This window comes from Pseudomonas sp. PSPC3-2 (genome assembly GCF_049897085.1).
In the GTDB taxonomy this organism is placed as follows: Bacteria; Pseudomonadota; Gammaproteobacteria; order Pseudomonadales; family Pseudomonadaceae; genus Aquipseudomonas; species Aquipseudomonas paraveronii.
Window position 1 is genome coordinate 1 of the sequence record NZ_JAFCVO010000025.1, and the last position, 57,345, is coordinate 57,345.

General features: G+C 59.2%; 53 protein-coding genes and 2 pseudogenes. 16 read left to right on the forward strand and 39 right to left on the reverse strand.

Going from position 1 to position 57,345, the window contains the following annotated elements; translation table 11 throughout:
- Positions 1–1,238 precede the first annotated feature (1,238 nt).
- The 5 genes from ACP7CJ_RS26775 (at position 1,239) to ACP7CJ_RS26795 (ending at position 6,171) form a co-directional block, all read left to right on the forward strand.
- The gene (locus tag ACP7CJ_RS26775) at positions 1,239–2,171 is read left to right on the forward strand and encodes a cation diffusion facilitator family transporter (protein WP_276192862.1); all 933 of its coding nucleotides are present in this window, start codon (positions 1,239–1,241) and stop codon (positions 2,169–2,171) included.
- A gap of 892 nt (positions 2,172–3,063) precedes the next feature.
- Complete coding sequence (locus tag ACP7CJ_RS26780; RefSeq protein ID WP_276192861.1) at positions 3,064–3,297, forward strand: hypothetical protein; 234 nt, start codon at positions 3,064–3,066, stop codon at positions 3,295–3,297.
- A 1,210-nt stretch (positions 3,298–4,507) separates the two neighbouring features.
- Complete coding sequence (locus ACP7CJ_RS26785; protein ID WP_253400390.1) at positions 4,508–4,744, forward strand: DUF2790 domain-containing protein; 237 nt, start codon at positions 4,508–4,510, stop codon at positions 4,742–4,744.
- A gap of 469 nt (positions 4,745–5,213) precedes the next feature.
- Entirely contained in the window at positions 5,214–5,411 is a 198-nt protein-coding gene (locus ACP7CJ_RS26790; protein ID WP_247400640.1) for a hypothetical protein, read from the forward strand.
- A gap of 505 nt (positions 5,412–5,916) precedes the next feature.
- On the forward strand, positions 5,917–6,171 hold the full coding sequence (locus ACP7CJ_RS26795) for a helix-hairpin-helix domain-containing protein (protein ID WP_426102856.1): 255 nt from the start codon (positions 5,917–5,919) through the stop codon (positions 6,169–6,171).
- Between the two features lie 50 nt (positions 6,172–6,221).
- Here ACP7CJ_RS26795 and ACP7CJ_RS26800 read toward each other — a convergent pair whose 3' ends face one another.
- The 3 genes from ACP7CJ_RS26800 to ACP7CJ_RS26810 all read right to left on the reverse strand — a co-directional run bounded on the left by ACP7CJ_RS26800 (position 6,222) and on the right by ACP7CJ_RS26810 (position 9,714).
- Entirely contained in the window at positions 6,222–6,680 is a 459-nt protein-coding gene (locus ACP7CJ_RS26800; protein WP_426102785.1) for a hypothetical protein, read from the reverse strand.
- Between the two features lie 113 nt (positions 6,681–6,793).
- The gene (treS, locus tag ACP7CJ_RS26805) at positions 6,794–8,860 is read right to left on the reverse strand and encodes a maltose alpha-D-glucosyltransferase (protein WP_276192857.1); all 2,067 of its coding nucleotides are present in this window, start codon (positions 8,858–8,860) and stop codon (positions 6,794–6,796) included.
- An 86-nt stretch (positions 8,861–8,946) separates the two neighbouring features.
- Complete coding sequence (locus ACP7CJ_RS26810; protein ID WP_426102857.1) at positions 8,947–9,714, reverse strand: helix-turn-helix domain-containing protein; 768 nt, start codon at positions 9,712–9,714, stop codon at positions 8,947–8,949.
- A gap of 220 nt (positions 9,715–9,934) precedes the next feature.
- On the opposite strand from ACP7CJ_RS26810, the gene ACP7CJ_RS26815 reads away from it, so the two are divergent.
- From ACP7CJ_RS26815 to ACP7CJ_RS26860, 10 genes are all read left to right on the forward strand, one after another.
- Positions 9,935–10,861 carry a 4-hydroxyproline epimerase gene (locus ACP7CJ_RS26815; RefSeq protein ID WP_426102787.1) on the forward strand — a complete coding sequence of 309 codons (927 nt, stop codon included), beginning with the start codon at positions 9,935–9,937 and terminating at the stop codon, positions 10,859–10,861.
- A gap of 41 nt (positions 10,862–10,902) precedes the next feature.
- Positions 10,903–11,850, forward strand: a complete 948-nt coding sequence (locus tag ACP7CJ_RS26820; RefSeq protein WP_426102789.1) for a dihydrodipicolinate synthase family protein — start codon at positions 10,903–10,905, stop codon at positions 11,848–11,850.
- Positions 11,840–13,102 carry an NAD(P)/FAD-dependent oxidoreductase gene (locus tag ACP7CJ_RS26825; RefSeq protein ID WP_426102791.1) on the forward strand — a complete coding sequence of 421 codons (1,263 nt, stop codon included), beginning with the start codon at positions 11,840–11,842 and terminating at the stop codon, positions 13,100–13,102. The genes ACP7CJ_RS26820 and ACP7CJ_RS26825 overlap by 11 nt, the downstream gene beginning before the upstream one ends.
- A 278-nt stretch (positions 13,103–13,380) precedes the next feature.
- Entirely contained in the window at positions 13,381–16,008 is a 2,628-nt protein-coding gene (locus tag ACP7CJ_RS26830) for a LuxR C-terminal-related transcriptional regulator (RefSeq protein ID WP_276192852.1), read from the forward strand.
- Positions 16,009–16,169: 161 nt separating this feature from the next.
- Positions 16,170–18,254, forward strand: a complete 2,085-nt coding sequence (locus ACP7CJ_RS26835; RefSeq protein ID WP_426102793.1) for a hydantoinase/oxoprolinase family protein — start codon at positions 16,170–16,172, stop codon at positions 18,252–18,254.
- A 12-nt stretch (positions 18,255–18,266) separates the two neighbouring features.
- Positions 18,267–19,925, forward strand: coding sequence for a hydantoinase B/oxoprolinase family protein (locus ACP7CJ_RS26840; RefSeq protein ID WP_426102795.1), 1,659 nt, complete (start codon positions 18,267–18,269; stop codon positions 19,923–19,925).
- A gap of 71 nt (positions 19,926–19,996) precedes the next feature.
- Positions 19,997–20,887: a hypothetical protein gene (locus ACP7CJ_RS26845; RefSeq protein WP_276192849.1), complete on the forward strand. Its 891-nt coding sequence runs from the start codon at positions 19,997–19,999 to the stop codon at positions 20,885–20,887.
- A 32-nt stretch (positions 20,888–20,919) separates the two neighbouring features.
- A complete protein-coding gene (locus ACP7CJ_RS26850) occupies positions 20,920–21,741 on the forward strand; it encodes an aspartate/glutamate racemase family protein (protein WP_426102797.1) in 822 nt (273 codons plus the stop codon).
- Positions 21,742–21,761: 20 nt separating this feature from the next.
- Positions 21,762–23,120: an MFS transporter gene (locus tag ACP7CJ_RS26855; protein WP_276192847.1), complete on the forward strand. Its 1,359-nt coding sequence runs from the start codon at positions 21,762–21,764 to the stop codon at positions 23,118–23,120.
- A gap of 149 nt (positions 23,121–23,269) precedes the next feature.
- Complete coding sequence (locus ACP7CJ_RS26860; RefSeq protein ID WP_426102799.1) at positions 23,270–25,204, forward strand: avidin/streptavidin family protein; 1,935 nt, start codon at positions 23,270–23,272, stop codon at positions 25,202–25,204.
- Here ACP7CJ_RS26860 and ACP7CJ_RS26865 read toward each other — a convergent pair.
- Together ACP7CJ_RS26865 and ACP7CJ_RS26870 are read right to left on the reverse strand one after the other, a co-directional pair.
- Positions 25,197–26,180 carry a GlxA family transcriptional regulator gene (locus ACP7CJ_RS26865; RefSeq protein ID WP_276197939.1) on the reverse strand — a complete coding sequence of 328 codons (984 nt, stop codon included), beginning with the start codon at positions 26,178–26,180 and terminating at the stop codon, positions 25,197–25,199. The two genes, ACP7CJ_RS26860 and ACP7CJ_RS26865, sit on opposite strands and share 8 nt — an antisense overlap.
- A gap of 1,035 nt (positions 26,181–27,215) precedes the next feature.
- Positions 27,216–27,638, reverse strand: a complete 423-nt coding sequence (locus tag ACP7CJ_RS26870) for an RDD family protein (protein WP_426102801.1) — start codon at positions 27,636–27,638, stop codon at positions 27,216–27,218.
- Between the two features lie 244 nt (positions 27,639–27,882).
- On the opposite strand from ACP7CJ_RS26870, the gene ACP7CJ_RS26875 reads away from it, so the two are divergent.
- Complete coding sequence (locus ACP7CJ_RS26875; RefSeq protein ID WP_426102803.1) at positions 27,883–28,581, forward strand: tetratricopeptide repeat protein; 699 nt, start codon at positions 27,883–27,885, stop codon at positions 28,579–28,581.
- Positions 28,582–28,670: 89 nt separating this feature from the next.
- On the opposite strand, the gene ACP7CJ_RS26880 is transcribed toward ACP7CJ_RS26875, so the two are convergent.
- The 34 genes and pseudogenes from ACP7CJ_RS26880 to ACP7CJ_RS27045 form a co-directional block, all read right to left on the reverse strand.
- Entirely contained in the window at positions 28,671–29,000 is a 330-nt protein-coding gene (locus ACP7CJ_RS26880) for a hypothetical protein (protein WP_276192842.1), read from the reverse strand.
- A gap of 499 nt (positions 29,001–29,499) precedes the next feature.
- A complete protein-coding gene (locus ACP7CJ_RS26885; protein ID WP_426102805.1) occupies positions 29,500–29,985 on the reverse strand; it encodes a lysis system i-spanin subunit Rz in 486 nt (161 codons plus the stop codon).
- Positions 29,982–30,515 carry a glycoside hydrolase family 19 protein gene (locus ACP7CJ_RS26890; RefSeq protein ID WP_426102807.1) on the reverse strand — a complete coding sequence of 178 codons (534 nt, stop codon included), beginning with the start codon at positions 30,513–30,515 and terminating at the stop codon, positions 29,982–29,984. The genes ACP7CJ_RS26885 and ACP7CJ_RS26890 overlap by 4 nt, the downstream gene beginning before the upstream one ends.
- A 59-nt stretch (positions 30,516–30,574) precedes the next feature.
- Positions 30,575–31,132, reverse strand: a complete 558-nt coding sequence (locus tag ACP7CJ_RS26895; protein ID WP_426102809.1) for a tail fiber assembly protein — start codon at positions 31,130–31,132, stop codon at positions 30,575–30,577.
- A gap of 434 nt (positions 31,133–31,566) precedes the next feature.
- A pseudogene (locus ACP7CJ_RS26900) lies at positions 31,567–31,876 on the reverse strand (hypothetical protein); the annotation flags it as partial.
- A 66-nt stretch (positions 31,877–31,942) separates the two neighbouring features.
- Complete coding sequence (locus ACP7CJ_RS26905) at positions 31,943–32,419, reverse strand: hypothetical protein (protein ID WP_426102811.1); 477 nt, start codon at positions 32,417–32,419, stop codon at positions 31,943–31,945.
- 529 nt (positions 32,420–32,948) lie between these two features.
- Positions 32,949–36,716: a phage tail protein gene (locus ACP7CJ_RS26910; RefSeq protein WP_426102813.1), complete on the reverse strand. Its 3,768-nt coding sequence runs from the start codon at positions 36,714–36,716 to the stop codon at positions 32,949–32,951.
- Positions 36,717–36,775: 59 nt separating this feature from the next.
- Positions 36,776–37,387 carry a tail assembly protein gene (locus ACP7CJ_RS26915; protein WP_426102815.1) on the reverse strand — a complete coding sequence of 204 codons (612 nt, stop codon included), beginning with the start codon at positions 37,385–37,387 and terminating at the stop codon, positions 36,776–36,778.
- Between the two features lie 62 nt (positions 37,388–37,449).
- Positions 37,450–37,800 carry a hypothetical protein gene (locus ACP7CJ_RS26920; RefSeq protein ID WP_079444338.1) on the reverse strand — a complete coding sequence of 117 codons (351 nt, stop codon included), beginning with the start codon at positions 37,798–37,800 and terminating at the stop codon, positions 37,450–37,452.
- 462 nt (positions 37,801–38,262) lie between these two features.
- Positions 38,263–39,123 (reverse strand): hypothetical protein, encoded by an 861-nt coding sequence (locus ACP7CJ_RS26925; protein WP_426102817.1) that lies wholly within the window; start codon positions 39,121–39,123, stop codon positions 38,263–38,265.
- A gap of 26 nt (positions 39,124–39,149) precedes the next feature.
- Positions 39,150–39,929, reverse strand: coding sequence for a C40 family peptidase (locus ACP7CJ_RS26930; protein WP_426102819.1), 780 nt, complete (start codon positions 39,927–39,929; stop codon positions 39,150–39,152).
- A gap of 2 nt (positions 39,930–39,931) precedes the next feature.
- Positions 39,932–40,684 (reverse strand): phage minor tail protein L, encoded by a 753-nt coding sequence (locus tag ACP7CJ_RS26935; protein ID WP_426102821.1) that lies wholly within the window; start codon positions 40,682–40,684, stop codon positions 39,932–39,934.
- A 9-nt stretch (positions 40,685–40,693) separates the two neighbouring features.
- Entirely contained in the window at positions 40,694–41,032 is a 339-nt protein-coding gene (locus ACP7CJ_RS26940; protein ID WP_426102823.1) for a phage tail protein, read from the reverse strand.
- Positions 41,032–44,085, reverse strand: a complete 3,054-nt coding sequence (locus ACP7CJ_RS26945; protein WP_426102825.1) for a phage tail tape measure protein — start codon at positions 44,083–44,085, stop codon at positions 41,032–41,034. Before ACP7CJ_RS26945 ends, ACP7CJ_RS26940 begins: the two co-directional genes overlap by 1 nt.
- 27 nt (positions 44,086–44,112) lie before the next feature.
- Entirely contained in the window at positions 44,113–44,385 is a 273-nt protein-coding gene (locus ACP7CJ_RS26950) for a DUF1799 domain-containing protein (RefSeq protein ID WP_177117031.1), read from the reverse strand.
- 47 nt (positions 44,386–44,432) lie between these two features.
- Positions 44,433–44,813 carry a phage tail assembly chaperone gene (locus tag ACP7CJ_RS26955; protein WP_426102827.1) on the reverse strand — a complete coding sequence of 127 codons (381 nt, stop codon included), beginning with the start codon at positions 44,811–44,813 and terminating at the stop codon, positions 44,433–44,435.
- Between the two features lies 1 nt (position 44,814).
- On the reverse strand, positions 44,815–45,471 hold the full coding sequence (locus tag ACP7CJ_RS26960) for a phage tail protein (protein WP_426102829.1): 657 nt from the start codon (positions 45,469–45,471) through the stop codon (positions 44,815–44,817).
- Positions 45,472–45,543: 72 nt separating this feature from the next.
- Complete coding sequence (locus ACP7CJ_RS26965; protein WP_426102831.1) at positions 45,544–45,960, reverse strand: phage tail terminator-like protein; 417 nt, start codon at positions 45,958–45,960, stop codon at positions 45,544–45,546.
- Entirely contained in the window at positions 45,957–46,613 is a 657-nt protein-coding gene (locus ACP7CJ_RS26970; RefSeq protein ID WP_426102833.1) for a hypothetical protein, read from the reverse strand. Before ACP7CJ_RS26970 ends, ACP7CJ_RS26965 begins: the two co-directional genes overlap by 4 nt.
- Positions 46,610–46,981: a hypothetical protein gene (locus ACP7CJ_RS26975; RefSeq protein WP_426102835.1), complete on the reverse strand. Its 372-nt coding sequence runs from the start codon at positions 46,979–46,981 to the stop codon at positions 46,610–46,612. The genes ACP7CJ_RS26970 and ACP7CJ_RS26975 overlap by 4 nt, the downstream gene beginning before the upstream one ends.
- Positions 46,982–46,998: 17 nt before the next feature.
- Positions 46,999–47,502: a DnaT-like ssDNA-binding protein gene (locus ACP7CJ_RS26980; protein ID WP_426102837.1), complete on the reverse strand. Its 504-nt coding sequence runs from the start codon at positions 47,500–47,502 to the stop codon at positions 46,999–47,001.
- A 58-nt stretch (positions 47,503–47,560) separates the two neighbouring features.
- Positions 47,561–48,136 (reverse strand): hypothetical protein, encoded by a 576-nt coding sequence (locus ACP7CJ_RS26985; RefSeq protein WP_426102839.1) that lies wholly within the window; start codon positions 48,134–48,136, stop codon positions 47,561–47,563.
- A gap of 49 nt (positions 48,137–48,185) precedes the next feature.
- The gene (locus tag ACP7CJ_RS26990; RefSeq protein WP_078825126.1) at positions 48,186–49,154 is read right to left on the reverse strand and encodes a major capsid protein; all 969 of its coding nucleotides are present in this window, start codon (positions 49,152–49,154) and stop codon (positions 48,186–48,188) included.
- 11 nt (positions 49,155–49,165) lie between these two features.
- The gene (locus tag ACP7CJ_RS26995; RefSeq protein WP_289345564.1) at positions 49,166–49,876 is read right to left on the reverse strand and encodes a hypothetical protein; all 711 of its coding nucleotides are present in this window, start codon (positions 49,874–49,876) and stop codon (positions 49,166–49,168) included.
- Between the two features lie 39 nt (positions 49,877–49,915).
- Positions 49,916–51,004 (reverse strand): minor capsid protein, encoded by a 1,089-nt coding sequence (locus tag ACP7CJ_RS27000; protein ID WP_426102841.1) that lies wholly within the window; start codon positions 51,002–51,004, stop codon positions 49,916–49,918.
- Positions 50,979–52,439, reverse strand: a complete 1,461-nt coding sequence (locus tag ACP7CJ_RS27005) for a DUF4055 domain-containing protein (protein WP_426102843.1) — start codon at positions 52,437–52,439, stop codon at positions 50,979–50,981. The genes ACP7CJ_RS27000 and ACP7CJ_RS27005 overlap by 26 nt, the downstream gene beginning before the upstream one ends.
- A complete protein-coding gene (locus ACP7CJ_RS27010; RefSeq protein ID WP_426102845.1) occupies positions 52,436–53,737 on the reverse strand; it encodes a terminase large subunit domain-containing protein in 1,302 nt (433 codons plus the stop codon). The genes ACP7CJ_RS27005 and ACP7CJ_RS27010 overlap by 4 nt, the downstream gene beginning before the upstream one ends.
- Positions 53,724–54,185 carry a DUF2280 domain-containing protein gene (locus ACP7CJ_RS27015; protein WP_426102847.1) on the reverse strand — a complete coding sequence of 154 codons (462 nt, stop codon included), beginning with the start codon at positions 54,183–54,185 and terminating at the stop codon, positions 53,724–53,726. The genes ACP7CJ_RS27010 and ACP7CJ_RS27015 overlap by 14 nt, the downstream gene beginning before the upstream one ends.
- 31 nt (positions 54,186–54,216) lie before the next feature.
- Positions 54,217–54,840: a putative metallopeptidase gene (locus ACP7CJ_RS27020; protein WP_426102849.1), complete on the reverse strand. Its 624-nt coding sequence runs from the start codon at positions 54,838–54,840 to the stop codon at positions 54,217–54,219.
- A complete protein-coding gene (locus ACP7CJ_RS27025) occupies positions 54,840–55,277 on the reverse strand; it encodes a proteasome subunit beta (RefSeq protein WP_426102851.1) in 438 nt (145 codons plus the stop codon). The genes ACP7CJ_RS27020 and ACP7CJ_RS27025 overlap by 1 nt, the downstream gene beginning before the upstream one ends.
- A 56-nt stretch (positions 55,278–55,333) precedes the next feature.
- Positions 55,334–55,678 (reverse strand): hypothetical protein, encoded by a 345-nt coding sequence (locus tag ACP7CJ_RS27030; RefSeq protein ID WP_426102853.1) that lies wholly within the window; start codon positions 55,676–55,678, stop codon positions 55,334–55,336.
- Positions 55,675–56,004 (reverse strand): hypothetical protein, encoded by a 330-nt coding sequence (locus ACP7CJ_RS27035; protein WP_047274405.1) that lies wholly within the window; start codon positions 56,002–56,004, stop codon positions 55,675–55,677. Before ACP7CJ_RS27035 ends, ACP7CJ_RS27030 begins: the two co-directional genes overlap by 4 nt.
- A 481-nt stretch (positions 56,005–56,485) precedes the next feature.
- Positions 56,486–57,163: a hypothetical protein gene (locus ACP7CJ_RS27040; RefSeq protein WP_426102855.1), complete on the reverse strand. Its 678-nt coding sequence runs from the start codon at positions 57,161–57,163 to the stop codon at positions 56,486–56,488.
- A pseudogene (locus ACP7CJ_RS27045) lies at positions 57,160–57,345 on the reverse strand (hypothetical protein); the annotation flags it as partial. The pseudogene ACP7CJ_RS27045 and the gene ACP7CJ_RS27040, both read right to left, overlap by 4 nt.

Consider the following 57,345-nt stretch of genomic DNA (forward strand, 5'->3'; position numbering starts at 1 on the left):
AGTATTAATATCTCGCATAAGAACGCCGGTTTGTTAGATGTGTTTGCTCGCACGAACATCATCAACCAAATCGGCGTTCTTGTTTCTGTGTTTCCCGAGATTCCGTGAAGAACCTTTTTTTTGCCTGCTACTATGCTGTCGATACGCTTTAGCGTTAGCGGAGACCACTCAATGCCCTCCCCAAAATACTCCCTCGCCCGAGTCAACAGATAACCCGGCCCAGCGCCGGGCATATTGTTTCTGCCAGCAGCCGTATTTCTTATTCAACAGTGTTTGCAAGAAATTCGCCCGCCTTACGAACAAGCTTCCGCCATTCATCCTCATTGATGAGACCGGCGTTCTTCATGCGGTCGGCCCCACTAAGCAACTTGAAATACTTGTCCTCAACGTCCTGTTCGTTTACAACCTGGTATAGAAGGTCCCTCCAGGCGTTTACAGCTGAACGACGCATTACAGATCACCTGATCATGTCTGAGAAATGGAACCTGAGGTCTCAAAAAACGTTCAACGACGTCACGTTCGACCAGCGCTCATGGCATTATGCCATCAACCATTCGAATTAGAGATCATTCACAGGCGCGACGTCACTCGTTTAGAAAATTTTCATATGGGGTGCATGCCAACGGTCGCGATCTACAGAGGCTGCGCTGATGGAGTTGACGCTGCTCGTCGAAAGCCAAGGCCACACGAATGCCGGCCAAAACGTCCGAGGCGCACTTGAGGTGATCGGGGAGAACGCCGGTGGTCACCTCTGAGGAACATCGATGCCGAACTCAGACCTGATGCCCTCGCTCAAAAACGACGCTAACCAGCTCACACCTGGTGTTTGTAGCGCAAGGCTTATAACGGGCCCACAAATACAGTACTCACACGTCAATGTTTAAGTACCGCAACATTATTTTTTGTGAATGTTTTTGCACCTGACCGCTTGAGTCATTGATATAGACGCGATGCCTCTGCGCCCGTCGACCTTTCTTTTATACCCGCTGAGAAGCATCCCGCTTTGACTCACTAACTCTGTAGCCAACCTAAAATCTTAGTTACGCGAAACATTAGCATTTACATCATTCCAGGCAACCCTAAAATCGGTACTTACACACTTTTTAGAACGCACGACTCCTTGCTTTAATTGAGGCACACCCCTTACGCTTCACGCCCGATAAAAAGCTCAGCTATTAGTGAGTACTGACCTTGCTCGCAGCGCGAGACGAGTATCAATTTCAATTAGAGAAACAAATATGAATCATGAACAAATAGCTGAAGACTCTGAAGACGAGGGATATAGTCAAGCCGCCCGCGCATCGGCAGCCTCCCGATGCACATGGATGAGCGTCATCGTCAATATTGCGCTCTCATTCACACAAATTGCAGTGGGCGTGATGTCAAAATCCCAGGGGCTTGTAGCCGATGGTATTCACTCGCTATCAGACCTGATCGCTGATTTCGTAGTGCTATTCGCCAGCCACAAAAGCAAAGAGGATGCTGACGAAGGTCATCCTTATGGGCATCTGCGTTTCGAGACTGCCGCATCCATGGTATTGGGAATACTATTGCTGATCGTGGGTGTCGGCATGATCGGATCTGCGGTGTTCAAGCTTGAAACCCCTGAGTCGATTCCAACGGTACACGTTGCCGCCTTGTGGGTTGCCATTGCAGCGCTGGTAGCCAAGGAGTTGTTGTTTCGCTTTATGCTGAGGGTCGCCAAAAAAGTTAAGTCTAGTTTGTTGGTTGCCAATGCCTGGCACGCAAGATCCGACGCGGCGTCCTCCTTGGTTGTCGGCATAGGCATCGTTGGTAATCTGGCGGGCTACCCGATTCTTGACCCCATTGCTGCGCTGGTGGTCGGAGGCATGATCGCCAAGATGGGTTGGACCTTCACTTGGGATTCATTACATGACCTGATGGACCGCTCTGCCGATGAGCAGGAAGTAGAAACCATTCGCAACACGCTCGAAAACATACCTGGAATTAAAGGGGTGCATGATCTACGAACTCGAAAAATGGGTGACATGATCATCGTCGACGCTCATATCGAAGTAGATGCCTCAATTACCGTTGCACAAGGTCATGCTATTGCGGTTTCAGCAAGGGAAGAGGTGATGCGGATACATCGCGTTTTGAATCTTATGACGCACGTAGATCCCTGGCACCGCCCTGACCTTGATCATTAACCCGGCGCGGCGCCTGTAGCGCGACGCGCCAAGATAGATAGTGCAAAAGCAACTCGTAAACCATCACAAAATTATCACACATTTTTCACCTACAACTTGAGCGCTAGCGTGCCGAACCAAACTTAAGACCAGGAAACGCTCTCAATTATTTTTATTCATGAGGTGCTTAACTAAAGTGGCTAAACATTGAAACAATATGCCGATAGTATTAACTCAAACTAGCGATTCTTAAGGGGATTCACATGACATCGGCAATTACGGGTTCGACACACATCACACAACCGCAACCTGCAGCATTCAAACCCCAAGTCCGGCCAGCCGTGCAGGCAGACAGCGACGGCGATCATGACGGTAGCACGCCGGGCGAAGTCGAACAGACCAAAGCAACCTCAGGATCAATAGGCACGCGAGTCAACACGACGGCGTAACGCTCAGTAGAGATAGGAGGGGGAAGCAACCCCCTCTGCGTCTTTGAGGGATGTCCATTAGGCCCGTGCGCGGGCCGTCTACTTGGCCACTGCTACGCTTTCTAGACCCTCAAATGGACCTAATGGCTGGACTAATCACGGCCCCCTCGATGCGATGTCATCAATTAGAGGATTGCCAAGTTGCCCATATCCGAGCAGATCGCCGCAATGATCAGCACAGTGACTCGCCATGAGTGCATCGAGCTTGCGATCCGGTCGTTTGCCCATAAAAGCCTGTCATTTTTATCGAACTGCAATACAGTTTTTAGACCAACATTCGACGTGACCGGGCCAACATAAGGCGCGCCTAACAGCGCCCGATATACTAGGAACATAAAAGCGAAATGTGCGGTAAAAACCCAGAATCCAATGGCCTCAGCCTGAAATAAAGCTATACCTATATAGCTACCAATAAGGAGATCATCATGCTGTGGCTTAAGCTATTTTTCGTCACGCCCTCTAAATTCCGCAGCTTCGTCAAAGTTGATCAAAACGGCGTCTGCTCAGAGCTCATTCGATGCCAACAATCGCCTGCGGACACATGGGTGGAAGTGGATGAATTCTGCGTGAGTTGGCTCGGCAAGCCGTTACCTGATTATGCCTGCAAAGCGAGTCTTGCGGGAGTGAGTCTGCTATCAAAACGGCAGCCCTCTCCATAGGCCGTACCAGGGAGGTCGGCGGCTACCGGCATCAAGCAATCGATTTGAGAGACGCATTAAAAATGTTTGCCCGCGATAATCGACCAAATAGAGCCATGCTCAGATTCTCATGAAGGGCTTGCATATAAGAAGCGCCAAAAACAGCATCCAGCAAACAACCAGTAGTACCGTAACCGTAGTCCATCTAAGTCCCATGATCAAAATCCTTTTTTTGACTATTTCTTCTTTCACGCAAAGCAAAAAGATTAGGGCCGCCCCTATTTCCTAAGCTGCTATTGCGCCAGGGCGAACCAGCTAAGATCTTCGAGTGTTTCAAGCTCCACGCTACGTTGAGTAACGCGTAGAACAAAGGATCAGATATCATTCGCACTATCACGGATAGATCCCGAAAAAACAGCATGACATCGGCGAAAGAGCTTGCCTTCGTCGAGCATGAGCAAAACCAGTAAAAGCGCCACCTTTATACATAAAAAATCAGTCTTGTATGTAAGATTAATGGCCACTCGTCCAAACCAACCAGAATTACTTTAATTAAGTACCCTTATGCGTGCATTTTAGGCATTCAAAGCGCCCGGCAAGCACTCATCTGAATGACCATCTGGACTCACGGCCCATGTTGTTTGACGCGCCGGGCCTCGAAGAGACTTTGAGCTTGTTTACCTGGTTAACTGGCTGCAGTTTCTTCACCCATCTAAGTCCCGACGCAAGCTAAGCACTCGATGCTCGCTGTCGCTGCTATTGCTAATGCCCGTGCGATTCTGGCTTCGCACCGTAGAGATCAAGAGCTTGCCGGGGAATCTGATGCGCCCCTTATCTTTTCTGCACCACCATTTCTGACCTTGCTCCGCACCTCCCCAGCCACGGCGTCCAGCCGACCAACCCCATGCTTTTCTCCCGGCACTAAACAACCGCACGTTCGCGTTACCTGCCCGCAGAAGCAAAGCCCGGACGTCGTTGGCAGGGATGCTTCCCTGACGCCACGCTGCATTATTACCTTTTCAACAACAATCATTTCCAGGCTTTGGGATTTATCAAAATCGCCAACGGCATAAACTAGACCCAGCTTCCAAACAAAGCGACGAAGCGCCAATCCACAGGGTCCAAGCAAACCACCCTCCCGCGCCTCGTAGAGCCTTCGGCCATATGTACTCCGACTGAAGACGTAAATCGTTTGCATCGTTGGGACACTGAAAAAATGAAACTGTTTAAAATGTTGATTGCTGCTTCTTTTGTAATGCTGGGCAGCCAGATGGCGTTTGCCGATCAACCGGCCGTCGAGCAGTACAGCTACAGCTCGCACCTCGACATCGCCAAAGTGATTCACGTGGACTCTATCCCTGACAATGTCTGTGCGGTAGTGCCTGTCCAGATGACTTACCTGGACCACCAAGGCCATGAACACGTCATGCAATACAGTGTGATGGGTAACGGTTGTTCCAACAGCTGACCGAGTCCCAACAAAGCCTGCTTGATGGCAGGTTTGTTAAAACGCCCCACGGGGGCAAGCTGGGGGAAGTTCCCAGCATCATTTGCGCCCCCTGCATCGGTGATGCAGGTAGACCCCGCCAAGTGCGGGTTTTTTTGTGGCTCAACAAAACCAGATCACGCAAAGGAATGCCAAATAATGAAGCGGCTCTGCTCGATGAAAAAGCCTGGAACACGTCCAGGCCTTTTCGAGTCGAGCAGCACTCGGTTGCGTGCTGTCAGTCTGATTGATCGGGTGTGACGTTGTCCTGGGGTTGAACCAACAGATCCAAGGTACGCTCGCCCGTATCCTCCCGCGTTATGCCTCTATTCGACATGACCGTTTCCAGGTTCTTTACATGTATCGCTTTGTTCCACCTGACTGAGCTTACATCGTACCTAGCCGCCAGGGCTTTAACCTGTGCCAAACAAACTAAGGGGAGAGTCTCTTCATGGCTGACGCCCTCCGCAATAATGGCAACTTTCCACGCATCAACCTCCATCATGTGTTTGGCCCTGACTCTTCTGACGTTTTTGTGGCCACGCTTAATGTAATGTATCTCGTAATCAGTCTGCATAATCACCTGGCATTACCCTTTGATTATCACGCTTACGTTAAATACCCTGCGAAAGCGGCAGTCAGCTTTTGAAGTGACAATCAAGCCAGTGGTCCAGCTCAGAGGAGGAATGGCGCTCACGCGCAGGAACGCGAGCCAGGCTTTCCGCGACCCTGAGCCTATTTTCAGGCGTCGTGTCATAGCCCCTGGTTATTAAGAAAATCTCAATATACTCGGATGTACTAATGACTTTGTTATCGGTCACGAGCACCGCTTTCACGCTGGCATTTCCGTGTAACTCGTTTGGATATGTATATTCCAATGGGATCACCTATTTTAAGAGGGAAACTATTTTCCCTACTTTTAATATGGCCCCGTTTTTGTAGACTGACTCAAAAGTCAGCTATTTTATTTTTTAATCGCGTTACATTTATATGTCAAAAATGTAGCGCTCTTTATATGGCCCTTTAGCATTCAAAAAACAGCAAACCCACGTGTCGACAGCCAGGTAGTGCGATGTACCGAATCAACTTCGGTTTATTGAAACACTCCCCGGCATCCGGCACACTCCGGGGCTCTTGGAAAAAGGAATTTACCAATACCATTCTCATTGGAAGAACGAACTGCGTTGCTCGCACTCAAGGACGTAGGCCCCACAGTGATTACCCGGCTTGAACAGATGGGCATCGAATCGCTGGACGCTCTCAGCCAATCACACGTGGCAGACATCCTGGCCCAGGCCTCTGCGGCATTAGGCTCGACATGCTGGAAGAACAGCCCTCAAGCCCGCGCCGCAATCACTGCGGCCGTGGCACTTGCGAGAAACGAGCGCGCACGCAACCCTCACGGGTAAGCGCGTTCAATCGCCTCCCGCAGGGGCTGCTTGTTGACTGCCTGGCGGATCTAGCGTGGTTTCATTGCAGACAGCACGATTGATTCGACGAGACGCCGAACGGCGACGCACGTCTGCTCGTTTGGCGTATTCCTCTCGTTGTAGAGCGCCGGGCCGCTGTCACTCTCCCAGACATCGCCATCCTTCAGAATCCGAAACGCCCAGATTTCCGGCCAGGCGTCTCTTCCCTGCTCGTCCAGCGTGTGCTTGCGAAGCACCACGCGACCAAAGGTGCCGCTGCCCTCATTGGCATAGAGCAGATTCGCTCTGACCAAACCGAAGTGGCCTTCAACCTGGAAGTAACCCTCTGGCGGAACGGAAAAGCTCGCGCCAAAACGGCTGTGCGTAGACGCAAAGAGTTCAGAAAGACGTGCTCGCAACCCTTCGGTGTACTGCGCAACGTCCTCGATGTCCTGGACGACATGACCGATACCGTTCAGCGACTCTTCAGCATATGCATCAAACAACATGGTCCGGTTCCTTTTATGGCTGGATTAGCGTCGTGCCGGGTTGCCCTCAACCCGCGTGGCAACCTGCACCGAACCAGTTTGACGTGTCGGTGGCAGTCATCACTTGATCTGCGCTAAAGCATTGGCGAACTGCTGACCACCCGCAACGCCAGCCCTTCATACGCATCCAGCGTAATGGTGAATTCCCCCTCCTCCGTCAGGTCGCCCTCGACCCGTTCATTGATGATGTCCACCACCGGTCCCGGCGCGATATTGGGCAGGTGCAAGGTTTCGGTGAGCGGCGTGCTACCGAAGTTCAGCGCGGTGATTTGCGTGCCTTTGCCGGCCGGCAGTTCGTGGACCATGATCAGCAAGCCAGGATGTTCGACGTCCGGCACCAGGATTTGGCGACTGGCGGCGATATCATAGGCACGGCGCACGGCGAGGATTTTCTGCAATTGGGAAGCAAACGAGTCGGGGTCCTGCAATTGGCTGTTGAGGCTGCCGTACAGGCTTTTCGAACGTGGCATCTGCCCAGCGGATAGCTCGGCCTGCGGGTTCAGGTCCACCAGGTCGTAGGCACCCCGGTGAATCCAGCGGGTATCGCCATCAGCCATCAGGTGCGCGACCTCATCCGCCGCCAACGGCAATGCACCGACCAGGTCCCAGCCGGACAAGGCGAACACGCCGGGTTGCATGGCGTTGTACATCACCAAGAGCAAATGGATCTGGCGAATCTGCTCGATATCAGCCGGCGTGATCGCCTCCAGGTCACGAATGCCGAGGGCTGCCGTGATGATGCTGGCGGTGGTGCAGGACACGCCATTGGTGACGAACTTGAGGTTATACGGTGCATGTTCGCCGGCCAGGCGCTCGTACATCTGCTCACGGATATGCTCGCGCAGGATGTTGCCGGGAAAGGTCTGCCCCTGGTAGAGGAAGCTGTCATGGGCATGTAGGGTCCAGAAATGCACCAGTTCCAGGGTCAGCTCATCATGGTTTTGCAAGGCATGGATCAGCGAGCCGGGGTCGATGCCGAGGGTGTGCATCTGGCGCAGCATCAAGCGCAGGAACTCGGTATCGCCCATCAACAACGCATGCTGGTACGCCGGCCGGGTGATGAAGTCGTAGGAGAGATCAGCACCGCCGTGGGACATCGAGGCGATATCGTCCACGGTCAGGTTCAGTTCCTGGAAGCTGAAACCGCCGGCCTTGCGAATCGCGCCGCCGAGCAACTGATTACCGGTGATCGACAGCGGATGGCTTTCCGACCAGGCCGTGCCGTCGAGCTTGCGCTCGACACCGAGGAAACCGTTGGCGTCCAGGCGCAGGATCTTCGCGCCCATGACATCGATCGCGTGCAGCGCATCGCCAATGATCATCTGCTGCGCGGCGAAGGATGGATCGAGCCAGTTGAGCGACGGTTGGCCCTCCTTGAAGTAATGCAGGTAGACCCAGCGCCGCGGCTTGCCGTCGACACCCATGACCACGGGCGTGGTGCTCCAGTCGGTTTCCTTCACGCCAGGCTCGAAGAAAATCACCCGCTGCAACTGACCGACGATGTAGTGTTTATCGCGTAGCGCATCCACCTGCAGCGGGCTGAGGTTCTGCGCATCGCGCCCGTCGGCGACCTCCGGCAGCAACGGCCAGTCTTCCTCGCGGATTTCCACCATATGGTAGAGCCCTGGGTAATCCTCGTAAGCCATCTCGGCCAGGCGGAAATCCGCGCCCTTGCCCGTGTGCGACGGGATCACATCATCGATGATCACCGCGTTATGGGCGGCCGCCATGCGCGTCAGTGCCTGCAACTGCGCCTCGGTGCCCAACTGCGGGTCGATGTCGAAGCTGATGCGGTCGAAATTGCCATCGATGGTCGGCGTGTGTTCCGTCCCGGCCAGGCCGCCGGACTTTTTCAGCGGGCCGTTGTGAATGCCCTGGATACCGATCTTCGACAAGGCATGCCACAGGCTTTCATCGCCCAGCGCCTCCAGCACCGTGCCATTCTCACGCGTGACAATCGACGCCGGGTACGCGGTAAACCACACCGACGACAAGGCTGACGCATCACGCGGCCGGGTGTGCGCATACGGCTGTTGCCACAGGCGGCCTTGCCCCGAATAGAGCTTGGCCCGTTGCCGCGCCGCGTGCAGCATCGACTGTTGCACCAGCCAGTTCACATGATCGTTGTCCGCCGCCGTCATAAGCCCATTACCTGTGGTCGTGAAAAGGTTACTCGTAAGCATAGGAGCGACGACCGGGGCTATTCGTTGCATCGCAATGCCGGCGACTAGCCCAACTGGCGGTACTGCCGGGGCGTAAACCCCGTCGACGCCTTGAACTGGCGGGTAAACGCACTGTGGTCGGTATAACCGCACTGCAGCGCCACGTCGGTGATTGGCAGGTCGCCGTGCAGCAAGCGGTGAGCCTGTTCCAGGCGCGCTTTCTGGATCATCTGTCGCGGCGTCAGGTGGAACACGCGCTTGCAGTAGCGCTCCAGTTGCGCCACGGAAATCCCAGCGATCCGTGTCAGTTCGCCCAAGGTGACGCGGCGGTTGAAGTGCGCGCGAATGTGCTCGTCCACAGCGGCCAGGCGTTGGTAGGCCGGGTGGGTTTGGCTGGCTGATTGCAGGTCGACCGAGATACCGGCCAGGCCGATGATCTGGTCGACATGGTTGTACAGCGGCCACTTGTGGGTCAGGCACCAGCCCGGTTCGCGGCTGCCATACAGATGCAATTCGAGCTGATCCGCCAGGACAAACCCCTGCTGGAGCACCCGCCGATCCTGTTCGGTATAACCCGGCCCCAGTTGCGCGGGGAACACCTCGGCGCTGGTTTTGCCCAGCAGCGGTTCTAGTTGCTTGAGCCCGCAACGCTGCACCAAGGTGCGGTTGGCGAGCACATAACGGGCGTCGAGATCCTTGATGAAGATCGCCGCATTGGGGATCACGTCCAGCATCGGCAACAGTTGCATGACGCCGCCCAACAACTGCTCGATGCTCTGCGGGCGATTCGCCTCACTCCCTTGGCACAGGGCTGCAAACGCGCTCTGCAACATCACTTCGGCCCTCCACTTTGCGCCTCGACGTCCAGCAGATTGCCGCATGCACAGGACGCTGTCGAGCGCGCAAAACTGTGCTGAATTCGTCATCCGACACGGCGCAAAACATCAATCGTCCGCCACGCCGATGCGTTCACGATAGCGCCACTGCCTGCCTATCCCGTCACTCACAGGAAGGCGCCCGCTGCGCCAGGCGCAGCCCTGAATGGAGCGTGTTATGAAACGACTGCACGTCATCGACTCTCACACCGGCGGCGAACCCACGCGCCTGGTGATGGATGGATTCCCCGCGCTGAGCGGCACCAGCATCGCCGCGCAACTCGACAGCCTGCGCACCCACCACGACCAGTGGCGCCGCGCCTGCCTGCTGGAACCACGGGGCAACGATGTGCTGGTGGGCGCGTTGTATTGCGCGCCGGTCACCCCAGGCGCCCTATGCGGCGTGATCTTCTTCAACAACGCGGGCTACCTCGGTATGTGCGGCCACGGCACGATCGGCCTGGTTGCATCGCTGCACCATTTAGGGCGCATTGCGCCCGGCGTGCATACCCTCGACACCCCGGTCGGGCCGGTGGCGGCGACGCTGCACGAGGACGGCGCCGTGACCTTGTGCAACGTGCCCGCCTACCGCTTTCGCCAACGGGTAGCGGTGGAAATGCCAGGCCATGGCGTGGTGCATGGCGATATCGCCTGGGGCGGCAACTGGTTCTTCCTGGTCTCGGAGCACGGCCAGGCGCTGCAGATGGACAACGTCGACGCCCTGACCGACTACACCTGGGCGCTGCTCAAGGCCCTCGAAACCCAGGGCATCCAGGGTGAACACGGCGCCCTGATCGACCACATCGAGTTGTTTGCCGACGACGACCACGCCGACAGCCGCAACTTTGTCATGTGCCCAGGTAAAGCCTACGACCGCTCGCCCTGCGGCACCGGCACCAGCGCCAAGCTCGCCTGCCTGGCCGCCGACAAACAACTCGCGCCGGGTGAAACCTGGGTACAAGCCAGCATCACGGGCAGCCAGTTCGAAGGCCGCTATGAATGGGACGGCGAACGCGTGCGCCCGTTCATCACCGGCCGCGCCTACATGACCGCCGACAGCACCCTGCTGATCGATGAGCAGGACCCTTTCGCCTGGGGCATCTGAGCCCTGCGCTATTTGACTGAGCATTCCAAGGAGTCAGTACCATGAGCGACAACATCTTCACCGGCTGCATCCCCGCGCTGATGACCCCGTGTACCGCCGCGCGCGAACCGGATTTCGACGCGCTGGTCGCCAAGGGCCGCGAATTGATCGATATCGGCATGAGCGCCGTGGTGTATTGCGGGTCGATGGGCGATTGGCCGTTGCTCACCGAAGCCCAGCGCCAGGAAGGTGTGGCACGCCTGGCGGCCGCCGGCGTACCGACCATCGTCGGCACCGGCGCGGTCAACAGCCGTGAAGCGGTGTCCCACGCGGCGCATGCGGCCAAGGTCGGCGCCCAGGGGTTGATGGTGATTCCCCGCGTGCTGTCCCGAGGCGCGTCGGCCGCCGCGCAAAAGGCCCACTTCGCAGCGATCCTCGACGCTGCACCCAACCTGCCGGCGGTGATCTACAACAGCCCGTATTACGGCTTCGCCACCCGCGCTGAGCTGTTCTTCGAACTGCGCCGCGAACACCCGAACCTGATCGGCTTCAAGGAGTTCGGCGGTGGCGCCGACTTGCGCTACGCCGCCGAATACATCACCTCCCAGGACGATAACGTGAGCCTGATGGTCGGCGTCGATACCCAGGTGGTCCACGGCTTCGTCAACTGCAACGCCACCGGCGCCATCACCGGCGTCGGCAACGCCCTGCCACGGGAGGTGCTGCAACTGGTAGCGCTGAGCAAGCAAGCCGCCAAGGGCGATGCCAAGGCGCGTCGCCAGGCACTGGAGCTGGAAGCCGCGCTGGCGGTGCTCTCGTCCTTCGACGAAGGCTGCGATCTGGTGCTGTATTACAAGTACCTGATGGTGCTCAACGGTGAGCGCCGCTACGCCCTGCACTTCAACGAAACCGATAGCCTCAGCGAGGCCCAGCGTCGTTATACCGAAAGCCAGTACACGCTGTTCCGCCAGTGGTACGCCAACTGGTCGGCTGAACAGAATGTCGCTTGAAACCCCAAGCGCCGACATCGCCGTGGTCGGCGCGGGCATCATCGGCGTCGCCTGCGCCTTGCAGTTGGCACGCCAAGGGCGCCAGGTCATCGTCATCGACCCGCAGCCACCCGGCATGGGCGCCTCCTATGGCAACGCCGGCCACCTGGCGACCGAGCAAGTATTCCCCATCGCCGATCTATCGATCCTCAAGCGCTTGCCCGCGATGCTGATGGACCCCATGGGCCCGCTGCGCCTGGACTGGAAATACCTGCCCCGCGCCCTGCCCTGGTTTGCGCGTTTGCTGCTGAACCTGCGCCCGGCCCGCTACCGGCGCACGGTCGCCGGTATTCGTGCGCTGAATGAAGCCAGCCTGGGCGCATGGCAGCGTTTGCTGCAAGGCATCGACCACCCGGAGCTGCTGCGCGAAGACGGCTCGTTGCTGGTGTTCGAGCGGGCGGATTCGCGGGGCGCCATCGACGCGTTACGGCAGCGGATGGAACAACAAGGTGTGCCCGTGGCGTTCTGGTCGAGTGAGGCCATACGCAACGCCGCGCCGCAGTTGAGCGAGCACATCCAGGGCGGGCTGTTCTTTGCAGGCACCGGGCACTTTCTCGACCCGTACCGGGTGGTGTGCGAACTGGTGAACGCCGCCAAAGCCAGCGGCGTGCAATTCCTCACCCGCAGGGTGCTGGACGGGCAGGTCGACACCCAGGGCGTCAGGTTGATCACCGATCAAGGCCCGCTGGCTGCACGCCAGGTGCTGATCGCCTGCGGAGCGCACTCGGCGAAACTCACCGCCGCCTTGACGGGTAAACACGTCCCGCTGGACACCGAACGCGGCTACCACCTGATGCTACCCCACGAACATCAGCGCCTGCCCTTCGCCGTCACCTCCCTGGAGCGCAAGTTCATCATGACGCCCATGACCGACGGGCTGCGCCTGGCCGGCACCGTGGAGTTCGCCGGCCTTGAGCGCCCGGCGAATATGCAACGCGCCTGGCAGCTGCATCGCCTGAGCAAAGGGTTGTTCCGGCAAGACCTCAATGCGCAGGACGCCACGCCATGGATGGGGTTCCGGCCTTCCCTGCCGGACTCGCTGCCGATTATCGATCGGGTCGCAGATGGCAAGGTGTTGCTAGCGTTCGGGCATCAGCATCTGGGGTTGACGCAGGCAGCGGTGACGGCAGACATCATCGTGCAACTGGCTTCGGAGCGGCCGCTGCTGTCGGGCTTGCCCGAACTGGGGGGGTATCGGTTGGCGCGGTTCTAAGAGGCTTCGCGCCAAAAGTGCCGCGCTGAAAATCCAGAAATATCCTACAACTGTTGTAGGGCGTGTTGCGCATTAGCTGCACGGCGCCTTACCAACGCCGACGTGGCAAGGATTCCGCGCAGCCTCTCCCGCCTTCTCACGCCGGCTTTTCACAGCCAAATTCGCCGCAGGTCTTGGCTTCATACACTGAATAAACATCACGTAACTATTCGCCCCCCCTGAGCCAAAACGTAATTGATACAACCCCAAGCGGCCTTCTTCTGCATGAGCCCGCAGCCATGAATAAACACATTTCTCCCCCTGTAGTCAGTGAATGGTGCTGGGTTGGCAAACTGGCGCCGCCGTTGACGCTGCTCACGTCCTTACCTCGCCAGGCGCTATTGGCTTCCTTGCATGCCCGGACAAGGGGGCCTCTGGTGCTGCTGGTCGCGCCCGCCGGGTACGGGAAAACCACGTTGTTGATGCAATGGCGGCAAGCCCTGCTGTCGAGCACGCCATCGGCAACCGTCGCGTGGTTGTCTTTGGATGAGGCCGACAGCGACCCGAATCGTTTTCTGTCCTATCTGATCTTGACGCTGGATCGAGCGGGGCTTGATCTTGGCCATCTGACACGCCTGGCGCACGCCCAGTCGCTGGATGTGCAGCCGCACCGCACGATCACCGCCCTTCTCCACGCGCTCGCCCTGGAAAACCGCCGGGTTACGCTGTTTCTTGACGACTATCACGCAGCGGCAAATGCTGCGCTTGACGCCCTGGTACAGGCCTTGCTGGAACAGGCGGCGCCGTGGCTCGAATGGGCAGTATCCGCCCGCGCCCGCCCAGGCTGGCCGCTGGCGCAGTGGAAGGCCAACGGCTGGGTACACGAAGTGTTTGCCCAAGCGCTGAAATTCACCGAGGTCGAAACCGCCGAAATCCTCGGCCCCGCCGTTTCGCCGACCGAACAACAACACTTGCACGCGAAAACCGAAGGTTGGCCGGTTGCCGTACAACTGGCCCGACTGTGGTGCGCCAATGGCGACGCATCGGTGTACGGCCTGAGCGCCTTTTCAGGCTGTATCGCCGATATGGCCGACTACCTGACCGGGCAAGTGGTGCAGCGCCTGCCCCAAGACGGCCAGGACTTTTTGCGCGACATGGCCCTGCTGGAGCGCTTCAACGCGGAGCTGGCGGACGCTGTACGCGGCCGCAGCGACAGTGCGCAAAGGCTGGTGCAACTGGCCCATCTGGATGCCCTGTTGGTGCCCCTGGATGCGGACCGCCAGTGGTTCCGCCACCACCGGTTGCTCCAGGATTTTTTCAACCAAAGCATCGACGCCAGCATCGCGCGCGACATCCACTACGCCGCGGCCCAGTGGCTGGCAGGGGAAAAAGATTGGGTACAGGCAATCACCTATGCGCTGCGCGCCGGCGATACCCGACTGGCGGTGGAGCTGGTCGTGCGCGCCGGCAGTTGGGAGGTCGTGCTGCACAAAGGCATTCGCTATGCGCAGAGCCTGCTGGGCTTATTCGACGAGAAAATCCGCCGGGAGGAACCGGACTTGCTCCTGCTCCAGGCCTATCTGCACGCCAAACTCGGCGATCACGCGCTCGCCACGCAATTGCTGTACCTCGCCCACAGCAGGGTCGAGGATGACCCTCGCCTGGCGCGGGACTTTCACGTCATCCACACGCTCGCGAATGCCTACATGGATCGCTTCAAACCGCGCGATTGCGCAGGCACCGCAGGCGACGACGTACTTGCCCAGGGTACGCTGGAGTGCGTCCACGCCTTGCAGGCACTGAGGCAGGGGCAGTTGCCTTTAGCCCTGCAAAGCATCCGCTCGGCGCAGATCAAGATGCGCTTGGCCGCCAGCTCGCGGGGCGAGAACTATTGCCGTATCCACGAGGCGCAGGTCCTGGCCTTGGGGGGCCAGCTTTCGGCATCAGCGCAGATGGTCGATAACGCACTGGTCATTGCCGATAGTCAGTTTGGCAGCGAAAGCTCGGTCAGGGCGCTGGTGGGCTGCCTCAAGGCGCAGCACTTGTATTGGCAAGGTGCCTGGGCCGAGGCGACGCCCTGGTTTCGCGATGGCTGGGCGTCACTCAAACATACCGACGGCTGGCTGGAGATCGCGGCCACCACCGCCGAGGTGACGGGGCGCTGCGCCCTGCGAAATCTGGGCCTGCAACCGGCACTGCTGGAGCTTGAACACGCCGCCCAACTGGCTACCGCGCGCAACTGGCAGCGCCTGGAACGATTGGTCTGCGCCTGGCGAGTCGACTTATTGGTGCAAGGCGGGTCGTTGACCCAGGCGCGCCAGGAAGCACTGGCCGCCAACCTCGAACACGCCGCGAACAACGCCGAGGACTGGCGTAACCTGGAGGCGGCTACGCTGGCATTGGCCCGGCTTCAGTTCGCGACCGGTGCGTCCGGTGCCGCGCTCAATCGCCTGCAACACGGGGTCGGGGTGCTGCAGGCGCAAGGCTTGCGCCTGCCCGCATGGCGCCTGCAAGTGCTGACCCTGGCGGCTCACGGTAAAGGTCATGCGGTAGCGCTGGACGCAACCCTGGCGTCGATACCCGCAGCCGCCCTGCCTGGGCTGTTACTCGAGGCCGGACCTTGCGTACTCGCCGCCCTGGAAGCCTGCTCCGACAGCCATTCCAGGCACTCCACAGTGATCACCCGCCTGCGCGGATGGCGCGCCCATCCCGTTCGCCCACGCACGCCCTTCAGCGCCAAAGAGACACAGATCCTCGCCCTGCTCGCCGAAGGCCGATCGAACAAAGCCATTGCCCAGGCCATGGATATTTCTGAAAACACCGTGAAATTCCACCTCAAGCATGTATTCGCCAAGCTCGGCGTGGACAGTCGCACAGCCGCCATGGCCGCCGCATTGCGCCTGGGGATGCTGACGCCTTTTCATTGACCCACCCACCTACCCGTGCGGGTAGTCGATCGGCCCCGATCGTTGCCACCTACCCGCCCCGTGTGTAGTCGCCGCCGTGCGCCGCGCCCTAGCATCCCGTCAACACCAGTGAGACCCCTTCTCCTGGCGCCCATAACAATAAACACAACAGGAGATGCCCTGTGGGTACGGACGGCAAAACAGTGCGCGTGGCCACCGACGTCGGCGGGACCTTTACCGACTTGGTGTATTTCGAAAGCGATCCGGTCACCGGCGAACAGACCATTCGTACCGCCAAGGTCGACACCACCCCGCCGAACTTCGCCCAGGGCGTACTCAACGTCATCGGCAAGGCCGACGTGGACCTGAACACCGTGGACTTTCTGGCCCACGGCACCACGGTGGTGATCAATGCCCTGACCGAACGTCGCGGCGTCAAGACGGCCTTGATTACCACCCAGGGCTTTCGCGATGTGCTGGAGATTGCACGCGCCAACCGGCCGGACTACTTCAATCTCAAATGGGTAAAACCGGCCCCCTTCGTGCCCCGCTACCTGCGCCGCGAAGTCGCGGGCCGCTTGTACACCGATGGTCAGGAACGTCAGCCGCTTGACCTCTCGCAACTGCCACAAATCCTCGATGCCTTTCGTGCCGACAATGTGCAAGCCATTGCTATCTGCCTGTTGCACGCCTACGCCAACCCGGCCCATGAGCAGGCGGTACTGAACGAAGTGCGCAGGCTCTGGCCACAGGTATCGGTGGTGGCCTCCCATCAGATCACCCGTGAATGGCGCGAATACGAACGCTCCAGTACCACCGTGCTTTCAGCCTACGTGCAACCCATTGCTGCGCGTTACCTGGATGACCTGGCCGCTGGCCTGCGTGACAGCGGCTATAAGGCGCCCTTGTACATCATGCAATCCAACTGCGGCGTCGACAGTGTAGAGCACGCCCGCCAGACACCGATCACCATGGTCGAGTCAGGCCCGGCCAGCGGTTTTTGGGCCGCTGCGCAACTGGGACACCTGATCGACGAGCCGAACATATTGGGCCTCGACATCGGCGGCACCACGGCCAAATGTGCATTGATCCGTAACGGCCAGGTGTCGATCAAGACCGATTACTGGATTGAGCGCAACAGGATCAATGCCGGCTATCCGATCATGGTGCCCGTGGTCGACCTGGTGGAAATCGGCAACGGCGGCGGTTCCATCGCCTGGGTCGACGACTTCGACAAACTGCACGTGGGGCCACAGTCCGCCGGCGCGGTGCCAGGCCCCGCCGCCTATGGCAACGGCGGTACGCACATCACCACGACCGACGCCAACCTGATGCTTGGGCGTATCAACCCGGACTACTTTTGTGGCGGCCACGTGAAGGCTGACCTGCCCGCCGTTATGCATGGCTTGAACGCACTGGGTCAACGCCTGAAATTGCCGGCTGACGAGATCGCTCGCGGCATCGTGCGCTTGGCCAACGACAACATGGTCAACGCCTTGAAACTGGTGTCCTTGAGCCGTGGCCACGACCCACGCGAACTGACCCTAATGGCCTTCGGTGGCGGCGGCGCGATGCACGCCGTCGCGCTCGCTCAGGAACTGGGCGTGAACAAGGTCATCATCCCGCGCAGTGCCTCGGTGTTCTCGGCCTGGGGCATGACGCTCTCGGACTTGCGCCGCGACCTGTTTATCAACCGCTTTGTGGATACAGCCCAGGCCGGCAACCTTGAGCAGGCGCAGCAGTTCCTCGACGAATTGAGCGGTACGGCTCGCGAGCAATTCGTCGCCGAAGCGATCCCCCCACAACACGTCGAGCTCCAGGTGCATTGCAAGCTGCGTTACCAGAACCAGGAACATGCAGTCGAGGTGCCTCTCAACCCGCACGAATGTCTCGACGCGGACTGGGCACTGATCGAGCAGCGCTTTCATGGTCTCTACGAACAGCACTACACCTACCGCCTGCAGGCCCCGCTGGAAATTATCGGTTTTCACCTGGTCGCCACGGCACAGATCGGCAAGTTGACGCCCCAAGCGCTACCGATCACCGGGCGCCACGTCAGCGCCGCCTGTAAAGGCCAGCGCCGTGTGGATTACGCCCAAGAGGGCTGCCACAACGCGAGCCTCTACGACTACGACTTGCTCGAACCGCTGATGACATTTTTCGGCCCGGCAATCGTTGAGGACGCCGGCACCACAGTGGTCGTTCACCCCGGCAACCGCGTACACGTCGACCGCCTTGGCAACCTGCACATCATGATCAACGGCTGAAGGAGCGCTGCAATGAGTACGCTTGATATCTTTACACGCGACATCATCCAGAACTCGCTCCAGGCGATTGCCGACGAGATGTTCACCGCCATGCGCAAAGCCGCGATGAGCCCGGTGATTTACGAAGTACTGGACATGGGCACCGGGATCACCGACGCGCACGGCGACATCGCGAGTTCCGGCGCAGGCATTCCGGCCTTTGTCGGCGTGCTGGACAAGGCCGTGAAGAAGGTTCTGCTGCACCATCCGTTGCCGCAGGACATCGAGGACGGTGACGTTTTCATCAGCAATGACCCCCACGACGGCGCAGTGACTCACCTCAACGATGTGGTGCTGGCCATGCCGGTCTTTGCCGAGGGCCAGTTGGTCGCCTGGACCGCGAACATCGCGCACTGGAGCGATGTCGGCGGGCGCGTGCCGGGGTCGTTGTCAACGGAGGCGACGGACATCTTCCAGGAAGGTCTGCGCCTGGCGTCGGTCAAGCTGATCAGCCGCGGCCAGCCGATCCGCTCGGTGTTGCAGATCCTGCGCGCCAATACCCGGATGCCGGATTTCATGGAGGGCGACCTGTGGGCTGGGGTGGCTGCAGTGCGCGGTGGAGCAATGCGCCTGCGCGAGCTGACGAGCAAGTACGGTAGCGCGCTGTTTTTGCTGGCGATGAAAGACTTCATGGACCTGGGCGAGAAGGTCTCCCTTAAAGCCCTTGGCGCACTGCCTGCGGGGCAGTTCAATCTGGAAGAACCGCAGGATGACGGCAGCCTGTTCAAGGTCCGGATCGATATCCGCGCCACCGAAATGGTCATCGATTTGCGCGACAACCCCGACCAATGCCAAGGGCCGACCAACCTTAGCCGCGACGGCGCCGTCGTTGCTGCACAGATGGCCTTCAAGGCATTGACCGCCCCCCAAGGCATTACCAATGGCGGCACGTTTCGCCCTCTCAGGGTCTTGACCCGCCCCGGCTCGCTGTTCGACGCGCTGCCCCCCGCCGCCGAAGGCTTCTATTTCGAGAACCTGATCCGGGTTCACGACCTGATCCTGTGCTGCCTGGCCCAGCGCTTTCCTGAGCGCTTGCCCGCCGGCAATTTCGCCTCGGTGTGCGCCACGATCATTGGCGGCGTGCACCCGGACACCGGCCGCCTGTTCACCCTGGTTGAACCGGAAATCGGCGGTTGGGGCGCCGAACCCGGGCGCGACGGCAACAACGCCGTCTACTCCGGGCTGCATGGCGAAACCTACAACTGCCCCGTCGAAGTCTGCGAGGCGCGCTATGGCTTGTATGTCGAGCGCATGGCCTTGAACGATGAACCCGGCGGGCATGGGCAATTTAGAGGCGGCCGAGGCGTGTGCATCGATTACCGGATTCGCGCCGATGGCAGCTTCATGACCTGCGGCTACACCCGCTCGGTCGTTCCGCCCTGGGGCCTGGAACAGGGGGCGGAGGGCACGCCCAACTACGTCGAAGTCATCCGCAAGGACGGTCAACGCGAGCGCCACGCGATGGCCAGCGGCATCGCGTTGAGCGCGGGTGACTTGGTTCGGGTGCGTACCGGCGCGGGCGGAGGGTATGGCCCCGCCAGCCAACGAGATCCGAACGCGGTGCGCGACGATCTGAAGAACGGCTACCTCGATGCGGCGACCGCTCAGTCGGTATACGGCCTGGTGACGTGACTTCGGGGCGCCCCCCCGCACCCCGCCTGCGGCTCGGCCTTCAAGAACAACAACAAAAAGAGAGCACCCACATGAAACTGCAACACTCATCGCGCTTATGGGTAGGGCCCGCACTTGCCTTGGTTTTGGGGATCACGCCCCCGGCACACGGCGAACAGTTCATTGGCTTCGCCCAACCGGGCGTACCCGGACAGTGGGCCCTGGAATCGTTTCCCGTGTTCAGCCGCACGACAAAAGGCAGCGTGCGTGCGGGCAGCAACACCGTCCTGGCGTACTTTTCGGAAACAGGCTTTACCGGGACGCAGCGCGACCAATTGCAGTTTTGGGTCGGCGCCGATACGGGTTACAACAATGACAACAGCGCTCGCAACAACGGGGCGTGGGGCGTGGCGTCGCCGAACCTCGGCCTGGCCTATTACTACAACGTGGTGGAGCCCAAGAGTGCCTATGGCTCCGATGACTTCACCACCTTCTGGGTCAACCCGACGCTCTCCCTGGAGTTTCCCAACGGCAACGATGAAGGCACCGGTTACGGCGCGTTTGCCAACCGCTATGGCGCGAGCTTCAGCGTCGCCAACTACCTGCGCGTGGGTCGTTTTGCCGCCACCTTTACGCCGGCCGGCATCCACTACGCCGCGCGCAATCGTCACGCGAGCGATCTCGGCAACGGCGACCCGACACGCCTGCGTGGCGGCGTCAGCTTCTGGCTCGCCGACATCGCCGCGGGGTACCTGGTCACCGACGATGTGTGGCTGGGCGTCCATCACGCCTACCACATCAACAATCGCTCAGCGTCCGACTTCAAGGAATCGCGCGAAGGCAAAATCGGCCCGGCGATGACCTACACCGGTTTCAGCAAACAGGGGCTCTACCTGTCGGCCAACCTGAACGTTGACTACTACCACAGCGACAACCTGCCCTATTCCAATAGTTTGACCATGGCCCTGGTGAAGTTCTTCTAGTGCCATTCAACCCACCTATCGAGGAATACCGTGTGGACAGTTCAACCTTCAACATCGCCCCGCAAGACATTGCAGTGACCGTGCGCTGGCTCAACCCGATCGGCTGCCCAACCTTTGACGCGCCCATCGCTGAGCTGTTGCACAGCATCAAGCAGCCTTCCACTCAGGTGGAGGTGGTGTCGTTCGACATGACGCCCAGCCCGACGCACCTGGAATACCGCGCCTACGAGGCCCTTACGTATGAACGCAGCGTACACATCGCCCGCGATTGCGCCCGGGCAGGCGTGGACGCGTTAGTGCTGGGTTGCTTTTACGATCCGGCACTGGAAGACGCGCGGGAAATATCCGGTGAAACCCTGGTTATCGCGCCCTGCCAGGCGAGCCTGCAGGTCGTGGAACACCTGGCCAATCGCTTTTCGATCATTGTCGGGCGCACTAAATGGATCGAGCAGATGCGCGCGCGAGTACTGGGCTATGGCGCCGGTGCACGGCTGGCTTCGCTACGCCCGTTGGGCATGGGCGTCGACGAGTTCCAGCGCGATCACGCGGTGACCCGTCGCAAGATCATCGAGCAAGCCCACCGCGCAGTCGAAGAAGACGGCGCTGAAGCCATCATCCTCGGCTGCACCATCGAATTCGGTTTTTTCGAGGAGGTGCAACGCGAAGTCGGCGTGCCGGTGATAGATCCGGTGGTCGCGGCATTCAAGGTGGCCGAAGCGATGGCGGGTATGAAGCGCCGGTTTGGCTGGCGTCCGAGTCGAGTCGGTAGCTGCGAGCCGCCACCGGAAGCTGAAATCGAACGGTTTGGTTTGTTCCGCGACCCCGCGCCAATTGGCAACCGCGTCAGAGCCTGACTTGCAAAAGGATCGCCACCATGACTGATATTTCCTCCACGCGACACACCGATCACCCGGAACCTGCGCCGGATTCGCACACCTGCAACGTGGGCGACGTCTTCCGAGAATTTCCCCTGACCCGTACTCACCTGCAGTGTTGCCTGGTGCTGTTCTTTGTCTTTGCGATTGAAGCCTGGGAGATGATGATCATTGTCTACACCGCGCCGCTGATTGCCGCCGAGTTTGGCCTGGATGCCCTTGGCGTGGGCCACCTGATCGGCGCGATGTTCATCGGCATGCTGCTGGGTGCGCTGGCCTGGGGCAAAGTTGCAGAACGCATTGGGCGTAAACGCGCAATCATCTGGAGCCTGGGGGCTTATGGCGTCATCTCCCTGGCCAGTGCGTTTGCACCCGATTACTCGACCCTGTATGCCCTGCGATTGCTGTCCGGGGTCGCCGCCGTGGGCATGATGGTGGTGACCTTCGCGCATTACCAGGAACTGTTGCCGGTGCGCCAGCGCGGCTCGCTGACGGTTTATCTCGCTTCCGGTTGGCCCATTGGAATGCTGCTGGCGTTGGGCGCCACGGTGTGGTTACTGCCGCAAGGCTGGCGCGCGATCATCGTCTTGAGTTCGCTCGGTGGGTTGTGGGCGATCGCCGTGGCACGCTGGGTCCCGGAGTCGCCTTATTGGCTAGCCTCTACCGGCAGGCAACAGGAGGCCAGAGCGGCGATTGCCGTATTGAGCCAAGGGGCGGTGCGCATACCCGAGCACTGCGAACTGCAGGTTGATCGCAGTGCTTCGGGTCGCCAGCGTGACCTCTTCAGCCGCGCTCTGCTGAAGGTCAGCCTGCTGCAAATCACGGTCAACTTTACCTTCTCTTGGGGTTACTGGGGTTTGCAAACCTGGCTACCCACCTTGCTGCAGCAGCGCGGCCTGAGCTTGCCGCAGAGCTACGGTTTTATCGCGCTGTCGGCGTTGTGCATGATCCCGGGCTATATGGCCGCGTCGTATCTGACGGGGCGCTTTGGGCGCAAAAAAGTCATCGTGACGTTTATCAGCGCATCGGTGCTGGCGGGGTATGGTTTTGCCAATGCCCACAGCCTGGAAATGCTCTACCTGAGCAATTTCGCGTTGGCGTTCTTTAGCCTCGGCGCATGGGGGGTGTGGGGGGCATGGATCGGTGAGCTGTATCCCACCTCGTTACGAACTGTGGGTTACGGCTGGGCGATTTTCGCCCAGCGTGTGGCGAACGTACTGGCACCATCGCTGATCGGCGCGCTGATCGCCTACGGCACTTCGTTCAACCAGACGACCAGCATCATCAATGCTTTTCTTTTGGTCACGGTCATTCTTGCCGCGTTCATGCCGGAAACCGAAGGCGAGGCGTTGCGCTGAAATCGCCTGAGTTCAGCGTCGAATCCGACAACGTGAAGGGTTCGCTGCTGGCAGTGGTCGCCAAGGCGATCAGGCTGAATATTGCCAGGCGCATTCACGCGCCCGACACGGGTCGGGCGCCTATCAATCCGAATGGAAACGGAGTTCCCATGAGCAATAAACACTTGGAAAACCGCCTGGTTTTCCCCATGCAGCGCGGGCCTTATCAGAACAACGGTGCTTCGCCTTGGTATTGCACGCTTAAACTCGGCACCCCTGGCCAACCGCTCAAGTTCGCAATCGATTCAGGCACCAACATGAACTGGATCACCTCGGCATTTTGTCCGGCCAACCAGTGCGTGCATTCTGCCGGTGGCCGCTTTGACGCCCAGTCTTCCAGCACCTTTGCCTTTACCGATTGCCTGCAGCGGCCTTACAGCTTTGGCCCCTGGGGCACCCTGCAGGTGGAGTCCGCCTCGGACGTTTTGACAATGCCTTGCGGTACGCCACTGGAGACGCAACTGCTGCTAGCCACCGCCTACGACGGCGAACAATTCAAGCAACTCGATTGGGACGGCGGCCTGGGTTTACCTTGCAGCAGCGCTTACGTCGAGGGGCGCAGCTCCTTTTTACTCCAGGCATTAATGCGTGACGGCCAACTCTCTCCCGCCCATCCCTTCGTCGCATTTGATTGGGATAACCAAGCCCGCAACGGCACTTGCCAAATGGGCGGTGTGGACCCCACGAAAACCCAGGGCCCGCACCTATTTTTGGCATGGTCGGTGTACAGCACCTTAGCCGGTGTGGAATACATCTGGTCGGCCGACCTGAAGTCCTACTCGGTCGGCTCAGAGCTAATGGCCAGTAACCTCAAGTTCGCGCTCGACTCAGGCTCTTCGCAGTTCAAAGGGGATGACGGTTTAATGCGCCGAACCCTGGCGCGTATTGCGCAGGGAGGAGAACCCGACATCGTGCTGGGGTTTGCCGACGGTGAGATCACCTTGGGCGCCAACCTCTACAACTGCCTGATCGAAGAAGGCCCACAAAAAGGCGAGCGTTTGCCTCAATTCGCACCATTGGGCCTGGCCGACCTTGTGCTGGTGGGGTCACTTGTGATGGAGCACTGCTACACGGTGTACGAGTATCAAGTCGTGAAATGCAGTCATGAGGTCTATTCGTTAGCCCCCGTAGGCATGTGGCTGTTCAATCGTGCTGAGGGTCCGCAGATCATCACGCGATCGTCATCGACATATTTCACACCTGGAGCGCGTTCAATCTCCAATGGAAAACTCGCCCTCCCGGGCCCTTCGATTGAAACCGTATCGATCGCCGGCACCTGGAAGAACGACTACGGCTCAGTCATGAATCTGGCGGTGTCGGGACAGCACATTTATGGCACCTATCACTCTTCGACAGGCTCAACGGGCAAGTATTCGGTGAGCGGCATTTCCTTGGGCGCAGGCCCTAACCGTGAAAAAAACCAACCCATCGCGTTGGCCATTAACTGGCGCGATCTTGGCGCCGAGCCCTGTGACCCCAGCTGGAACTGGACTTCCGGATTGAGCGGGCAGTTGAGTGTGACGACTACAGGCGAAGTGCTGACGTTGTCCCACCTGCTGGTCGCAAGCAGCGAGTTCCCTGAACTTGCCGCCCCGGGAACCTATGTCGACAAGCTGGTCTATCGGCGGGTAGAGAAACAACTATGCCTTGAGCCGCCTTCGCCATCGACGCTGTTACCCGTTGAAAATGCGCTGGCGGGCAGTTGGGTCGCGGGCGATGGAACGTCTTTGGTATTGAGCGTGCAAGGCGACAGCACGCAGCGCATGGGCATCGTTCGCGGGCGGCTGACGTGTCCGAGCAGCGGTGCTGATTCAGAGGTTCGCGGCTTTACCGACATCAATGCAGTCGCCAGCAAACTCCCGCGCCAATCCGTGAGCCTCACCGCCGCCGAGGCTGCGGACGCGAAGGTGCGTACCTTATGCGGCACCCTGCAATTGGCGGAAGACGTGCTTGATCTGCTGGTACTGGCCAGCGCTTCAGTTGCGCCTGCAAATGCCTACCTGGCGACACAGATCTCATCGATACGCTTCACTCGCGCTACTTGACCAACCTCTTTTCCTTCGACGGCCTGTAGCCAAAATAAGCGCTATAACACTTACTGAAATGACTCGGCGAAACAAACCCGCACGCCACCAGCACCTCCACCTGCGACAACTCGGTGTGTTGCAACAACCGGCGAGCCTCCGTCACCCGCAGTTCCATGTAATAGCGCTGCGGCGTGGTGCCCAATTGCTCCTTGAACAGCCGTTCGAGCTGACGGCGAGAGCGGCCGGCGTAGGCGGCGAGCTGGTCGAGTTCCAGCGGTTCTTCGAGGTTGGCGTCCATCAGTTTCACCACCTCGCGTAACGGCGCGCTGACGCTGACGTTTTCCGTCGGTTTGATCCGCCGGTAGCGGGACTCCTCGAAGGCCAGGATATCCTCAATGCCTTCGACCAACGCCTTGTCGTGCAGGCCCTTGATCCAATCCAGCGCCATGTGGAACGCCCCGGACGGGCTGGATGCGGTCAGGCGGTCGCGGTCGATGACATACGGCTCGCTGGTGACGTGGGCAGCCTTGGAGACTTCCGCCAGCGCCGGACGATGTTCGGGGTGGATGGCGCAGCGGTAGTCCTGCAACAGGCCGGCGCGACCTAAAAACCAGGCGCCGTTCCACAAGCCGGCAAGGCTGACGCCCTGCTCGGCAGCACAGCGCAGCAGGTGGATGAAGTCGTCGCTGGCCTTCAGCTCGGTGCGAAAGCCGCCGCAGATCACCAGCAATTCCAGCGTTTGCAATGCCGCCACGTCGAGGCGTGCATCGGGGCGGATCACCAGGCCCAGGTCGCTGATGACTTCGCCGTCACCCCAACCAAACGTGCGCGATGCGAACAGCTCGGGGCGCAGGAGATTAGCGGTGACCAGGGTGTCGAGGGTCTGGGTGAAGGCCGGCAGGGAGAAGTGCTCGAGCAGCAGGAAGCCGACGCGGGTGGCCGACGCCGGATGACCGGAAGGCTCATTGAGGTAGCGCAGGTTCTTGCCTTTCATGCCACCGCTGAATTGACGTCTTTCCATCGAGGGTTGGCCCTCTCTTATTGTTGAGGCTGTGGGCGCCATCTTAGGGCGAAATGCAGCGGCTGTCTCAGGTAGCGCGCCGTACCCTCAATGCCTGGCTCACACGCTGATCTTGATAAACCCGACTCTCTCCAACGCCCCTGACCAAAGCCTTGCGCAGGCATCTGATACGGTTTTTTCTTTGTTATCTGCGCCTGTATCGAAATGTCATCGAGGCGGACAATAGGGCCACTCCCGACACCCTTGTCGAGCGCGACAGGAATGTTCCTGCCGCCCCTTCCCTTCGGAGGCCTTATGACCAAGATGGCAATTTTCCTGTTTGGCTTTTTGGTGCTGACCATCGGTATCGGTCTGCTGGCGACCATCTCGCCCGTCTGACGTCAGCGCAGCCCCTCTCCAACAGCACAAAGGCTGACAGCAGGCGGGTGGACATGAAGATGGAGCGGCATGCAAACGGGGGTACATGTCTGTGACAGATACCTTATCCGTCTGGGCAGATCGACCTAAAATACATCGAGATACATTGAGTCTGCCCTTTCACAAGGCTTTCACAGATGAGCGTCTAATGTTGTTTCAGCTCCTAGAGAAACACCTTTTAGCCCGCACTCCCCATCGCGGGCTTTTCTTTGCCCGTGATTTAAGCCAGGCAAAAAAAAGCAAGCCACGCCTCATCAAGATGAATAGCGTGGCTTGCCCTGATAAGCCGTTACTTAACGCGGACCGGGACCACCTGGGCCGCCTGGGCCGCCGCCCTGACCGTGACCACCACCACCACCACCACCACCACCCGGCGGCATGAATATCCAGCAGCCCGACAGGGACGATAACAACGCGACAATCAGTGCCGCCTTAGTTAGATTATTCAACTTCATCACAGGACTCTCTATCCACAAGCTTTAATGCTCGATGGATAAGACCGTTCAAAATGAAGTGCGTCACGCCTATCGTGTAACTTGATGGTATTGATTGTGTTGTAAAGGCTACAAATACCTGGCCGCTATAGACTGATTACCTGGAGCGGATCACTACCGTGGATGCGAGCATGTCGCCTAGACGCTTGCGTGAACCAAAGAAAATAAAAATCCAGTCCAGAACACTCAGAAAGGGCGTCGTGATATTGCGCATAAACGATTGCAACAGATTGCAGCTCAGGTAGCTGCGCTCATCGATCACCGACATCCCCAGCAGCTTTTTACCCAAGCTTTGACCGTTGGGCAGAGCGTCGGAAAACAGGTAGTAAGCCCCTGCCGTGCCCACCGCCAGAACCCCCGCCACGTCAGACGGAAAACCAAAAACCTCAGCCGTGCGCCCTACCGCGAATAACAGAAAGAAGGTCATCAGCGAATCGATGCACTGACCGCCCAAACGCCGCCCGAGACCGGCCAGGTTATTGGGCTTGCGGTATTCGTTTTGGGTATTGTTGCCTTCCATGGGGTGTTACTCCATTCGTTTTCAGGTCAGGTATTGCCAGAGGCAAAAAAGCCGGTGTCGATTTCGGTGATTGTTTTGGCAGGCGCAGTTTAAGACATTGAACGCGCCCTCGCTCTGGAAAATTTATCAACCACGGCGGGTTTCCTCTTCCCAAAACGACGCGAGGCTGAGCATCATTCCCCCCTGAGTCCGCCCAAACTTTTTAATGCTAAGGCTGCCACGTCCGCCAAAGTCGAGTAATGAAATGCGCAAAGTCAAAATAATGTTCATGATTTGTTTCTGCCTGACAGTGTCCGGCTGCGACAAAGTTCGAGAACTCGTGAAGGCCAACGAACATAAAAACGAAATAAAAACCAACTTCACGCAAAGCCAGGCACTTCAAGACAATGGAAACAGCACGGAGGCCATTGAAAAATTTAAACAAATTGAAGCCGACCCGGCGGCCAGCAATCAACAAAAGGCATCCGCCTTACGCTATATATCCCTTAGCTACTATGAGTTAGGTGACTACCCGCGCTCGGGAGACTATGCGGCAAAAGCAGCCAGCTATTACCCAGCGGGTTCCTACGACTATCTCGTCAATATGGCAGATGCGGATCTGATGCAAGGCAGAATCCCGACAGCTCGAGAGCGCCTGGAACAGGCGGTCAGAATCAACCCTCATCAGCTCGCGGCAAACAACGTACTGGGTCTCTTATACATGGGTGACAACGGCAAACAGTACGCCGACTTTGACAAAGCCCTAGTATTTAACCAAGCGGCTTTTGATATCGCACCAGGGCGAATAACTCAAATAGTTCTGGTACGAAATTTAATAAAGGTCGGCCAATATTCAACGGCGCAAACAAATCTGAATGAGCTAAAACTGAAACATCCAAATGACAACCGTCTCCGCTCGCTACAAAACGAGTTAGACGCCTCAAGGACTGAGCCAAAAAAGTAGCAGACGCTTACTAAACATTTACACCGCCGATCTTTTAGCCGAAGCCAGGGGCAAAAAGCCCAGCACTATCTGGGCCAGCTTCGAAACAACTACTCTGCGAGAGACTGAGCGCCTGGCGCTGCTTTCTTGAGTGCAAGCTTTGGATCGGGCACCTCCGACCAGCCCTTCTTCAAATACTCGTCAGCCACGATTTTACGTATCAAAAAGCAGTAAATAATGGGCAATCCGGCGATAGGGATCGCCATCCAAGGCGGACCGGCAAAAATACCCAAGCCTATGGCGATACCCCAGATTAGCAAATGCCGCCAAAGGCCGGCGAAGAGCAGATAGATCGCGCCGAGAAAGAATATCGCCAGAACCTGAAATGCATCGACCTCTTCAACTTGGTCACTGTCTGGCTTTTTGAAATAGCGGGCCATTTCACTGTCCTTGTGGGTATTAATGCGACGAATCTAACACTGGAAGCCAGATGCGAAAAGGCCAGCGCTCGATGCGCTGTTTTTATCGGCAGGAAGCATCATAGTGCCACTGTCGGAAACTAGAGGTCGGCCTTAGGCGGGTCGGCGAAATCGTTAACCCCACGAAGTAACTGCCCCCGTCTGGTGCTGTTCTGCACTCTGGTTTCGATCAAACAAGCTTGGGGTTGCAGAACACGTCCCAAATCCCAGGCAATAAAAAACCCCGTAGACGTTAATCTACGGGGTTTCTAAGAGTGGAGGCCGAGGTCGGAATCGAACCGGCGTAGGCGGATTTGCAATCCGAGCGTGAAAATCAAGCGGGCTGCGGCCTGTAGAGAAATTACGTTCCGAAACCATGGCAAAAAATATGCTCTGTGTACCGCGCAGAATGCGGACTCTACTTTTTGTTTCGGAACTGTTTCAAACCTCCCCCGGCGTCCTGCCGACCGAACACAATCCCCTATCGACACACGTTCATCACATACGACTGTAACGCCTTCAGGGCTGCTTGGTCTGCAATGATCCCGGCCCGGATATCGAAAACAGTTGATCCAGCAGCCGCAGAGAGTTCGACGGTGCTTGCATCGCCCAGGCTGGAGGCGCTGGAGGGGCTGGGCACGTCGCCGCCACCGGAACGACAACTTCCCGAGATGCGCAGCCGGCGAGCAGAGTCAGCAGCAGCAGCGCGCCATTTTTCATTTTCAGCGAGACCATCGGTCTTCTCCTTCTGGGCTTTCTGGTCGAGGTCGGCAAGCGCCTGCTCGGCGTGCTGCTGCTTGTCGAGCGCCTGGCGAACCTGGGCGGCCCCGGCATTGGCAATGTTGGTTAGATCGGTCTGATGGCTGGCATTGCTGTCGGCGATGATCTTGCCGTAGCTGTTGGCCTGCCACATCCAGGCACCGACGGCGCCGATCAGCAGCGCGACTACATAAGGAAGGATCTTCATGCCAGCACCTTCAATGCCTTGTCGTACAGCGCCTGGCGGTCAGCCATGCCGTTGATCCCACCGTTAATGCGCCGAGTAATTTTCACGAAATCACCCTGGTCAGCCAGCGTGTTCAGGCCTTTCTTAGACCAGAACCACGCCGCCGACATCGCGGCATATTGCGGCTGCTCGAGCAGCTCAGGCTGATTGATCAGGTCCAGGCCCAAGGCTTCGCCGCACGCGGCGTAGTTGGTCCGGCCGGTGATCTGGATCAGGCCACGGCCACGGTACTTTGAGCCGTCACCCACGACGGTATTGCCAAGGTCGGCGCGCCCTTCATAGCCGGCCTGCTGCGCCGTGGGCCCCCACAACTCTTTCAGCCAGCGGAACTGGCCCGACTCGTGCCCGACCTGGGCGATGAATGCAGCGGCGCGCGGCGTGCCGACAATGCCGTAACGGTTCATGGCCGTGTTCATGACAGGAACAAAAACGCCGGCTTGGCGGCCGGCGTTCGGGAGGATCTGCAGCAACTGCTGCTCGGTGATCGGCATGCTTTTCTCCAGACGAAAAAAACCCGGCGCAGTGGCGGGTGGCGGTGTTCGGTCAACAATTACGTCGGTGCAACCGGCCAGTCGATGACCTGCGGGTAGCCCGCCTGCTCGGGCACGCGGTTCAGCGCTACGCGGTATTTCTTCCAGGCTTTCAGCGATGCGACCTCTTCGGGCGTGGCTTCATCCACGTCAACGGCATCCTGCAGCGGCGCAACGGCGTAATCCGCGATCGAGCGCAGGCGGGCGATTTCAGCCTGGGCCAGATCAAGAGGATCATCAGTAGGTGGCGGCGTAGGAGCCGGCATTTCTTGAGGCGGCAACGACTCCACCGCGACATGCAGCGTGATGCTGTGCGCGAGGTCTGTCGGCTCGCCGTCTTTGGCGGCGCTCACCGCCAGTACTCCATCGGAGTATCCGATGGCGACCGAGCAGTCGGCGTCTACCTGATTCAGCACGTAGCCCCAGCCTTCTGGCGCCGGCGCCATGCCTAGCGTTCCGTGAATCAGGTACTGGCCGGGGCCAGGGTGTTCCGTGGTAATGGTGTCGACGCCCAGGGAAGTGATGTCGATTAGGGCGCCAGTAGCGCCAAGGATGTTTACTGCTGCGCGAGTCGTCATTTAAATCGCCTTCAATGTGCCGTCAGCGGCGCGGGTGGTATTGGCATTGTCGTAGATCAGGCGCCATCCGAGTGATACACCACTCGCATTGACTTGGCGCCAGTAAATGCCAGCAGCGGTTTGGTAAACGCCTGCCACAATATCGATGGCCCAAAGGCTATTGTCCGCAAACCTGGACCGTATCCCCACCGCATTCGGGGCGCCCGGAGCCGCGCCTGTGGTGGTACCGTCTAGGTGCGAGATGAAACGACTGCCATCCAATGCAAATGAAGAATTACCAACTACTGCGAGGGACGACGACAGCTCCATAACGTTGCCGGTAGCAAGACCTACGGATCGAGTGGCGGCAGTGCCGAGCCCTAAGCCACTGCGAGCCGCAGCCTGGGTGGTGCCGCCCGTACCGCCCTTCGTCACAGGCACAATATTTTCAGTGGATACCGAACCCAGACCAGCAAGCGTTGCCCCCCACTGCTGAATCATGGCCCTGGCCTGGTCAGCCAGGTCCTTCGTATAGCCCTGCACCGGGGTCAGTGCGTACACGCCAGCAGCGTTGGTGGCGCCACGATAGTTTGGAGCGATCGACATTGCCGAGTCACTGGCGATGTTTGTGATCTCATACCACCCGCCATCGGGGCCGAGAAAGGCATCACCTACCCGGCTGTTGGCAACAAAGGCCGTGCCGGTTCCGATAACGGCATTTGAATTCAATGTGACTGAAACTGTGCCGGCTCTATACCAGGGCATATTTTTCTCCAGACAAAAAAATACCCGCTCATGGCGGGTTCTTAAAATTTAAATATAGAACTCTTACTACGTTCCAGGAAGTCTGGCGAACACAGCGCCAGGCGCACCAATGTTTGTCCATGCTGAAATTGCACTAACGCCGAATATCTGTAGCCTGTTTTCCGTGTAGTTGAATCTCACGGCTGAGGTCATCCAATTGGTGTGGTTCTGGAGTATCCCCCTTGAAAACGGGTTGATCATAAAGTACTCATCGGATTGCAGCGGTGCAACAGATCCATTCGCCCAGTAGTACGCCTGTGCGGTTGCATTTAAAACTACCTGACCCTGATATGACCATGAGTTATTAGCCCTCGTGAAGATCACCGGAGCTGCACCTGAATCGAAAATCAAAACGCCGCTTGCGTCCCACATCCTTAGCCCATAATCGGCCTTAGATAATGAAGCGAACACCGCTGCAAACCACTTTCCCGCAGGCCTGAAGTCGACGTTCAGGGAGGTTATTGAAAACCCAGTCCACGCCCCAGGACCTCCGTTAATGGTCATGCTCGTGTAAAGCTCATTCGGTCTAGCTGCGCTGTTCTGAATGAATACGCACGGCGGCTCCGGTGTGGTTATGGCGGACGGGAACGACACTGACACCGATGAACTACCAGATGCCTGATACGTTCCACTATACAGCGCACAAAGCCTAGGTTGCTCTGAGTCTATCTGTACATAGCTCCCGTCGTTTACAACAGATAGACCGAAAGTCAATTTTTGAACCTCATTACAAGCAGCCTGAACTGTATTGTTGATCCTATCGCGCCAGGCTCATTTGGGTGTTTTGAACGAACAACAACTGAACCGACACCTACCGACATAAACGGCATAGCGCTGTAGCAGTAGTTGTTGGGCGCGCCCTGGGTGGGTAGTATCACTGCTGTGCATTTTGCCGGGTCGAACCCGGAAATACTTGCAGTAACTATGGCGCCCATTGTTAGCGTATATACGGCGTTATGTAGAGCCTGATACGTGAAACTATCAGTATCCATTTGAAGATTGCCGGAAGCATCCCACGCCCTTACCCCATGGCTCATACCGATAGATCTCCAAGTTGTACACGCTTAACGTTGTTAGCGTCATATACCTTAATAGCTCTATTGGTCATCGATAGACGCCCGCCGCCTGGAGCTGGCCCGTTAAATTCTAAGTTGCCAGCCTTATCTAATCTCCACCCCTGAATACCTTCAACGTAGTTATCAGACTGCAACGCCTGCCCGATCTTCAGCATCGTGATCGTGCCATCCTGGATGAAGGCAGAGTTCATAAAAACCTGCCCGCCACTCACCACAAACGGCGTAGTGATGGTCCCGCCAGCCAACGTGTTAACAACAGCGAACCGATCAGCACTCACCAGGAACTGGCTTTGCAGAAGGCCTTCGGCGTTCTGCTCGATACCGAGCCCGATACCGGCCGCTACATACTGGCCGTTCTGGTTCACCTGCATCTTCACCGCCCACATGGTGGACAACTTGCCGTCGGTGTCTGCCTGGGCCTTGGCTGTGATCTGGATAGCAGCCTTGTTCTTCCATTCGCTGAGAGCACTCGCAAGGTCACCCTCGTCCGTCCCATCGCGCCCGCCGCCGGCTATGGCTTCGAGCGTGGTGGACTGCGAGGCGATCGCCTTGCTCGTGTCGACCAGTGACTTGCTGACGGTTTGCACCGCCGCCGAGTTGTCATCGACTTCGCCTTTCAGTTGATCGATGCGCTCTGCCGTTGCCAGCTTGTCGGTGGCCACCACCTGCTCGAGTGTGGTCAGTGCTGCCTTGTTCTGGCCGACTGCCGCATCCAGCGACGTGGTGCGCTCGACCATGGCCAGGTTGTCGGAGGCTTGCACCTTGACCTGCTGGGCGAATTTCGCGGCGGCATCCCAGTTTTGTAGGGCGTCCGAAAGATCACCCTCTCCATCATCCTCGCGCCAGCTTGCCTGGAGCGACTGCAGGGCCGACGCCTGAGCCGTTACCTTGCCGTCCACGGTTTCGATTGACGCCTTGTTCTGCTGGATCTGGAGCGCCATGGCCTGAGTTGTTTCGGCAATGGTGCCCATGTTGAACCAGAACTCGGCGGCGGGCGGCGGGGTATCCACCGGAACCGCTTTGATCGCCTGGTACAGGTACTGGCCCTGCCGAACGATTTGCCCGACGGTGTATGGCTTGGCCGGATCGTAGGCCAGGGCGTCCGTTACCTGGTCGATCAAGTCTTCCAGCTCCTGCTTTGCCTGCTCCAACCTGTCATTGACCGAGCCAGGGCCGGAGCCAGAGATCAGGTCGATCTGGTCCATGATCTCCTTCGCAAGCTCGGTATCGCCAATCTGGCCGGCGATCAGATCAAGGATTGGACCAGCCTCCGAGCTCGCCTGCCCAATCACGCCATTCACCACCGGATAGAACGGCCCGATATTGCCAGTGCGGTCCACCAGGCGCGCCCAGAAGAAGAACGAGGCGCCAGACAGCAGCGACTGCATCCGATAGTCGGCCTGCGGATACGCCAGGTCGGCCAACTTCGTCGCTGCCGTCAGATCATTCGCCGGGCCATACCACAGCTCGGTGCGCTGGGTGTCTTCGGCGCCAGCAGGAAAGCCCCACTTGATGCCGATTCCGAACAGCTCGCTGGTGGTGGTCAGGAACGCCACCGCCGGCGGAAGGCCGACCTTCCCTTCCAGGTTGGTCAGGTTGGAGTTCTTCCATATCGACGAGATCTCGAAGGCGCTCACCGAGCGAACACGGGCCATGTAGGCGCCCGCGTAGATACTGGTCACGTCAACACTGGTAGAGCCGGTCCGTTGCACCTTGATCCAGTTGCCGCTGTCCTTGCGCCACTCCACGTCATAGGCGACGGCGCCGTTCACAGCAGGCCACGAGATGTTCATGGTGCTGATGGCGATGCCCTGGTTCACCGCGTAGCTCGACGTCAGCGTGATGCTGGACGGTGGCGGAACGACGGTGATCGGCACAACGCTGATTGGGCGTTCTTCCAGGCGCGCGCCGGTGTCGATGTGCGCGAATTTGCTTGGGTCGTACTGCACGGCCGAGATCTCGAACACGCCAGGCTCCGGCCGGGCGACGCTCACCACCCGGTACAATGGGATTGCCAGGTCATCGGCATCGAGCGCCCATACCAGTTCACGCTCAGGCGCCACAGAGTAGGCCACGGTAACGGTGACCTGCCGGCCGCTGACCAGTTGCACGGTGCGCCCCTCGCACTTGCCGTCGGGCAGGTTGAGGATCAATCGGTCACCGGGCTTGGCCTGGGTATCGCGGTCCAGTGTGATGACCTTGCCGTTCACCGCCGAGATTCGCCCGCCCACCGGCCGACCGGCCAGGAGTTCGTCGGCGATTGGGATCACGTAGCCAGGCAGCGGTATGCGCCCGTCGAGGCCGACCTTGAAAGTAACGGCCCGATCCTTGGAGTTGGTGAGCAGCGCCCACTTACCGCGGCGCTGCGCCTCAGACTCGCGGGTGCAGCCGATGGCACTGATCTCCAGCGGATTGTCGCCGTAGCGGCGCTGCAGCTTGGCATCCGTAACGGCAGTGACGTCGGTGTCGTAGTTATTCGCCGGGTTGTCGTAGCTGATCAGAGCGCGGCTGTACCGCGTGCGCTCCGACGCGCTCGAGTAGGTGAACTTGCCGTCGATCACATTCGCCCGGGTGTAGGCGAAGTCGAAGTCAGTGGCCCGCGGCATATCCGACAGGGTGAAGACCTGGCCCTGGGCCCAGTAGGTCATGCCCCGGTAGATCGCCGAAATGTCGCGCAGCAGCGACCAGGCATCAGCCTTGCTCTGCAGGTTCAGGTTGCAGATGAAGCGTGGCTCCTGGCCGCCCTTCCCGTCCGGTACCAGTTGGTCGCAGTACTGCGAGATGCGGTAGAGCTCCCACTTGTCCACCATCCACGGCTTGATGCGGCGGCCCAGGCCGAAGCGGTCGGCCGTCGTGATGCCGTATGTAGCCCAGGTCGGATTGTTGGTGTAGGCCTCTTTGAGCGTTCCGTCCCAGATACCACTGTATGTCCGCGACACCGGGTCGTAGTTGCTTGGGACCTGCCATTTGCGGGCCTTGCAGCCGACGGTTACCGCAGGAATGCTGCGGAATTGCTCGGCAGAGAACTCGATGTAAAGCAGTGCGGTGTTCGGGTAGCGGATCTTTGCGTCGATCACCTCGGTGAAGCCCGCAATCTGCATCGTGTCGGAGATTTTGTTGTTGTTCTGGTTGATCGTCAGCCGGGTGATGCGCATGAGCCAGCCGGATGTTGCCTTCGGCAAATCGATGCGGCGGGTGCGCTCATAAGTGCTCGTGGTCTTGCCGTCGACAGCCTCACTCAGCACCTGCTGATAAGCACCGCCGTCCGTAGCCAGTTCGACTTTGTACTCAATCCGGTAGCCGTTGATATTGCTGCTGGCATCCACAGACTGGAGCGCCGGCCAGGCAAAACGCACGCGCACAGCCGAAAGCTGGGTGTTACTGATTGCCCGAACCCACGGTGTGCCGCTGCGCAGCTCGGTACTGATGGTGGTTTCGTTCTCGATCGAGGGGATGCCCTGGATATAGGTCTGGTCCACGGCCCCGGTGCGCCACTCCCACTTCACGTTCGGGAAGTTCATGCTGCCCTGAGGATCTTGCAGCGGGGTGTTGTCGAGATAGATGTCGCGCGCGGTGGGCGTGCCTTCGAACTCACCCTCCCCGATGGCAATCAGCATCTTGGCGATGGCGACGGAACGGAGACTGTCCGGGGCTTCTGTTGGCGTTTTCGGTTTCTCCTCGCCACCCTTGGCGCCGTGGATGTCGATCTTGCTGTCGTCGCCCATCTTTTCCTCCAGGCAATAAAAAACCGCCTCATGGGCGGCCGTGGTGCTGCGGATTTCTGCTACATCTGGTCTTCGGCATAGATGGCGGCGCTGATAATTGCACCACCCCACCGGCGCTCGCCTATACAAAGCGGTACCGGGTTGCCGGACGCGGTGGTGTTCTTTGCGCTGCCAAAGGCATAGCCCGGGGTGTTCTCTGGCGCGGCGCTGGTCTTGAGGCCGCCGGCCTGTGGGCTAAGCATTTGGATCACGCCGCCCAGCACCATCGAGCCGCCCATCATGATCAGCGCGGAACCGAATGGTGCCCCTGCACCGAATGTTCCGCCGGTGATGACGAGGCCGACAACGATCAGCACTGCGCCGACAATGGTTTGCAGTGCGCCGCCGCGCTTACTGCCGGTTATCACCGGAGCAATGCGAATATCACCTTCGCCCGTGAATCCAAGTTCCTTCTCCGCCAGGTTTGTCTTGCCGCGAAATACGGCGAACTCAACCCCACGGGACTTGGCGCTGGACAAGAAGCGCTCGAACCCTGGAATTTGCACGCACAGAGCCTTAACTGCTTCTGCTGGCGTCCTTACGGCCATCCGAAAGGACCTCCCAAACTGACGAAGCTGTCCGTAGAGCAGGATCGTGGTCATGGGCTGATAATTGATGGCAAGTGCCGCCATGTGCTTTTCTCCAGGCAATAAAAAGGCCCGCCGAAGCGAGCCTTGAACAATTTGATGTGCCGCTACAGGCAGCCTTGCAGCGCGATCAGCCGTTTATTGGCGATCCAGTTACCCACCACCACGTAATACTTCGCCTCTGAGCCCGCGCCCTTGGGCTGGATGTCAACGAAGTACTGGGAGCCCTCAGTGAATACCGTATATCCGGTGTCGCGCCCCGGCTGAAGCGTTGCCCCAGGCGTGCCGCCGAAGATCGGCTGGTTCTGCCATTCGTACTGGACGCATTTAGCCAGCGTGGCGTCGGTTTTCTTCGAGGTCAGCACCTTATACGGCCCCGCCTGGCGCGCCTCATTCATCGTCGGCGTCATGCACCCCGCCAGCATCGCTACCGCTACCGCCGCTATCAAAATCCGCATGATCACTCCTTATCCTGAAAGTGGGCGACTTTAGCACTCCGTTGCTGGAGCCGATTAAACCAGCCACAACTTCTACTGAATAGCTAGGCTTGACTCACTATTTCAGGTCTCGAAAGTCTTCGAAGGTCGCTGATAACTCGCACGCTATTGGCAATATGGAGCCTTGCCTCAGCGACGCGAAAGTCTTCGCGAATATCATAGTCCGCTACCGCTCTCATTTGTTTCTGCTTGCGCAACGTCCTGCCTAGTGCTGCAAGGCCTTTACCAGCATTTTCATAGCGGTAAATCAAACGCTCGTGGGTAGCTAGCTTTTTATCATATGGGCACTGCTGCAACTGGAGACTTTCAGCTGCCGCTACTGCTTCATGGAAGAGCGCATAATAGCTTCGACCCACTGCCGCTCTAGCCCGACACTCCCCCTCGACCCCTATCAAGTCCTTTGCAAGACAAAGAAGCTCTTCACTACACACTGACATTGTAAGCGTCTCCAATTTCCTTCAGAGATCCCGCAGTGTGGGGACAGATGCCGATTGAAAATAGCTTATCTATCGAGCTATCAAACGTAGACGATAGAACGGAGTCAATTTCCATATCGATTTCGACAAGCCGCTCGATATCATCTCGGACCACAAACCTAAACAATATCCCCTCATCATGCATAGCGAAAACGTCATAACCAATCAAGGGATGGCAAGACATCTCTCTAACTATTCGAGCAGCTACCGCAAGTCGATCAGATACCTCATGGTCAGAGGCATCAATGCCTTCCATAAGCTCTGCCGCGCACTTCACGCGACTAACATAGCCTTCCACAGATGCCCCAGCCTTTTCATAAAGATCTCGGGCACGCCTGAACAATCCAAGATGCACGCACTGATTTGCTACTGCAATAAGATCTGCGCTGTCTGCCTTTTCTAGATTCACAAGCTCAACTTCCTTCACCGCCATGTGTATCTCCCCACAGACATAGAGTGCATGAGCAGCAGAAACGGATTTTGCTATCGGGGACAGCCCCTCTAACTCAGCCTGCATAAAGAGCTTTATCGCCGGATCGACTTTCATCAAATATGCGTATAGGTACGCTTGTTCATGCAAGACAAACCGTCGATTCGGATCGCCAGGTGGGAGCACGGCCAACAAGGCGTCAAGGCTATTTAGCAGGCGACGCACCCCCATCTCATCGACAGAGTGAGTTTGAGCTATTGAGCTCCACATCACTCTGCGCTGATCGGCAAAGTCCGTAATGGCCAGCTTCGGCTGTCCTTGCATGAAATCTGACTCAAAATTAACACGATGCACCAGCTTAGATTCAATCCCATCCAAGGTCGATACTGTTCGCACATACACGCTCAGTGAATCGACCGATATCGTGCAGCATCTTTACAGCAATGCCTGAGGATCAGTCGTGTTCGGTCGTGCCAGGGCCCGCCGTAGACGATGATCTCCGACGGCCTGCCGTACAGGTGGTGCAGCATGAATGGGCCAGGGCCAAAGGCGCCCGACTCTTCACCGGGCAGCGTTGGGTCAGTGCCCAGGTAGATCCCAGCATGGTTCGGGTGAACCGTGCGCCCGACCTGCATAACGATCATGTCGCCGCGCTGCGGCCGATCTACGCGTACAAAGCCGGCAGCCTCGTAGTTCGCCTCGTAAAGGCTGGCGTTCTCCGCACTCTCCCACCAGCCATCGGCGCGCTGGAAGGCTTCGAATTCCAGACCCCATTCGCGCTGGTACCACTCGGCACAAATACCCCAACAGTCCCAAACCCCATGAACAAATGGGCGATTGAGCAGCGGCGTGCTGCCGGTTGGCGTGATCGTGCGGAGATCCCCCTCGGGCCACGACAGAATGTGCCACGGCAAGGCAGTGGCCTCGCACATGGCCAAGTCGTGCGGTGACGGCCGGCTGGTAGCGTCGGGGTGTGAGTGGACGATGCCGATCACCTCGCCCAAATCTTCTGCCGCAGCGTAATCCTCGGGGTCAAGCCGAAACTCTTCGTTCGGCTCCGTGGCGATGTTCCGGCATGGGAAGTACTTCTGCGCGCGCCCTATGGCCAACAACAGCCCGCAGCACTCGCGGGGACACTCCGCTGCCGCGTGCGCCTGGATCGCCGCAATGATGTGTTTGCGCATGATCAGCTCCTTGAGACCAAGCTCACAGCGGGAAATCCACCGAAACTGAGCTCTTCGTTCTCGCCAAAGCGCAACTTGCAGGACGACAGGCAGCCCTTGCACTGATCCTTGGCGGGATCATCCGTGGGGTTGTCCTCGTCATCGAACATGACCGCGCCGGTGTAGCCACAGTCCGGCCCGCGATAGCCATTGGTCATGGCCCAGTGGCAAAACGTCGTCATCTGCCGGCCGGGCAGTCCGTGGTTGTCGATCTCTCCCGGGGAAGACAGCTCCCAAACCACAGACTCACTGTCCTCACTGGTTTTCTGGTCGATATACCAAATCTCCAGCGCTTCCTGGGTCGGGTCTGCAGTCGGGTTTCCGTCGGGGAAGTTGACCGCGTCCAGGTACTGGGCCAGGGTCTCGCGAACTGTCAGCTTGAACTTGAGCATGTCCTCGAAGGCCAGGCACAGCGCGGTGACGCGGCCGTTGACATTGCCGGCGGCGAACGTCGGCCGTGAGGCTGTGCCGTCGCTACTCGAAGAAATCCCATCAATCTGCACCGGCCAGGCCGCGTACTCCTCTCCCTGCCACCAGATCGACTTCGCCGGCAGATCCTCTTCCGAATGCTCGTAGGCCAGCAGCTCTTCAGGTGTGTGCGGAATGGCGTGCCCGTGGAAGCGCAGGTAATCCGCGCCGTACTCAGTCCCGTCAATTTCAAACAGGCGAATCTCGCCGCCGGGCTCCAGTTTCTGGATGTCCGTGATCAGTGCCATGGATGGGCCTCAGGGATGAAAAGTTTGCTTGAAGGTGGCGGTGATGGCGTAGACCTGACCGCCGCGGTGAACCGGTTTGTAGCCGTTGCCCTTGTAGAGGCCAAGCACTCCCAGCGGGGGTTCCCACAGGAAGCCCTTGGCGCCCTTGTGTCGATCGAGGAAGGCCTTGATTTCCAGAACGCGAGCTTTGGCGCCGGTGAACGTGAGCGGCCAGGATTGGGACTGGTTATTGAGGCCGTCTTCGACCGACTGCTCGTACCCATCGCCAAACTGCTTGGTCCGGACGCGCTGGGTCACATCACCCTCCGCGCCCTTTTCCGTTGCCCAGGTGAATCGTTCGATTGCCATCAGCGCCCCTTGATTGCTTTGTTGATGACGCCGCCCTGGCCCATGTCCTTGTTGCGCATCTGCTGGTACTTCTGCTCAACAAACGCCGCCAGCTCCTTGCCAAACAGGTCGTAGCCAGGCGCGTCGGCGGAGGACGATGCGTTGCCGTCTCCGTCGATATGCACCTCGACATTGATCTGTGTTGCGCCGGCCCCGCCACCGCCCATGGCCATAACGCCGAGCTTGCCGCTGGACGTTCGGGTCAGCGGCATGATCGCCTCCGGACCGGCCTCACCAGCGATACCCATGTTGCCGTTCGCCATGCCAAACGAGGTTGGCTTGCTGACGATGGAGTTGGTGAACGCGCCGCCGTCGGCGAACATCTGCACCCCTCCCGACCAGGCGCCGCCCATGGCTTGCGGGAAGTAGCTGCCCGAGTAGCCCCCCGCTGAAGCGCCGAGGTTGGAAGATGCAGCACCTGCAGATCCGGCCGCCAGCCCGTTGCCGCCAGCGGCACTGCCGCCGAAGTAACTCGCCGCAGCCCCCACCAGGCTGCCCAGCAAAGCGGAACTGGCCTGACGTGTCGCAATGCGCGCCATATCCGCCAAAATCGACTTGGTGAAGTCCGCGAACGACGCTTTGCCTGTAACGGCGAAGTTGACCAGCGAATCCTCCATGGAGCTGAAGGCGTTGCCGAACAGGCTTTTCGTCTGGCCGGCGATGTTCCGCGCCGAGTCCAGGTAATTGTCCCAAGCTGCCGTCGCGCCCTTCGTCCAATCGCCCTGCGCGTTCTCCACATCCGCATAGTTCTGCCGGATCTGGTCGGTCGCAGCCTTGTTCGCATCGGCGAGCGCCTGGGATTTACGCTTGAACTCCTCCTCCGACATGTTCCGCGACGGGTCGGACTTCTGGTTGGCCAACTCCAGGGACTGCTGAGCAAACCGGTCTTGCTGGCTGTTCAGCTCGCCGCTGAGTGCGTTTTGACGATCACCCTGGCCCACGCCGAGGACTGCACGCTGGCCAGCCAGCTCCAAGGCTCGCTGCTGCTGCCCCAGCGCCTGAATGTAGGTGCTGATCGCGCGCTCCTGCTTGGCAAGGCGCCCGGCGTCATTAGTGGCCAGCACTTCAAGCTGGCTATCGGCATCCTTCTGCGCCTTGACCACCCCTGCGCGTGCGTCAGCGATCTTCTGGTCAAGCTGAATGCTTTGCGCGGCCGACGTGGTCTTCTTGCCCTTGGCGGCTTCCAGCGCGGTGATTTCCGCCTCGTAGGCTGCCGTCACCTGATCGCGCTCGTTGCCGATCAGGGCCTGGCGGCGCAGCAGGTAGTCAGCCTCGGATACCAGGCCGGCCTTCTGCGCCGCGTCCAGTTCCTTCTGGTAGTTTTTGTAGTCGGCGGCGATGGCCGCCAGGTTGTTCTTGGCGTCGTTGAAGCCAGTCAGGTCGACCTGAGAACCCGAGGCCTTCGGGTCTTTGAACTTGTCGTTGATGTTGGAGATGTTCTTATCGATCGCCGCCTGATCGAGGCGAGAATCCTTCGGGTCGACCTTGCGGATGTCTTCGAGCTGCTGCTTGTACTCCTTGATTGCCTCGGTGCGCTTCTGCTCATTCGTCCATGACGATTTGGTCAGTGCGTCGATTTTCGCCATGGACGACACTGCATCGCCCTGCGCTTTCGCTTGCTCACTCTCCCACTTGGCGATATCGGCTTGCGCGGCCTTTTGATCCTCCAGCATGTTCAACTGGTTGGTGTAGTAATCGACCATCACCTGCTTGTTTTGGAAGACACCAACGTTGCCCTTCTGGGCTTCGGCCAGGTCACGGCGCGCCTGTTCGATATCGGCGCCGATGTCTGGCCGACCGAGATTCTTGAGGTTATCGGCGGCGCGCGCGACGGCGTTGTAGCCTTTCTCCCAGAAACTCAGGTTTTCCAGAATCTTCGGGGTGCGCTCGTTGATCGCGTCAGCGTAAGACTCGGTCGCCAGCTTTACCGCACCAGCGTGGTCGCCCTGCTCTTCCAGCGCCGTGATCTGCGAGTAAACCGAAGCTGTCAGGTAGTGGTACTGCTCGTTCAGCGCGGCGGAAGCCTTGACCGGGTCGTCGGCCAGCTTGGAGAACTCGGCGACTGTCTCACTCACCGCCTTGCCCGTGGCTTCCTGCATCGACACAGCGGCCTGGGTGATGCCAGTGAAGCTCTCGCCAGCGATCTTGCCGTTGTCGGCCAGCAGCGCGAGAACCGCAGCAGCCTGGCCGGTGGTGCCCACGGTTGCGCTGACCTGCCGCGCCATGTCGCCCAACTGCTCTGCGCTAACTCCAGCATAGTTGCCGGTGAGGATCAGTGATTTGTTGTACTTGTCCTGCTCTTCGCTGCCTTTGTAGTAGGCGATCCCAAGAGCGGCGACAGCGCCTGTCGCAAGGGCAATAGGCGCCAGCATGGCCAATAGGCCGGCGGCTGATGCGCCAGCACCTGCGCCAAGCTGAAGAACAGCACGAACACCGCTCCCCCAGTCACCAGAAGACAGCGCGTTGCCAAGCTGCGTAACGTTTTCCTGCGCCTGGCGGGTGCCGAGGCGCAGCTTGTCGAAACCGGTGGCGGTTTTTTCGAGCTTGGCATAGTCCTTGTCGATATTGCCCAGGGCTTTGTTGTAGTCGTCCTGACTCAGGCGCCCCTCGTCCAGGTGCTTGCCCAGTTGCTCAACTTGAGTGTCGAGTTTCGCCAGCGCCGCGCGGGCCGGGTCAATTGCCCCCAGCAAGCTGTTGAGAGCTTTTTGCTCATCCAGAGCGGACTTGGCCAGGGCCACCTGCTGCTTGTCGAGCTGCGCGGAGATCTTCGCCGCTTCGGCCTCGCCATAGGCGCCGGTCTTGGTCAGCTTGGTGAGAGCGTCCCTCTGCTTTGCCAGGTCCTGGGTAGTTTTGGCACTGGTGGACAGCGACTTTTCCAGCGCCTCCATTTCGTTCATCAGCGAGACGGCGGACTGCTCGGCCCGGCCGCCAGCCTTCGCCATCTCATCCAGGCTTGTTTTGGCCTGGATCGCATCGGCCGAGTCGATCTTGACGCCGAGTTCTGCAATGTTCATCGACTCACCTTGAATAAGTGCCCGTGGTTACGGGCTGTTTTCCCTTTCCTCCGCCATAACGCGCAGGGCTTCGCCTTCCAGTACCTGAAGGTCAGGGAAGATTTCAGCGAGTTTCTTTTTCTTGATGCCGAGGAACCCGGCCACGTCGCGGATGCAGGTGTAGTCGAGGCCGATCGCGCCGCCGGCGCCGGCCCGCCACTGAGTCGACATCCTGTTGAAAAGGTAGAACGCCGGCCAGTTGCAGGGCCATACCTCGGTTACCTCTTCGAGGTCGCCCGGGGAAAGCCCAAACAGGCCCATCAGTTCAGCCGGTGCCGCCGGCGCGTAGAGTGCGCGGGCGGCGTCCGTCAGTTTCCCAAGCGGGCCTGATTGAATGCGCTCTGGTAGGCATTCACGACCGCCTCAGCAGCGCCCTGGCAGGAGGTCACCAGCGCCCGAATGCTCTTGTCGTCGAACTTGTCGTCGAAGCCCCAACCGACTACCAGGTCCTTGATCTGCTGCGACTGCTGCTCAGTGTCAGCAGCAACGATTTCGGAAAGCGTTGGGCTTTCGCCCAGGGCGGCCCGAGCTTCATCGCGCTTCAGGTTCCACTCATCAAACAGAGCGGCAAGCCCCGGGCGATCCCGATACTTAAAGGTGAACTCGATTTTCTCGGGCTCACCACCAACGATAGGGATCGACACGAAGGCCTTGAACGTCGGGTTTTGGGCGATTCTGATCTTTGCCATGTTACGCCACCGCAGTCAGGTAACGGGTCGGTTCGCCCTGCAGCGCCAGGTTGACGGTGCGGGTCAGCAAGTTGCTGCGGGACACAGTCGGCTGGTTGGAGAAAGAGGTGAAGGCGCCGTAGAACAGCGTGTCGTTCCCGGGCAGGTTCAGGCGCGCAGCCTGAATGGTCTGGCTGGCATCCGCTGCACGCAGGATGGCGTTGAACGCCTGGTCCGGGTCATCCGCAATGGTCAGCGCCAAGCTGGCCGCCGCTTTGTCGGTTGGCATCTGGCGGCCCTGTTTGTCTTCCAGGAACACCACGTCCAGATAGTTCTGGGTGCCGCCGGCGAAAGCCACGTCAGTGATTTGCGGAATCTGCACCCAGGTCAGCACCTTCTTCAGCGAGCCGATGCCGGAGCCGGCCGGGTAGACCTGCACGTCGGTGGTATCGATGCCTTCGAGGGTGATGGCGGTGGCAGTGGCAGCTTTCACACGCACAACCCGGTTGCCCAGGCGAGTCCAGCCGGATGTGACGATCACGATGTCGCCAGCCGACAGTGTGCCACCAGTCACAGTGGCCACGGCCTCAGCCGCGTTGCTCAGTGCCGAAAACGGGATGTCCGGGCCATAGGTGGCACCGTGCTGGAAGGTGCCGCCGTCCGGAATTTTGTAGCCCATGGGTATTTCCTCTTTGCAGATATGAAAAAACCCGCTCAATGGCGGGTTCGTGGGTTTGCCCAATGGGCGGGATCAATTCGTGTCTGCTCGGTACAAGAACGAGACCGGTACGGTGTAGGTGGAATCGCCGGTGATGCCGGTCCCCGGGTCGACCGGCGACATCGTCACCACGGTGAGCGCGCCCTTCGTGTCCCGGGCGTACAGCGGGAATAGGCCGGTCACCTCAGCCGCTATCGGGTTCGTCTTGGTCTTGCCGGTGCCCGCCGGCGCGATGATGCTCACCTGGAACACGCCGGTGTACAGCCGGTGATCGCCGCCGAGCGTGTTGCTCGCGGTGTCGCCCGGGATCGTGAACGCCCTCAGGTAGGTCTCCCCCGCCGCCGGCGTGTAGGCCGTGTTCTCGAAGACGATCTTCAACTTCTCCAACCTGCCAGCGTTCCAGGCGATGAGCTTGGCCTCGTAGATCGAAGCGATGATTGCGTGACTCATACCTGGTTATTCCTGATGGCCTCCAGCACGATCTGCTGAAAGCGAGCCACGGTTACCCGGACCATGCCGCCGGGGGCCCGGGTCGAGTGGCCGAACTCCAGCGGGATCGAGTAGGGCAAGTTGTTGACGATGAAAGCCGTTTGTCCGGCCTTGAACTCGATTGCTCCCGCAACGAGCCGCGCAGTCGCCTCAGCCCCTGTTGGGTCCGGGTGAATACGGAAGCTGTTGTCGACAGAGCCGATGGAGAAATTCCAGTTCGCCCGAAATCGCCCGCCGACATAGTCCTGACCAGCGACTAGGCCATTGACGTTGAAATTCTGGTCGCGCTCGGTCTTCGTCAGCGGCTTGGCGTATTCCACACCACGCTTGAGGTTGCCCGCCTTCGTGAAGTTCGAATCGTTCAGGTTGATGAGCGTGTTGCGGACCGCGACTTTGAAGTCGTAGTCCTCAGCTGCCCGGGCATTCGACTCCCGGTGAGCGACGTTCGCGGCCCATATCTCAGGGTTACCCACCGGCGACATGCGAATGATGCTGCTACCAATCTCAATGATGATCTCGCGCAGGCTCGCGTCAATTGCTTCACTGGCCCGGGCGGCAAACTCAGCCAGGCTCAGAGCGAAGCTGCCGGACTGTCCGGCGCCTGCCCGGCTCACGACCGCACCTGCAGCTCATACAAGATCGGCGTCCCGGCGGGGTTTACCTCTTTCAGCGGCGGGACGATGGACCAAGTGCGGCCCTGAGCGACCACCTTGTCAAGCAGACCCGGTACCCAGGCCAATCCTTGCGCGGCGATCTTGAGCTTCTTGTCGCCCTGCCTGATGAGGCTGTTGTTCTGGAATTCCAAGCCGGTGAAGTCGAGCAGGATGCCCTGGGCGATTTGCTCAACAGTGGCGCCTGGCGCTTCCCCGCCCGTCTCCGGGTCGTACTCGCCCGGCACCGTCTTGCTGATGGTTACGGGCTGGCCGAACTCTGTGATCATATCCAGAGCCATCACGGCCATTTCGTCGTAGAAGGTGGCCATGATGGTCTCCATTACAGCTATGCGCGCACTGCGAACAGCCCACGCTTTTGAAGGTAGTCGGCAAACTGCGTTGCGCTCGGACGATCAGGCGCCGCTGGCAGCAGTCGGCCACTGGCGTTGGAAATCGTGGCGTACTCACGTGTTACCACGCCTTCGACACGCTCCAGTGTTACCGCGCCCTTTCGCTTATCGATTGGGTCGATGTCGTCCTGATGAATCTCAGCGGCCAGGGCCATCTGTCCGTACTGAATCCGCGCCGGCAGGTAGTTGTCTGGCTTGATCTGGCAGTCCAGCTCAACCCCCCGACGCGGCCAGGACAGGGCTTGCTCGCTGCTCATCTTGCGGCCTTTCCAGGTCTTGCCATCCATCGCCAAGGCAGCCCGGCGCAGCAAAGCTTCCTGCTCGGGCACGCCCGCCGGGATGACCGTGCCGAACTTCACGGCATACATGGCCAGGTCCTCGGCGCTCGCGTAGCTTTCGGCGTCAGGCTTGCCGGTGCCGTCCTCGATGATGAGTGTCATGCGTCAACTCGCTGGAATGGTTTGAGAATGGCGGCCGCGTCACCGGCAGCCAGCATTATCAGGCCTTGGACAGGTCGCCTACGAGCTTTTCCAAGGATTCTTTCGAGGCGTTTGCCCGGTATGGCACCTTCGCTTCGTCGAGCTTGGCTTTCAGGTCGGCGATTTCCTTCGCGTCGGCATCTTCCCGACCCGCTTTGTCGACCTGCAGGAGAAGGTCCTCCACCTGCAGCTGAAGAGCTTTCACCTTCTCAACTTCACCGTCACGCTCGCGGATGAGGCTTTCCACACCGGCGTTTACTGCTTCGAACACCTGAAGCAGGCGATCAGCGATCGGGCCAAGCTCGCCTTCAGGGCGCACCAGCGATTGATCAGCGAATGACTCGACGATCAGGCCGACAGATTCGAGTTCGGCACGGAAGGCGTCGATGTTGATGTTGGAGTTGCCACCATCGATCAGCAGCACCTTCGGCACTTCCTTGACCGTCACGTCAGGCACATCGTCGGCAGCATCTTCGCGGCTTTCGGTAACGCTTGCGTCGACAATGCGCAGGCCATTCGCCTTGGCCAGCGCCTTCACGTCTTCCTGATACTGGTGGAATGGACCAGGCAGATACCAGATGTTCTTATTGCTCATGATCGTGTCCTCGCCAAGCCGGGCGCTGGGCCCGACTCAGCTGTCAGGGTTACTTGGAGGCGTCACCGATCAGAGCCACACCGGCGGTGTGCTTGATGCTGGTGGCGGTCTTGTCCCAGTTGGTACCGGTCGCCAGTTCGGCGTCGGTTGGCGACTTGCCGCCGGTGGTGGTGTCCCAGGTGTAACCCTTCAGGCCCAGGCCGAAGGTGTAGTCGGTCTGGAGCGTGGTTTCGATTCGCTCCTTGCCGTTGGTGGTCTGGACGTTGCTGATGATGTCGCGGCCGTCGTGGACCAGCGCAGCGCCTTGCACCAGGGACAAGATGATTTCTTTGTTCGGGGTTCCGGCCTGCATCAGCGCCGGGGCGTCCGTCACAACGGAGATCTTGCCGAGGATGTCCACCACGCGGACGTTGCCCGCCTGGAACAGCTGCTGCTGGTTCGCCAGGTTCTGGCCGACCAACTTGTGGTAGCTGGTGCCCTGCATCACCTGGGTTACCAGGTTCTGGCTTGCGTCGCCGAACTTCGCGTGGGCGTTGTTCAAGCCGGCGTAGGTGATGCCAGCGGTGGCCGACACATCGTTGACCGCAGCGGCCTGGGCGGTGATTGCAGCAACCAGGGCGGCGATCGCGGTGTTCAGTTGATCCTTCAGCAGGATTTCAGCGAACGCGCGGCTCGCAACCTCGATGCCTTGCGCGGTTGGGCGCTCCAGCCAGGTCATCTGCGATGGCTCGTAGCGGATCGGACCGAAGCCACCGGCGACCTTCACCGAGGTGTTCTTCAGCTCGGTCAAGTCGGTAGCGGCGACAGTGGCGTTTGCGCTGTAGCGATCCACGCGGCGCTGGGCGGCGGCCAGGGTCTGGAAGAACGACTCTTGGAGGAAGTCACCAGTGAAGCCGTCCGGAGACAGTACGATTGCACCGCGGCTGGCAGCGTTGAAAGCAGCCAGGTACTGATCCAGCGTCTCGAGAGTCGCCGGCATGATGTATTCGTTGAAAACCTGCATTTGCGACAGGGACATGGCTTATTTCCTTACGATTGAGGGAGATCCGGGAACCGGCTCGCGATCGCGGCCTGTCGTTCCTCTTTGGTGCCGCCGATTTTTCCTTTTGCGGCCCCGCCGCCACCTCCAGCACCAGCAGCCCCGCCGCCAGATGCCTTACTACCCGCGATCAACGGCGCGAAGGCCGTGTCGTTTGCGAATTCTGCTTTCAGCTCATCCAGCGTTGCCGCCGAGAGCTTGCCCTGCTGGTCGAGGACGACCACAACAGGCTTCCCGTCGCGCTGCTCGACGCTCAAACGGCGTTCGATATGCGGCAACAGGGCTTTGGCGCTGCCTGGGATTGCCAGGGCAGACGCGATGTCAGTAGCGGTACGGCCGACGGTCAGATCCCGGATCTGAGTACTCAGCGTTCCACGCTCCTGCTCCAGCATGCCGTTCAGCTCAGCTTCGCGGCGGTTGTACTTTTCAGACCAGGACTTTTCGAGCTCCTCGACGTTGCCGGACTTGCGAGCGGCCTCTTCACGCTCCAGCCGGGCCTGCTCTTCCGCATCCTTGCGAGCCTTCTCGGCGGCTTTCTTCTCGCCGAGCAGCTCTTCCACCTTCGACTTCAGGCCGGATACATCTTCTGGTTGCGGCAGGCCTTCAATACCGAGGACAAACTTGCCTTCCTTCTCGGTGTAGAGCGATTTGACGGAGTCATCGAGACCGTCGAGAGTGTCCAACTGATATTTCAAACCCATTTGTTTGTCTCCCGGAGACGTTGGTGCAGGCCCTGCCTGCTATTTGATGCCCGCCCGCTCGAACGCCAGAGGCTCAAGAGCCTTCATCTGCACAAGGGTCAGAGGTGAAAAGTTGCGATCGAGCTGCAGCTCAGAGAATCGCTCGATGCTCAGGCCGCCTTCGCGAAAAAGCTTGGCGCGGACTGGGCCGATAGCCTTGTCCTGAAACTCTGCTGGCTGCTGCTTGAGCCAGTCGTAGTAGCTGAGGTCTGCCCTCACCTGCTGGGCTCCGCCGTCGCCAATGGATGCCCGCGTGGCGTCCTTGGCGAACAAGGCGCTGAAGCGCGTCACAGCTACCACGGTCGAGCGACAGTTGATGTGGATCGGAGGCCTGGGCCCCTCTGTCAGCTTGAACCGGCGCTTATCCAGCGTTCGGCATTGGCTGGTTGTCTTCGAATCCAGGGTGCTGACCCACTCCACCGACTGCACGACGTCGCTGTTTTCCTTCAGCGTCTCCATGCGAGCCTGGGTTGCGACGTGCTGCACCGCCGTTCGCACGATGGCGCCGGCGTTGCGGTTGGTCGTGGCCAGGATGCCGTCGTTGTACTGGAGCGCCTTGGTACCGCGAATATTCTTGATGATCTGGAAGTTGGTTTGGCCTTCGAAGAAGCCCTGCCTGATCGCGCCTGTGAGGCGTTGCCTCTCGGTGGCGGTGAAGCCATCAATGAACGCATTGAGCAGCTTCCCGCCGTCGGCACCGCGAACGCTGAGCGGATTGGTGAGGATTGCCGCCCTGATTGCCGCAGCACCTGGCACCGCCGCATCGAAGGTGACGCCCACCGGCGCCGCCCGGGTCAGGCTGGTTGCTTCAAACTCGGCCTCGTAGTTGGCGATATCCACCAAGTCGAGGTTCAGCTTCTCGCTGTACCGGTCGAAGATGCCCAGCAGCAGGCTATCGACCTCGCTCAGCATCCGCTCCAGGCGGGCGACGGTGTAGTCCGTCAGGTCCGCCCGCGTCAGCCGCTCACGAATCGAGCGGTCGATCTCCTTCAGGAACGGAGCGAACTTCTTCACCTCTCCCGACTTCAGCTGCTCCAGGAACACGGCATGCCGAATGGTGGCGTCAAGGATTGCTTGGTTTGCCGCCATTCGGAATTACCTCGGTGTCGTCCAGGGCGGGCCCGGTGCTCTGCGTTTCCAGTTCACCGCGGATGTCGTCGTCGGTCTTCTCCGGGTTGATCACGCCACGGTCACGCAGGTATTGCCAGAAGTCGCCTTCCGGTAGCTTGCCGCCCTGCACTGCGTTGAACAGCGCCGCAAGGATCGTTGCGTCCAGAGTGATCTGGCTGAAGTCCTGATTGAGCTTGTAGACCACCTCTCCGGGCGCGTTCACGAACTCAGCCATCCAGACCAGGCACTGGCTGTACGCCTCGCTGACGTTGCTCACCACCAGGGAGAGAACGCTGTGTTCGGCGGCGCTGTCGTTGTCGGCCTGGGTTGCGGTCTTCACCGCACTACCTCGCTCGATCAACCGGGCACCGAGCGAAACCATATCCTCTTTCTTGGCGTCCATGGCCTCTTTGGCGACGGTGTTGGGCTGCGCCTGCCATACGCCACATGCGCCGTTCACAGGGAGCAGCCAAGGCGCTCTAGAGCCAAGGAAGATCCCGGCCTTTTCGAGATGGTCACGCCATTGCTCATCAAGGCCAGACATCCACGGCTGAGGCTGACCCACCAGATAAGCTGCCTCTTCATAGTCGGCGCTGTTGCGGTAATGCCCGATGTTCACCTCGGCCATGTCGTACAGCGGTGAGTCGTCAATGCTGGTGTCGTTGTTCTCGCTGCCCAGGAACTGGAACGGGATGATGCGCCACGGCTGGCCTGATCCGTTCAGCGGGGCAAATGGCGCGACGGTCATCTCCGCCTTGCTGGAACCCTCCTCCCATACTTCCTGGGTGTACACGCCGGACACATCCAGGCGCAGCACGCGGTATTGCACAACCTGCTCACTGCCGAACCCGTCATCAGTTTCGACGTCGATCTTTTCGCGCAGCACAACCAGGCTCAACAGGTGCTGACCGCCAACCTGGCGCGTTTTCCAGTTGATGATTGATTCAGCCGGGTAGCTGGCGACGTTTGCACGGGCGCGACCGGCCTGCTCGTCCGCCTTACTCACGGTGCCCGCCTCGACAGCAGCGTAATCCACAAGCAGGCCGTGACGGCCGACTTCGAGCAAATGCCCGATAACGGACTGCGATTGCTGGTAAACGCTGACTCCCTGCCCGTCGATGTCCTTTGTCACGTAGTCGAGCGCGCCGGGAACAGTAAGCGTTGGCCAGGTGCGGAACACCGCTCCCACCAGGCTGTGTTTCGTCCGGCCGGTGGCGTTGTAGAACACAGCGCGCTTCTTGTATGCGTCGTACCGATCCTTGTTGTCCTGGGACTTGTCCGAGGCATTCGGCCTGGGCAGGTAGTAATCGCCGGCAGCCTTGACCGTTTCCGATCCCTTGCAGACGTCGCGCACCAAGCGCCAGCGGTATTTCGCCGCCGTGTACTCGGGACGGGTGAAAGTGACGTCCGTCATCGAGCGACCCCCATTTTCATTGCGGTGACCGGTTTGATGATCGGGTACTCGCGGTGGATGAAGTAGCCGCCGGCGTCGTTCGAGTGATCGATGCCGGCGGTTTTGTCTGGCTCCCCGTTTGCACCCCATACCTGCTGCTCTAGACCATCGGCGTAGGTTGGGCAGGTGAGCGGATTGACCAGGTAGCGGCGCTCGCCCTGCGCGTTGCAGAAGACGGCGTTCATTGCGTTGATTCGGTCCTTTACCGGCGGGTTTGCCGCTGGGGCGATGACCGCGAACCCAGCCTGCTTGAGCATGGCAAGGTCGGTGATGCTGGCGTTCACGGACTTGCGTGAATCGCCGGAGGCATCCGGGTAGATCCTGATCTCGCAGGTCTTCTTGAAGTCGTTTCCGTCGTGCTGCCAGTAGCGTTCTTTTATGCGGCGGATCATGTCGGGCGTGTCGTAGCCGTCGATCAGCTCATCCACGGCCCTGGGCAACCCCTGTTCGCGCTTAACATGGGTAATCGCCGCCATCTTCCCGACGTTGAAGTCCATCCCAATGAACAGCGGCTCGCCGGGCTGCACAGTGTCGAAGCATCCGTTGAGCTTGCGATCGTAGGCCGTGTAGATCGTGCCGGACGTCAGGTTGACGAACTGGCCCTTGAGGTACGCCATGATCAGCTGTGGCGGATATGACTCCATCAAGGAGGCGATGTAGTCATCCGGCAGGTTCAGCTCGTTATCGAACGTACTGGCCTGAACCAAGCCGTACATCTCCTTGAGCGAAGGCTTGTCGCGCAACTGCTTCACGAACTGCAGGAAGACGAACTTGAAGCCTTCCGGTGTCGTCGTGACATCCACCCCGTTCTTCAGCCCAGGCAAGTTGTAACGCATCCGGGCAATGATCTTGCGCCAGGCCTGCTGCGCCTTGATGGCGGTCAGCACGTCCAGCTCATCCACCAAGGCATGGCCAATCTTGAAACCGACAATCGTCTGCGGTTTCTCCATCGACCGGCAAATCACAGTGCCACGGTACTGCCGGCCGCTGTAGATGTGAACTTCGTGGTTCGCCTGGTTGATCTTGGTCTTCAACCCCCAGTCGTAGGCCACCTCATCCATGGTCGGATAGAAGATGTCGCGGATCTGCGGGTAAGTCGGTGCGAAGTAGCCAGCGTTGACGCCGGGCCACTCCATGAAGTGCTTGCTCAGTGCCGAACAGCCCACCCAGGTCTTGCCTGAGCCGAACCCGGCAACGAACGCACGAAATTTGTGGGGCAGCGTGAGGAACTGAGCCTGCGGAACATTAAGGCTCGGCATTCGGCTTCCTCGCATCCACCACGTCGACCTGAATGCGGGTCGGGATCACCGGCTCATCACCAGCTTCTTCCTTCCGCGCCCGGTTGACGTAGATGTCGCCACACTCTTTGGCTGCCTGCTCCAGTAGCTGGGCAGTCAGCGCAATGTTCTTCATGCTTTCGGCTTTCTCGGCCATGCGGCCAAGGGTGCGCAGTCTATGGGCGCGGTTGGCTATCGGTATCTCTGCCGTCTCCTCCCTGAATCGCTTGCGGGTATCGTGAAACAGGGTCACCCATTTGGCCGCGAGGGTCTTGCTCGCCCGCTTGGTCGCATCATGCGATTCACAAAGCTGACGGGAGATCTCAATGCCGAATTCTTGTTTGACGGCCTCTACCACCTGAGAGGGGGTGTCAAAGCACGCCAAGGCCTGAACGATGAAGCCTTTCACCTCATTATTCAGGTTTGCCATAAATTGAATTCCGTCTAATGCCTGTCAAATTTCAGGCCGATCTGAGCAGACAGGTTCCGCAGGCCCTCGCAATGTTCAATTTCCCCACCTCAGCAGGACTGTTTGCAGCATCCACCAACGCTTGAACGTCAGGGCTCGCACCGTAACGGCGGACGACACCGACGAACTCCTCAACATCGTGGCCACGCATCTCAAGCTTGGGCAGGCCATCCTGTGTGAACTTGGGCGCGCCGTATCCATCCCTCGCCTGGGCGATGTGGTACAGCTCATGCTCGACCAGGGCACAGAAGTCGTTATCACTGCACTCGGCGCAGTAGTCAGCAGCCAAGGTGATGATGAAAGCCGGCACATCGCCGAACCAATCACGCATCTGTTGCTCCATCCGGGCTTTCTGCCAGCCACCGGCACGGAACGCTACCTGCTCGGCCTGGCCCAGCACTGTGCGACCCTGCTTGGCGAAGCTCGACGACGCCCACATGATCCGGATGTCTGCATCCAGTAGATGGGCATGGTCTTCGTTATGAATGCTGCCGGTGTCTGAGAGGATCTCGGCCTGGAGCCATTCCCACACTTCAGGAGCTTGGGTCAGACGGGTACCGAAATCGGAGAGGTCGGACAGCTCAAGCAGTGACGCCGGGGGCAGTGGTCTTTGCATCAGCCATACCCCCCGTTGATGATCACCGTGCGGATCGTGCCGCCGGTGTAGATGTCTCGCTTCATGGCGGCGCGCACCGCGTCTTCTGCGCTTGCGCCCATATCCATTGCGGCGATGGCATATGCACAGCCACTGCCAATTGCGTCAGGGTTTGCCAAATCGAGATCCTGCTTCCAGATGCCAGTCTTGTCGTCATGACCGACCATCAGCAGCTTTCCACCGTCGAAGACATAGCCTGAGCACTCCACGGGAACTGCTGAGGCCGTGCCGAAGTAAGCGGCGATCAAGGCCTTCTCGTCGCACACTGCCCCCGAGAGGAAGAAGCTGACGCCATCGACGACCTGGCACTTCGGCGCGCTGTCAGACACGATTCGGTCGTTTCGGGTCTGGCGGCCGTCATAGGCGATTACGCCGTCTTTGTAGGCGATGGTCGTCATCTGCATCCCTCATGATTGCGCGCCACGATTTGGCGCATTCGAAAACGTGGCGCGGATTACTTGCCCCGGCGATCGATGCCGCCCGGCGCCTTGTCACAGTGCAGGCAGTGCTCGCAGTTCAGTGTCCGACACAGCCAGGCCTTCACCCGCTGCCAGTACGTGACCATGAAGATGTGGCGGGCGCCGGCCAGGGCCAGGGACACATGCAGCGTCAGGCCGGCAGTGGTCGGGCCGAAGAACATGTTTTGGTTGCGCGCCATCACGACAAATCCGCTGATAGCGATCGCCGAATAGATTAGCTTCCCGAGGATGCCGTCCCTCACCTTCCCACTCAGTACACACCAAGTTGCCCACAGCGCGATAAGGCCGCAGGCGATGGAGTTGATCAGTTCGAGATTCATGGTGGGTTACCCCCGCCGAACCGCTGACGAATGAACGCCCAAAGGTCGGCCGCTTTGATTGCTCGGGTTATGGCTGCAATGAGAGATCCGCCAAATGTACCCAGCAGGAAGCCAATGCCGGCAACACTGCGCGGCTCGACCACGCCCAGGTAGGCACTGATCAGCCCGGTCAGGTAATGAGCACAGACGGCACCGGAGAAAATAAAGATGGTCCAGGCCTTTCGATCTACCAGGTCATCCCGGTGCCAAAAGCTGGCGGCGATCGCGCCCACAAGCCCGGCGAATGCCCAGTCGAGCTTATCGAACAGGCGCTGTAGAAACTCCATGCGCGCTACTCCGTGGGCATGATGAATAAAAAAGGCCGGTGTGAGCGGCCAAACGCTGGGGAGCAGCGGCGAATAGATCAGCCCCGGCGGCACTCCCAGCTCAGAGCGAAGGGTGTGGCGGGGCCGAAAACGAAAAGGCCCCGATCAATGTCGAGGCCCTGAATAGGTGCGCGTGTCTTCCCACGCTGCCAGCCAAAGACCATCACGGCGTCGACACCCAAGTGCATCGATCTCGCTGTTCCTGTCTCGCGCCACCCTGAAAGCGTGTTAGGTCAGGGCGCGCGGGCTGCCGGTGTTTTTCCGTAGCGCTGCACTACCGGCTTATCAGCGTCCAGGCCTTCCGTGAGGCTGCCCTGGCTGCAGTTGAAACTCAGGCAATAAAAAACCCGGCGGGGTGGCCGGGTTTCGAAGTGGTCGTGCGCTGGAGGTAAGTTGCGCAGTGTGGGAAAAGTACATCAAATTCCCCACCATAGCAACACCTTTATGCCGCATCCTCTGAGTTTTCCGAGTGAATAACCTGCCAGACTGGCTCTTGAGCCTGAATATCCACTTCCTCGATAGCCTTTCGCAGGAAATTCCAGATGTCGAGCCAGTCACGATCCCAATGCTTGGGCTCGATGGTGACCCCATACAGCTTCATCATGGCTTCAGACACTCGAGCTGGGCCCCACGCATCACCGCCGCTCACCTCTACCTTGTAGGACTGGAGGGCGCAGGTGATCAGGCAATGAACCTTCGCCGCCTTGGCGTCGGTGAGCGCGCCAAAGTCCGTATCCGCCCAAATTAGCTTTTCGGCGTTGAGCATGTGCACGACGGTCATGCACGGGTGGTAAAGGTAGTGCCCCAGTTGCTGCACCTGGAACGGCAGCGACTCGATTGCCTTCTGCACCTTCCCCATAGTGAGAAGGTGAGCTGCTCGATGTGTGGAGCGGCCAATCGGTGCGCGCCGCGTTTCGGCAATGCTGATCTTCTGGCGCACGGCCATGATGCGCTCCTCCTTGTCCTCGCCCTGGGCTGCGAAGATGATCTCTCGGAGTGCCGCCTTTTCCTTTCTGACTACGGTTGCGGATTTGGCCCGATCAGCCGCCGCAGCACTGATTGAGGCGTTCGATTCGTGCTGCGCATCAGTCCACGCTTGACGTGCGTTGATCAGCTTCATGCGGCCACCTCCGGTTTGCGGAATGCGAGAGTTAGGATGAATAAGGTGGCCATGAAGCTCGACGTTGCCAGAATGGTGTGCCCCGTGGCGATCATGGCGTACAGGCTGAACGCTGAACTCGGCAAGCTGAGCCAAAGCCTGGATCGCAACTGGGCGGCAACCTCATCCTTGATGCCGCCACA

Bases quoted from the DNA above. Each gene is read 5' to 3' on its own strand.
- ACP7CJ_RS26775 (WP_276192862.1), top strand. From the start codon at position 1,239: ATGAATCATGAACAAATAGCTGAAGACTCTGAAGACGAGGGATATAGT.
- ACP7CJ_RS26780 (WP_276192861.1), top strand. From the start codon at position 3,064: ATGCTGTGGCTTAAGCTATTTTTCGTCACGCCCTCTAAATTCCGCAGC.
- ACP7CJ_RS26785 (WP_253400390.1), top strand. From the start codon at position 4,508: ATGTTGATTGCTGCTTCTTTTGTAATGCTGGGCAGCCAGATGGCGTTT.
- ACP7CJ_RS26790 (WP_247400640.1), top strand. From the start codon at position 5,214: ATGGCTGACGCCCTCCGCAATAATGGCAACTTTCCACGCATCAACCTC.
- ACP7CJ_RS26800 (WP_426102785.1), bottom strand. From the start codon at position 6,680: ATGTTGTTTGATGCATATGCTGAAGAGTCGCTGAACGGTATCGGTCAT.
- treS (WP_276192857.1), bottom strand. From the start codon at position 8,860: ATGACGGCGGCGGACAACGATCATGTGAACTGGCTGGTGCAACAGTCG.
- ACP7CJ_RS26810 (WP_426102857.1), bottom strand. From the start codon at position 9,714: ATGTTGCAGAGCGCGTTTGCAGCCCTGTGCCAAGGGAGTGAGGCGAAT.
- ACP7CJ_RS26815 (WP_426102787.1), top strand. From the start codon at position 9,935: ATGAAACGACTGCACGTCATCGACTCTCACACCGGCGGCGAACCCACG.
- ACP7CJ_RS26820 (WP_426102789.1), top strand. From the start codon at position 10,903: ATGAGCGACAACATCTTCACCGGCTGCATCCCCGCGCTGATGACCCCG.
- ACP7CJ_RS26825 (WP_426102791.1), top strand. From the start codon at position 11,840: ATGTCGCTTGAAACCCCAAGCGCCGACATCGCCGTGGTCGGCGCGGGC.
- ACP7CJ_RS26830 (WP_276192852.1), top strand. From the start codon at position 13,381: ATGAATAAACACATTTCTCCCCCTGTAGTCAGTGAATGGTGCTGGGTT.
- ACP7CJ_RS26840 (WP_426102795.1), top strand. From the start codon at position 18,267: ATGAGTACGCTTGATATCTTTACACGCGACATCATCCAGAACTCGCTC.
- ACP7CJ_RS26845 (WP_276192849.1), top strand. From the start codon at position 19,997: ATGAAACTGCAACACTCATCGCGCTTATGGGTAGGGCCCGCACTTGCC.
- ACP7CJ_RS26855 (WP_276192847.1), top strand. From the start codon at position 21,762: ATGACTGATATTTCCTCCACGCGACACACCGATCACCCGGAACCTGCG.
- ACP7CJ_RS26860 (WP_426102799.1), top strand. From the start codon at position 23,270: ATGAGCAATAAACACTTGGAAAACCGCCTGGTTTTCCCCATGCAGCGC.
- ACP7CJ_RS26865 (WP_276197939.1), bottom strand. From the start codon at position 26,180: ATGAAAGGCAAGAACCTGCGCTACCTCAATGAGCCTTCCGGTCATCCG.
- ACP7CJ_RS26870 (WP_426102801.1), bottom strand. From the start codon at position 27,638: ATGGAAGGCAACAATACCCAAAACGAATACCGCAAGCCCAATAACCTG.
- ACP7CJ_RS26875 (WP_426102803.1), top strand. From the start codon at position 27,883: ATGCGCAAAGTCAAAATAATGTTCATGATTTGTTTCTGCCTGACAGTG.
- ACP7CJ_RS26880 (WP_276192842.1), bottom strand. From the start codon at position 29,000: ATGGCCCGCTATTTCAAAAAGCCAGACAGTGACCAAGTTGAAGAGGTC.
- ACP7CJ_RS26885 (WP_426102805.1), bottom strand. From the start codon at position 29,985: ATGAAGATCCTTCCTTATGTAGTCGCGCTGCTGATCGGCGCCGTCGGT.
- ACP7CJ_RS26890 (WP_426102807.1), bottom strand. From the start codon at position 30,515: ATGCCGATCACCGAGCAGCAGTTGCTGCAGATCCTCCCGAACGCCGGC.
- ACP7CJ_RS26895 (WP_426102809.1), bottom strand. From the start codon at position 31,132: ATGACGACTCGCGCAGCAGTAAACATCCTTGGCGCTACTGGCGCCCTA.
- ACP7CJ_RS26905 (WP_426102811.1), bottom strand. From the start codon at position 32,419: ATGACCATTAACGGAGGTCCTGGGGCGTGGACTGGGTTTTCAATAACC.
- ACP7CJ_RS26910 (WP_426102813.1), bottom strand. From the start codon at position 36,716: ATGGGCGACGACAGCAAGATCGACATCCACGGCGCCAAGGGTGGCGAG.
- ACP7CJ_RS26915 (WP_426102815.1), bottom strand. From the start codon at position 37,387: ATGGCGGCACTTGCCATCAATTATCAGCCCATGACCACGATCCTGCTC.
- ACP7CJ_RS26920 (WP_079444338.1), bottom strand. From the start codon at position 37,800: ATGCGGATTTTGATAGCGGCGGTAGCGGTAGCGATGCTGGCGGGGTGC.
- ACP7CJ_RS26930 (WP_426102819.1), bottom strand. From the start codon at position 39,929: ATGCGCAAACACATCATTGCGGCGATCCAGGCGCACGCGGCAGCGGAG.
- ACP7CJ_RS26935 (WP_426102821.1), bottom strand. From the start codon at position 40,684: ATGGCACTGATCACGGACATCCAGAAACTGGAGCCCGGCGGCGAGATT.
- ACP7CJ_RS26940 (WP_426102823.1), bottom strand. From the start codon at position 41,032: ATGGCAATCGAACGATTCACCTGGGCAACGGAAAAGGGCGCGGAGGGT.
- ACP7CJ_RS26945 (WP_426102825.1), bottom strand. From the start codon at position 44,085: ATGAACATTGCAGAACTCGGCGTCAAGATCGACTCGGCCGATGCGATC.
- ACP7CJ_RS26950 (WP_177117031.1), bottom strand. From the start codon at position 44,385: ATGGGCCTGTTTGGGCTTTCCCCGGGCGACCTCGAAGAGGTAACCGAG.
- ACP7CJ_RS26955 (WP_426102827.1), bottom strand. From the start codon at position 44,813: ATGGCAAAGATCAGAATCGCCCAAAACCCGACGTTCAAGGCCTTCGTG.
- ACP7CJ_RS26960 (WP_426102829.1), bottom strand. From the start codon at position 45,471: ATGGGCTACAAAATTCCGGACGGCGGCACCTTCCAGCACGGTGCCACC.
- ACP7CJ_RS26965 (WP_426102831.1), bottom strand. From the start codon at position 45,960: ATGAGTCACGCAATCATCGCTTCGATCTACGAGGCCAAGCTCATCGCC.
- ACP7CJ_RS26975 (WP_426102835.1), bottom strand. From the start codon at position 46,981: ATGGCCACCTTCTACGACGAAATGGCCGTGATGGCTCTGGATATGATC.
- ACP7CJ_RS26980 (WP_426102837.1), bottom strand. From the start codon at position 47,502: ATGACACTCATCATCGAGGACGGCACCGGCAAGCCTGACGCCGAAAGC.
- ACP7CJ_RS26985 (WP_426102839.1), bottom strand. From the start codon at position 48,136: ATGAGCAATAAGAACATCTGGTATCTGCCTGGTCCATTCCACCAGTAT.
- ACP7CJ_RS26990 (WP_078825126.1), bottom strand. From the start codon at position 49,154: ATGTCCCTGTCGCAAATGCAGGTTTTCAACGAATACATCATGCCGGCG.
- ACP7CJ_RS26995 (WP_289345564.1), bottom strand. From the start codon at position 49,876: ATGGGTTTGAAATATCAGTTGGACACTCTCGACGGTCTCGATGACTCC.
- ACP7CJ_RS27000 (WP_426102841.1), bottom strand. From the start codon at position 51,004: ATGGCGGCAAACCAAGCAATCCTTGACGCCACCATTCGGCATGCCGTG.
- ACP7CJ_RS27005 (WP_426102843.1), bottom strand. From the start codon at position 52,439: ATGACGGACGTCACTTTCACCCGTCCCGAGTACACGGCGGCGAAATAC.
- ACP7CJ_RS27010 (WP_426102845.1), bottom strand. From the start codon at position 53,737: ATGCCGAGCCTTAATGTTCCGCAGGCTCAGTTCCTCACGCTGCCCCAC.
- ACP7CJ_RS27015 (WP_426102847.1), bottom strand. From the start codon at position 54,185: ATGGCAAACCTGAATAATGAGGTGAAAGGCTTCATCGTTCAGGCCTTG.
- ACP7CJ_RS27020 (WP_426102849.1), bottom strand. From the start codon at position 54,840: ATGCAAAGACCACTGCCCCCGGCGTCACTGCTTGAGCTGTCCGACCTC.
- ACP7CJ_RS27025 (WP_426102851.1), bottom strand. From the start codon at position 55,277: ATGACGACCATCGCCTACAAAGACGGCGTAATCGCCTATGACGGCCGC.
- ACP7CJ_RS27030 (WP_426102853.1), bottom strand. From the start codon at position 55,678: ATGAATCTCGAACTGATCAACTCCATCGCCTGCGGCCTTATCGCGCTG.
- ACP7CJ_RS27035 (WP_047274405.1), bottom strand. From the start codon at position 56,004: ATGGAGTTTCTACAGCGCCTGTTCGATAAGCTCGACTGGGCATTCGCC.
- ACP7CJ_RS27040 (WP_426102855.1), bottom strand. From the start codon at position 57,163: ATGAAGCTGATCAACGCACGTCAAGCGTGGACTGATGCGCAGCACGAA.